The following is a 57,671-nucleotide window of genomic DNA, read 5'->3' as shown; positions in this document are numbered from 1 at the left end:
ACCAGCCAGTGACATTTTTCCGGTCAACGAAATCGGATAGTTAAACGCCTTCAGAATGGTACCAATCTCAACGTTTTCCAGCCGTGGCTGGAAGTTTATCCGCGGATTTATTGATGTCGCGTCCAGCGTGCCCGGCAGTGAAACCTGTCCACCGTTAAGCTTGCCCTGCAGTTGAGTAATTTCCAGCAAACCCGACTTGTTGGTCATTTGCGTGGCAACATCTGTAAAATTCATTCCGCGCCAGCGCACGTTACTGGCCTGCAACAAAATATCAGCCGTAAAGCCTTGCAGTCCCTGATAGGCCGGTTCATCAATACGCGAAGAAATAACCGGGCGCGGCAACGTTGATTGGCTCTGCCCCTGCTGCGCGGCACCGTTTTCACCATTCGCGGTTTCATTAAGCGGGATGAGGTTGTCAAGATTCAGTTGCGGGAATTGCAGTCTCAGCTGCCATTCAGGTTTCTCTGTCAGCGTGACCTGTGCTTGCCCGCTCAGCGTACTGTCATTGGCGGTCAAGCTGATTTGGTTAAATGAAAGGCGTTTATGTGACTCCTGCCACTGGGCCTGGAAACTCCCCTGCCCCTGAATACCTTGTTTTGGTAAATCGGCACCCTGCAACTGCCAGTTAATTTGTTCAATAGCCGCCGTTAAATCATGCGGATAATCAGAAGCATCTACCGTACCGTTAAGGGATATTGTGAGATCGCGCTGATCGCGATTAACCCGCCCGGAGAACTCAAATGAGCCACGATGTTGGGGATCTTGTTCCATTTGCAGGCGGATATTGCGGATTGTCACCTGCTCGTCATCTTCATGCTGGAACACCAGCACGCTGTCCGCCACCTTAAGACTGGATATATCAAACGACCATCCGCGATCGTCTGACAGATCCGGCAAGGTATTGTCGCGCGGTGCAACCGGAGCGTCTTCACTGCGCACCGCTTCCGTCTGCGGCGTCAGTTGGATCACTGCCCCTTTTAGCATCACCTGCTTAACGCTCAGTTGATGACTCAGTAGTGGTAAAAGCGCCACGTCCAGACGCATGTTGTCGGCGCGAACCAGTGGCTGGCTTGCGCCCTGGGCGGTGAGAGACATTCGCCCGGAGAGGATACTAAGCTGCGGCCAGACGTGCCAACGCAGTGGCCCGTCGAGCTGCAATTGATAACCGCTACGTGCAGCAACTTGCTTGACCATATAGTCGCGGAAATCATTCGGATTCACCAGCAACACTAACGCAGATAACCCGGCCACCAGCACGACCAGGAGTATCATCAGCGTCGTCAGAAATCGTCTCATGGTATCCTCAATGGGCCTGAATTAGTCTTTATCGATTCGGCTGGCTACCGCGCCCTGCTGGTTGCGATATTTCGCATCTTCACGGCGGTTGTAAGGTCGCGCCGCCGGGCCGGAAAGCGGCTCAAAGCTCAGCGCACCAATTAACATGCCCGGACGCAGCGCCAGCGGCAGCTTACCGGAGTTGTAGAACTCCAGCACAATGCAACCAGACCAGCCCGGATCGATGCGGTGCGCGGTGACGTGCACCATCAGCCCCAGACGCGCCAGTGAGGAACGCCCGTCCAGCCAGCCCACCAGATCGGCTGGCAGCGTCACCGACTCCAGCGTCACCGCCAGCGCCAGCTCTCCTGGGTGAAGATAGAACGCCTCGCCCTCGTCGAGAACGATCTCATCGCTCATCACGCGGTCAAGCGCGGCGCTCACTTCATCTTTGGGACCGCTCAGATCGATAAACGCTGCCGTGTGACCACGGAAGGTACGAAATTTATTGCCCAGGCGTACATCCACCGTCGCGCCGTTAATACGCTCCACTGGCGGACGTGGGTTGATCGACAAACGGCCTTCATCAAGCCAGGCTTCAATATCTCGGTCACACAGACGCATGGCATTTTCTCCTTTCGCGCATCACTCCCTTAACGCCAATTACGTCAAGGGCATACCAGGTTATCACTGAACGGTACACAATTTATCAAGCTTATTCAAAGAACTGACTTATTTTCGCTTTCAATATATCGATCGCGATGCGGTTTTTCCCGCCGCGCGGCACGATAATGTCCGCATATTGTTTAGAAGGCTCAATGAATTGCAGGAACATCGGGCGCACGGTTTTTTGATATTGCGCCATCACTGAATCCATTGAACGCCCACGCTCGTTAACGTCACGCTTGATGCGGCGCATCAGGCAGATATCCAGCGGGGTATCAACGAAAATGGAGAAGTTAAGTTCGTCACGCAAACGCGCATCCGTCAGCAACAAAATGCCTTCGAGAATGATGACCTTCTTCGGCTCAACCGTCACCGTTTCTTTCATACGCGTATGTTCAACATAGCTGTAAACCGGCAGGTCAATTGCCGAGCCGCGTTTCAACGCTTGTAAATGCTCAAGCAGCAGACTGTGATCCATCGCGCTGGGATGGTCGTAGTTGGTCTTAACGCGTTCTTCCATCGACAGATGGCTTTGATCTTTGTAATAGCAGTCTTCGGGAATTACGCCGATGTGTTCATCACCGACTTGCTCACGCAATTCACGATAAAGGGTACTGGCAATAAGACTCTTGCCGGAAGCCGATGCGCCAGCGATACCGATAATGACGCACTGATGAGACTGATCAGTCATATATTTAGCGACCTGATTAACCTGGATGTTAGGAAGGGGGCGACGAAGCGCCAAACGCGGCAATTATAGGGATTTCATCCGCCTGATACCAGTCGAATAGCGTTGCCGCGCGCTCAGAGTTAATTGTTGACGAAGAATTCCCGGTGGCAAATTACGTTGATCAGTTTTATACAAGGTAAAAAATGTTATACGCAGTTGCGCAAATTATCCGCCTTTACGTCACTTTATGAGCAATTCGCATATAAAATGTAAAACTTTTGTACTAGCATAAACACAGAAACGAATACTGGCGACCAGGTCTTGCGGATAAAGCGGTAATGAGCAAACAATCACAGCATGTATTAATTGCCCTGCCCCACCCGCTGCTTCACCTGGTCAGTTTAGGTTTAGTCTCGTTTATCTTTACCCTTTTCTCGCTTGAGCTTTCGCAGTTTGGCACCCAACTCGCCCCACTGTGGTTCCCGACGTCCATCATGATGGTGGCGTTTTATCGCCATGTCGGGCGCATGTGGCCGGGAATTGCGCTGAGCTGTTCGCTGGGAAATATCGCCGCATCCATCCTGCTTTTTTCCACCAGCTCGCTGAACATGACCTGGACGACCATCAATATTGTTGAAGCCGTGGTCGGGGCAGTGCTGCTACGTAAATTGCTGCCGTGGTATAACCCCTTGCAAAATCTGGCTGACTGGCTGCGTCTGGCACTCGGCAGCGCCATTGTTCCGCCTCTGTTGGGGGGTGTTCTGGTTGTCCTGCTGACGCCCGGAGACGATCCTCTCAGGGCATTTTTGATATGGGTACTGTCAGAATCCATCGGCGCTCTGGCACTGGTGCCGCTGGGATTGTTATTTAAACCACACTATCTGCTGCGCCATCGCAACCCACGGTTGCTTTTTGAGTCGCTGCTCACGTTAGCCATCACACTGACGTTAAGCTGGCTTTCGATGCTGTATCTGCCGTGGCCTTTTACTTTCATTATTGTGCTGTTGATGTGGAGCGCCGTGCGCCTGCCACGAATGGAAGCCTTTTTGATCTTCCTTACCACGGTGATGATGGTGTCGCTGATGATGGCCGCGGATCCCTCCCTGCTTGCTACGCCGCGTACGTACCTGATGAGCCATATGCCGTGGCTACCGTTTTTGCTGATCCTGCTGCCCGCCAACATCATGACCATGGTGATGTATGCCTTTCGTGCGGAACGCAAACACATTTCCGAAAGCGAAACCCGCTTTCGAAACGCGATGGAATATTCCGCTATCGGCATGGCGTTAGTGGGCACCGAGGGACAATGGCTGCAATCCAACAAAGCACTCTGCCAGTTTCTCGGTTACAGTCAGGAAGAGCTGCGCGGACTCACCTTCCAGCAACTGACCTGGCCGGAGGATCTCAATAAAGATCTCCAACAGGTTGAAAAGCTGATAAGCGGTGAAATAAACACCTATTCAATGGAAAAACGTTACTACAACCGCAATGGCGATGTTGTCTGGGCGTTGCTTGCCGTCTCTCTGGTGCGCCACACGGATGGCACGCCGCTCTATTTTATCGCTCAGATTGAAGACATTAACGAGCTAAAACGCACCGAACAGGTGAATCAGCAACTGATGGAGCGCATCACTCTGGCTAACGAAGCGGGCGGGATTGGCATCTGGGAGTGGGAGTTGAAGCCGAATATTTTTAGCTGGGATAAGCGGATGTTCGAGCTGTATGAAATTCCTCCACATATCAAACCGAACTGGCAGGTGTGGTACGAGTGCGTGCTGCCGGAAGATCGCCAGCATGCCGAAAAAGTGATTCGTGATTCGTTGCAATCACGCTCGCCCTTTAAACTGGAATTTCGCATTACCGTAAAAGACGGTATTCGCCATATCCGCGCCCTCGCCAACCGGGTACTGAATAAAGAAGGCGAAGTCGAACGCCTGCTCGGCATTAATATGGATATGACTGAGGTTAAACAGCTTAACGAGGCATTGTTTCAGGAAAAAGAGCGCCTGCACATTACGCTGGACTCCATCGGCGAAGCCGTGGTCTGTATTGATATGGCAATGAAAATTACCTTTATGAATCCAGTGGCGGAGAAGATGAGCGGCTGGACGCAGGAAGAAGCATTAGGTGTTCCGCTCCTGACGGTGTTGCATATTACTTTTGGCGACAACGGACCATTAATGGAAAACATTTACAGTGCCGACACCTCACGTTCCGCGATTGAACAAGATGTGGTGTTGCACTGCCGGAGCGGCGGCAGTTACGACGTGCATTACAGTATTACGCCGTTAAGTACTCTGGACGGCAGCAATATTGGTTCGGTTCTGGTGATTCAGGACGTTACCGAATCACGCAAAATGCTGCGCCAGCTGAGCTACAGCGCCTCCCATGATGCACTGACGCATCTCGCCAACCGCGCCAGTTTTGAGAAACAACTGCGTATCCTGCTGCAAACGGTAAACAGTACACATCAGCGACATGCCCTGGTGTTTATCGATCTTGATCGCTTTAAAGCGGTGAATGACAGCGCCGGGCATGCGGCGGGTGACGCTTTGCTGCGCGAACTGGCGTCGTTAATGCTGAGTATGCTGCGTTCCAGCGACGTGCTGGCGCGACTCGGTGGGGATGAATTTGGTCTGCTGCTACCAGACTGTAATGTTGAAAGCGCGCGTTTTATCGCTACACGCATTATCAGTGCCGTGAATGACTATCACTTTATATGGGAAGGCCGTGTGCATCGGGTAGGTGCCAGTGCCGGGATTACCTTGATTGATGACAACAATCATCAGGCGGCAGAAGTGATGTCGCAGGCTGATATCGCCTGTTATGCCTCCAAAAATGGTGGCCGGGGCCGGGTGACGGTTTACGAACCGCAGCAAGCTGCCGCACATAGCGAACGGGCGGCGATGTCGCTTGATGAACAGTGGCGGATGATTAAAGAGAATCAGTTGATGATGCTCGCCCACGGTGTCGCTTCGCCACGGATCCCGGAAGCGCGTAATTTGTGGCTGATTTCACTTAAGCTCTGGAGTTGCGAAGGCGAGATTATTGATGAACAAACATTTCGTCGTAGCTTCAGCGATCCGGCGCTTAGCCATGCTCTTGACCGCCGGGTATTCCACGAATTTTTCCAGCAGGCCGCAAAAGCGGTTGCCAGTAAAGGCATAAGCATCTCCCTCCCCCTTTCCGTTGCCGGTTTGAGTAGCGCCACGCTGGTGAATGATCTGCTTGAGCAGCTGGAAAATAGCCCTCTACCACCACGGTTATTACATCTGATTATTCCGGCTGAAGCGATTTTAGATCACGCAGAAAGCGTGCAAAAACTGCGGCTGGCGGGATGTCGGATAGTGCTCAGCCAGGTGGGCCGCGATCTGCAAATCTTCAACTCGCTGAAAGCGAATATGGCAGATTACCTGCTACTTGATGGTGAGTTATGCGCCAACGTGCAGGGTAATTTGATGGATGAGATGCTGATTACGATTATTCAGGGGCACGCTCAGCGACTCGGGATGAAAACCATCGCCGGGCCAGTCGTTTTACCCTTAGTGATGGATACGCTTTCTGGCATCGGCGTCGATCTGATTTATGGTGAGGTGATTGCCGATGCCCAACCGCTGGATTTGCTGGTGAATAGCAGTTATTTCGCGATTAACTGAGGGAGCGTTTGCCCATTGCCTGATGCGACGCTAACGCGTCTTATCAGGCCTACAAATCGCTCATTCCGCAAGGCGCTCGCACCGCTTCCGGCGACCAACGTCATGCTTCGTCTGGCTGCCAGCCTTCCGTATACCAGATATGCAACAGCGCATAAGAACGCCAGGGCTTCCAGCGCTCGGCATAACGGCGGATTTGCGCCGGTGTCATTCCCGGAAATCGCTGTTTAATCAGATAATCATCCGGCAGGAAAACATCTTTCGCCTGCCAGCCACGCAAAGCAAAATAATTCGCCGTCCAGCTCCCGATACCCGGAAAAGTTTGCAGCGTTTTCATCGCCTGCTCCACATCGCCCGGTATTGTCATTGGTAAGGTGCCCTCCAGCGCCGCATTTGCCAGATGAATCAGCGCCTCTGCCCGTTTCAACGGCATACCTAACGCTTTTAATGCCTGCGGGTCTGCTGCTGCCAGCCGCTGAGGCGTGGGGAAGCAGATATACTCCGGAAAATCATCCAGCCGTTCGCCATAAAGCTGTGCCACTCTGGCGGTCAATTTTGCCGCCATCGCCACGCTCACCAGTTGGCCTAAAATCGCCCGCACGCCCTGCTCAAAAGCATCAACACTGCCGGGTAAACGCAATCCGGGCCGCGCCGCGCCTAACTTGCCCAACGCACCGTTAACAATCTGCGGGTTACATTGCAGATCAAGCAGGCGGCTCATTTTCGCCAGACACTCAGCGGCAACGGGTTCTAAACCTACACTTAAATTTATGTGCAGAGTATGGCGGGCTATATCCGGAACAGCAGTCACCACGCCGCGATATTCGCCCACCGCCAGACTACGGGCATAATAACTGTCCGCGACCGTTTCCACACCGCTCACCGCACGGGCGGCGAGAAATCCCAACATCCACGACCAGTCATACGGCGACTGCCAGTTCAGGGTATACATCGCATCTCCTTATTCATCCGCTTTCAGCATAAACGTTATTCAGACGCTACGCTTTGCTTTCATATTCCGGTTGTCGCGACGGCAACATTTCGCTAAAGTCACGCCCCTTCTTCACCGGCATGGGGATTAATTCGTGTTTATTGGTTTTGATTACGGTACAGCAAACTGTTCAGTGGCGGTCATGCGTGACGGTAAACCGCAATTACTGAAAATGGAAAACGACAGCACGCTGCTGCCTTCAATGCTTTGTGCGCCAACGCGTGAAGCGGTAAGCGAATGGTTGTACCGCCATCATGATGTTCCGGCAGACGACGATGAAACGCAGGCGCTGTTGCGTCGGGCGATTCGTTATAACCGCGAAGAAGATATCGATGTTACGGCGAAAAGCGTGCAGTTCGGACTTTCCTCACTGGCACAGTACATTGATGATCCGGAAGAAGTGTGGTTTGTGAAATCACCAAAATCGTTCCTCGGTGCCAGCGGCTTAAAACCGCAGCAGGTAGCGCTGTTTGAGGATCTGGTCTGCGCAATGATGTTGCACATTCGCCAGCAGGCGCAGGCACAGCTGCCAGAAACGATTACTCAGGCGGTGATCGGTCGCCCTATCAACTTCCAGGGGCTTGGCGGCGATGAAGCAAACACCCAGGCGCAGGGGATTCTGGAACGCGCGGCGAAGCGTGCCGGATTCAGGGACGTGGTATTCCAGTACGAGCCGGTCGCGGCTGGGCTGGATTACGAAGCCACCTTGCAGGAAGAAAAACGGGTGCTGGTGGTGGATATCGGCGGTGGTACGACTGACTGTTCATTGCTGCTGATGGGGCCGCAGTGGCGTTCGCGTCTCGATCGTGAAGCCAGTCTGCTGGGTCACAGTGGTTGCCGTATTGGCGGTAACGATCTGGATATCGCACTGGCGTTTAAAAACCTGATGCCGTTATTGGGCATGGGTGGCGAAACCGAAAAAGGCATCGCCCTGCCGATTCTGCCGTGGTGGAATGCGGTTGCCATCAACGACGTACCTGCGCAGAGTGATTTCTACAGTAGTGCCAACGGTCGTCTGCTTAACGATCTGGTACGCGATGCCCGCGAACCGGAAAAAGTGGCCCTGTTACAGAAAGTCTGGCGTCAGCGTTTAAGCTATCGCCTGGTGCGTAGCGCAGAAGAGTGCAAAATTGCTCTTTCAAGCGTAGCGGAAACCCGCGCCTCACTGCCGTTTATCAGCGATGAACTGGCTACGCTGATTAGCCAGCAAGGGCTGGAAAGCGCCCTCAGCCAGCCACTGGCGCGGATTCTGGAACAGGTGCAACTGGCCCTCGATAACGCCCAGGAAAAACCGGACGTTATCTACCTGACCGGCGGTAGCGCCCGTTCTCCGCTGATTAAAAAAGCGCTGGCAGAACAGTTGCCGGGCATTCCGATTGCAGGCGGCGATGACTTTGGCTCCGTCACCGCCGGGCTGGCACGCTGGGCGGAAGTGGTGTTTCGTTAATTGAAAAATGGCTCAGCAGCGGCTTAAATCTGCCTGCGCCTGAGCCAGTTTTTCTGCCGCCTGACGTAACGGTTCCATCAACGGCATGGTCCGTGCTGGAGCATGAAGGCGGAATCGCTGCAACTCTGTCGCGCCGACAGTCAACGCCGATTCCAGCCGATGTCGTTTGGCGGCCATTTTCGCCATTACCGCTTGTCTTTCTGCAGGCGTTACCGCTTCGTTCGGCCTGAACACAAAACGGCGTTCACAGCTCGCTTTCCAGTCGATGACCGCCTGGGTCAGATGATCACCAAACCCTTTAACTTGCTTAACCCCACGACGGGTAACATCCGCGGCTGTTTCAATACCAAAAGACCGTAACGCCGCTTTACGCGCAGGGCCAACGCCGGGAATAGAGGCAGCATCAATAAAAAATCCCTCCAGAAACTTCTGCTTCTGCCGTTCCCTTGCGGTGTCGTGAAGTGCTGCCAGAGCACGTTTTTCTTCTTCCGGTAACCCGAGAATTTCTTCCTTCATTTTTTCGAGCATCGTCCGTTTGGCGATAAAACCTTCCAGCCCGCCCAACTGTTGGATCTGGCTGACTAAATGGTCATAGTCCATTTTCGCGCGATTAAATGCCTCACGGCGTTGCTGGATTTCTGCTTTATAAGCTTTGCTTGTCAGACTGCCAATAATCCAGATAGCCGCCAGCACAGGAACCAAAATAATATAACGCGGTTCTGCCTGAAGGCCGCAAAGCAGCAGCGATAACGCTGACAGCGCGATCTCAAGCAGAATGATGTATTCGCGCCGTAACAGGCCTAAAGGAAGTGGCCTGCCAGTCGGTTGGAAATGATCGGGTAATGGCAATTGCAATGCTGGCGGTGCTACTGACGCCATCACCATCGCCCAGACTTTCGCCAGCACAAAATCACCGCTGGTGGTAATGACCTCTTCGCCGAGATCAATAAAATAGATAACGCCTTGATTATCCAGCGCACACCACGGGCAGTCGGTCAAATGAGCGGGATAAACATGCATTGCCGAAACGGGACATTTCTTTAACTGTTGGCGCAGAGAATCAAGTGCCGCTACCCACGCTTTAGCCGTCGGACGCCCGGTTGCCACGCCACTTTCCGTGAATGCCTGCTGAAACATGGCTTCAACATCACTCGGTAACATCGATAGCGGAATCGATCGTGGCGGCGGTTTTAAACCACGTCGCTGATTATCTGACGCGTAGGCATAACGGAAATGGGCAATATCCGTCTCCAGCGCATTACCCGCATCAGAGATAAGCGGCACACCAGAATAAGGATGCCGCCCACCAAACAAGACGTGAAAAATCAGCAACGCAAGGCCAAAATTATCGTGATTCGCGGTACGTTCAAAACCGACAAATGATGGCAAGGTTTGTAGCTCTGGCGGCGTAAAATGCGACACGCCGACTTCGCATAAATGCAGTGTGCCATTGGCGTTAATCTGAAAGGAGTCACTATCGATCAACACCACTTTGCTGTCGCGACCTACCATAAAGCTGTTCTGGTTTACGTCCCCCACGACGTGCCCGTGCTCGTGAACCGTAGCAAAAGATGAAGCAATATTGCGCGCAACATAGAGTAGAAAATCCCACGCACAATGAGGGTAACTCTGGCGACGATGTGCCGGGCTATAGATCATATGAATCGGTTCTTTACCAGAAACTTTTGGCATCATAAAACCGATAACTTTTCCGCCTCGCCCACCGTGAAGCGTTGCCTGCGGCCAGGCGACATAATTCAACAACTGCGCGTCAGCTGTCGCAGCCATAAAGGCAAGTTTGTCCTGTTTTAAGGCGGGTGGCGGCGTGTGATAAATCTTGGCGACGCTATCGGCAAACTCCTCGATATCATAAACCGCACCTTCACCGCCTTTGCCCAGTTCACGGCCTGGCGTAACGCACTCACCAGTAGCAGTATATAAAGTGGGTTTCATGGTAACCACAGCGCCAGTGCCAACGTTTTATCATCATCGGTACGCTCGTTTACCGCCGGGCTCGACAAAAACTGCTTTAACAATTCAGGTAATAAATCGAGTTGTTCCTGCGTTGCTGCCGCCAGTCCATTGAAAAACGGGGTAAAGAAAGGCACATGCGGAGAATTATCCAGCATATTTAACGCCAGTCGCTGAATACCATCCGTAAATGCTGCAACTTTATGCGCACGCTCAGTGCTGGTGAAAGTTTCCAGTCTGGAAACAGCATCTTCATCGCTAATGAAATGCGTCATATTGGCATATTCACCCACCATCGGCGTGAGCAGCAGTTCCAGACCACGACCAAAATCCACCACTACACCGCCGTCGCCAATTTGCATAATCAATGTGCCGTTAGCCGATGAAATCAATCCCAGAAACGTGCAGGCAAAATCGCGAACTGCTAATGCTTTGGCTTCTGCCTCGGCAAAAAGTCGTTGACGAATGGTCAGTACCATATTTGTGGCGAGGACATCATTAAGCCCCAATTCACCGTCCTGTACTTTTTGCACCATAAACGCCATCGCTTCATTGACGGCGAGCTTCGCGCCTTCTCCTCCCTGCGAAACGCTACCTGCGCCATCAGCAAGGAACATCACCAGTAATGGCTGCTGGTCATTTAGCCAGGCAACCTGCATCTGGCAGGCATCCTGACAAGGTAAATCAGCGCTAATGTGCGACGTTCCAACAGCGGATGCATAAACCAGACGCCAGCTCACACTGACGTCCAGCCTTTTGGCGCTTCCAGCACAACTTCCGTTCCCGGCGTGGAGCGGGAAACCGAACGCAGTGAACTGGATAACCAGCTAAACAGTTCGCGGAATTGTAATCCCTGCAGAGACAAAGGCTGACGGACGCTGATTTGGGCCAGCGTCTTCATATCCGCCCCCTGAACACCGATGGAAAAGAAGGCAAACTTCTTATCTTCTTCCCCCTGAAACACTTTGTTGGCGGCAGCCTGCCACTCATCGGTTGGAGCGCCATCGGTGATCAGGAAAATCCACGGGCGATAATACGAAATACCATTTGCACGATACTCACGTTTCCGCTCCTCTACCATATCCAGGGCTTTGGTAATGGCGGCACCCATTGGTGTATCGCCCTGGGCAAACAGGATGGGCGGGAAAAAATTAGCGGCGCTGGTAAAGGGTTGTTCCACATGCACCGGGCCGAACGTCACAATACCAAGTTCCACTCTTTTTAAGGCCAGCGGGTCGGCAAGCAGCTCATCGCGAAAGGTAACCAATCCGGCGTTAAGTTCATTAATGGGTCTACCGTTCATCGAACCAGAAACATCCAGCAGCAAAATGCAGGGGCAACGTGGTTCCGGGTTACTGGCAAAATCGCTGGTGGCAAACGTGATTTGTTCGCTCATAAGAAATCCTTTCTTAGAGAATTATTGAGGTCCGGTATCATACCGATTGCAATAATGAAATAAGAGCAAACGAAGAAACTTTCAGAATTAGGCCCGGCGGCGCAGAAAATTTTGCTATTCGCCTCGCAAGAACGGAGAGCCGTCGATTGACACTAAGGGCGGAGTGACATAATTTCAGGAGTGAGGGTTAGGGAGAGGTTTCCCCCTCCCCCTGGTGTTCTTAGTAAGCCTGGAAGCTAATCACTAAGAGTATCACCAGTATGATGACGTGCTTCATCATAACCCTTTCCTTATTTAAAAGCCCTCTTCTCCGGGAGAGGGTTCCCCGTTTTAGCGTCCCGCTGAAATCGTCGGCTTACCTCCTTTCGCCCTGAATGCAGTCTATCGCTGACTTGCGGATAAAATAGTTTCAAGTGTGATTATTGCGTAACGACTCGCAAAGAATATTTGCTGGCAGGATCGCAGACTGCAAAGCCTGCAGATTGACAATCTTATCGTGAAGGCATACTTTCAGGAGTGAGGGTAGAGCGGGGTTTCCCCCGCCCTGGTAGTCTTAGTAAGCGGGGAAGCTTATGACTAAGAGCACCACGATGATGAGTAGCTTCATCATGACCCTTTCCTTATTTAAGGCCCCTTCCTCGGGAGGGGCTTTCCCGTTTCAGCGTCCCGCTGAAATCTTCGGCTTACCTCCTTTCGCCCTGTATGCAGTCTATCGCTGACTTGCGGATAAAATAGTTTCAAGTGTGATTATTGCGTAACGCCTCGCAAAGAATATTTGCTGGCAGGATCGCAGACTGCAAAGCCTGCGGATTGACAATCTGACCGTGAAGGCATACTTTCAGGAGTGAGGGTTGAGCGGGGTTTCCCCCGCCCTGGTAGTCTTAGTAAGCCGGGAAGCTTATGACTAAGAGCACCACGATGATGATCCACTTCATCATGACCCTTTCCTTATTTATGGCCCCTTCCTCGGGAGGGGCTTTCCCGTTTCAGCGTCCCGCTGAAATCGTCGGCTTACCTCCTTTCGCCCTGAATTCAGTCTATCGCTAACGCGTGAACAAAATAGTTTCCTCTGTGATTATTGCGTAACGTCTCGCAAAGAATATTTGCTGGCAGGATCGCAGACTGCAAAGCCTGCGGATTGACATTCTGAACGTGAAGGCATACTTTCAGGAGTGAGGGTAGAGTGGGGTTTCCCCGCCCTGGTAGTCTTAGTATGCTGGGTAGCTAATCACTAAGAGCACCACTATGATGAGTATCTTCATCATGACCCTTTCCTTATTTATGGCCCCTTCCTCGGGAGGGGCTTTCCCGTTTCAGCGTCCCGCTGAAATCGTCGGCTTACCTCCTTTCGCCATGCAAGCAGTCTATCGCTAACGCGTAGATAAAATAGTTTCCTGTGTTATTACTGGATGCGTGCTCGCAAATGTGCCCGCCATTCAGACGATTCCCGATAGTGTTTCATAATTCCTCCATTTTTCTCCCTTATTGGCTGGCTACACTAGTATCATTCCGCGAAACGTTTCAGGAAGAGAAACTCTTAACGATGAAAGGCAGTTATAAATCCCGTTGGGTAATCGTAATCGTGGTGGTTATCGCCGCCATCGCCGCATTCTGGTTCTGGCAAGGCCGCAATGACTCCCAGAGTGCAGCCCCAGGGGCGACGAAACAAGCGCAGCAATCGCCAGCGGGTGGTCGCCGTGGTATGCGTTCCGGCCCATTAGCCCCGGTTCAGGCGGCGACCGCCGTAGAACAGGCAGTTCCGCGTTACCTCACCGGGCTTGGCACCATTACCGCTGCTAACACCGTTACGGTGCGCAGCCGCGTAGATGGTCAGTTGATGGCGTTACATTTCCAGGAAGGCCAGCAGGTCAAAGCAGGCGATTTACTGGCAGAAATTGACCCCAGCCAGTTCAAAGTTGCATTAGCACAAGCCCAGGGCCAACTGGCAAAAGATAAAGCCACGCTTGCCAACGCCCGCCGTGACCTGGCGCGTTATCAACAACTGGTAAAAACCAATCTCGTATCTCGTCAGGAACTGGATGCCCAACAAGCGCTGGTCAGTGAAACCGAAGGCACCATTAAGGCTGATGAAGCAAGCGTCGCCAGCGCACAGCTGCAACTCGACTGGAGCCGCATCACCGCACCAGTCGATGGTCGCGTTGGTCTCAAGCAGGTTGATGTTGGTAACCAAATCTCCAGTGGTGATACCACCGGAATTGTGGTGATCACCCAGACGCATCCTATCGATTTGCTCTTTACCCTGCCGGAAAGCGATATCGCTACCGTTGTGCAGGCGCAAAAAGCCGGAAAACCGCTGGTGGTAGAAGCCTGGGATCGCACCAACTCGAAGAAATTAAGTGAAGGCACGCTGTTAAGTCTCGATAACCAAATCGATGCCACTACCGGTACGATTAAAGTGAAAGCACGCTTTAATAATCAGGATGATGCGCTGTTTCCCAATCAGTTTGTTAACGCGCGCATGTTAGTCGACACCGAACAAAACGCCGTAGTGATCCCAACAGCCGCCCTGCAAATGGGCAATGAAGGCCATTTTGTCTGGGTGCTGAATAGCGAAAACAAGGTCAGCAAACATCTGGTGACGCCGGGCATTCAGGACAGTCAGAAAGTGGTGATCCGTGCAGGTATTTCTGCGGGCGATCGCGTGGTGACAGACGGCATTGATCGCCTGACCGAAGGGGCGAAAGTGGAAGTGGTGGAAGCCCAGAGCGCCACTACTCCGGAAGAGAAAGCCACCAGCCGCGAATACGCGAAAAAAGGAGCACGCTCCTGATGCAGGTGTTACCCCCGAGCAGCACAGGCGGCCCGTCGCGCCTGTTTATTATGCGTCCTGTGGCCACCACGCTGCTGATGGTGGCGATCTTACTCGCCGGGATTATCGGTTATCGCGCCCTGCCCGTTTCGGCGCTGCCGGAAGTGGACTATCCGACCATTCAGGTGGTCACGCTCTACCCAGGTGCCAGCCCGGATGTCATGACCTCTGCCGTTACCGCGCCGCTAGAACGCCAGTTCGGGCAGATGTCTGGCCTGAAACAGATGTCGTCGCAAAGTTCCGGCGGTGCGTCAGTTATCACTTTGCAGTTCCAGCTAACATTACCGCTCGATGTCGCCGAGCAGGAAGTGCAGGCCGCGATTAACGCTGCGACCAACTTGTTGCCGAGCGATCTGCCTAACCCGCCGGTTTACAGCAAAGTGAACCCGGCAGATCCGCCGATCATGACGCTCGCCGTCACCTCAACCGCCATGCCGATGACGCAAGTGGAAGATATGGTGGAAACCCGCGTCGCGCAGAAAATCTCGCAGATTTCCGGCGTCGGCCTGGTGACGCTTTCCGGCGGTCAGCGTCCGGCTGTTCGCGTCAAACTTAACGCTCAGGCGATTGCCGCCCTCGGCCTGACCAGCGAAACCGTGCGCACCGCCATTACCGGCGCTAACGTTAACTCGGCAAAAGGTAGCCTCGACGGCCCTTCCCGTGCGGTCACGCTTTCCGCGAACGACCAGATGCAATCCGCCGAAGAGTATCGCCAGCTAATCATCGCCTACCAGAACGGCGCGCCAATTCGTCTGGGCGATGTCGCAACTGTAGAGCAAGGTGCAGAAAACAGCTGGCTCGGCGCGTGGGCGAACAAAGAACAGGCCATTGTGATGAATGTTCAGCGCCAGCCCGGTGCTAACATTATCTCCACCGCCGACAGCATTCGGCAGATGCTGCCACAGCTCACTGAGAGTCTGCCGAAATCGGTGAAGGTGACAGTGCTTTCCGATCGCACCACCAATATCCGCGCATCCGTCGATGATACTCAGTTTGAATTGATGATGGCTATCGCGCTGGTAGTCATGATTATCTACCTGTTTTTGCGCAACATTCCGGCGACCATCATTCCCGGTGTTGCTGTACCGCTGTCGTTAATCGGCACTTTCGCGGTTATGGTGTTTCTCGATTTTTCAATCAATAACCTGACACTGATGGCGTTAACTATCGCCACCGGATTCGTGGTCGATGACGCCATCGTGGTGATCGAAAACATTTCCCGCTATATCGAAAAAGGCGAAAAACCGTTGGCGGCGGCGCTCAAGGGCGCAGGTGAAATCGGCTTTACCATTATCTCGCTGACCTTCTCACTGATTGCGGTGTTGATCCCACTGCTGTTTATGGGCGATATCGTCGGGCGACTGTTCCGCGAATTTGCTATTACCCTGGCGGTAGCGATTTTGATCTCAGCGGTGGTGTCGCTGACCCTGACACCGATGATGTGCGCGCGGATGCTCAGCCAGGAGTCGTTGCGTAAACAGAACCGCTTCTCCCGTGCCTCGGAAAAAATGTTCGACAGGATAATCGCCGCCTATGGTCGTGGACTGGCGAAAGTGCTGAATCATCCGTGGCTGACCTTAAGCGTGGCACTCAGCACGCTGCTGCTTAGCGTGCTGCTGTGGGTGTTCATTCCGAAAGGTTTCTTCCCGGTACAGGACAATGGCATTATTCAGGGCACTTTGCAGGCACCGCAATCCAGCTCCTTTGCCAATATGGCCCAGCGACAACGCCAGGTCGCGGACGTGATTTTGCAGGATCCGGCAGTGCAAAGCCTGACCTCATTTGTTGGCGTTGATGGCACTAACCCGTCGCTGAACAGTGCACGTTTACAAATCAACCTCAAACCGTTGGATGAACGTGATGATCGGGTGCAAAAAGTCATCGCCCGTCTGCAAACGGCGGTAGATAAAGTGCCGGGCGTCGATCTCTTCCTGCAACCAACGCAGGATCTGACTATTGATACTCAGGTCAGCCGCACCCAGTACCAGTTTACCTTGCAGGCCACGTCACTGGATGCGCTCAGTACCTGGGTGCCACAGTTGATGGAAAAACTCCAGCAACTGCCACAGCTTTCTGATGTCTCCAGCGACTGGCAGGACAAAGGGCTGGTGGCGTATGTCAATGTTGATCGCGACAGCGCCAGCCGTCTGGGGATCAGCATGGCGGATGTCGATAACGCCCTGTACAACGCGTTTGGTCAGCGGCTGATTTCCACTATTTATACTCAGGCCAACCAGTATCGCGTGGTGCTGGAGCACAACACCGAAAATACCCCAGGCCTCGCGGCGCTGGATACCATTCGCCTGACCAGCAGCGACGGCGGCGTGGTGCCGCTAAGCTCAATTGCCAAAATTGAGCAGCGTTTTGCGCCGCTCTCCATCAACCATCTGGATCAGTTCCCGGTAACGACCATCTCCTTTAACGTGCCGGATAACTATTCGCTGGGCGATGCGGTGCAGGCGATTATGGACACCGAAAAGACGCTGAATCTGCCGGTGGATATCACCACGCAGTTCCAGGGCAGCACCCTCGCCTTCCAGTCGGCGCTGGGCAGCACTGTCTGGCTGATTGTCGCGGCGGTGGTGGCGATGTATATCGTGCTCGGCATTCTGTACGAGAGCTTTATTCACCCGATCACCATTCTCTCGACGCTACCCACCGCAGGGGTTGGCGCACTGCTGGCGTTGCTGATTGCTGGTAGCGAACTGGATGTGATTGCGATTATCGGCATTATTTTGCTGATCGGTATCGTGAAGAAGAACGCCATCATGATGATCGACTTCGCGCTGGCTGCCGAGCGCGAGCAAGGCATGTCGCCGCGCGAGGCAATCTACCAGGCTTGTCTGTTGCGTTTTCGTCCGATCCTGATGACCACCCTGGCGGCTCTGCTTGGCGCGCTGCCGCTGATGTTGAGTACCGGGGTCGGCGCGGAACTGCGTCGTCCGTTAGGTATCGGCATGGTCGGCGGCCTGATTGTCAGCCAGGTGCTGACGCTGTTCACCACGCCGGTGATTTATCTGCTGTTCGACCGCCTGGCATTGTGGACCAAAAGCCGCTTTGCCCGTCATGAAGAGGAGGCGTAAGTGAAGTTTTTTGCCCTCTTCATTTACCGTCCGGTGGCGACGATTTTACTGTCGGTTGCCATTACCCTGTGCGGCATACTGGGCTTCCGTATGCTGCCGGTCGCCCCGCTGCCGCAGGTCGATTTTCCGGTGATTATGGTCAGCGCCTCGCTGCCCGGTGCGTCACCAGAAACAATGGCGTCTTCCGTTGCCACGCCGCTGGAGCGCTCACTTGGGCGCATTGCCGGAGTCAGTGAAATGACCTCCAGCAGTTCGCTCGGCAGCACGCGTATTATTTTGCAGTTTGATTTTGACCGGGATATCAACGGCGCAGCGCGTGATGTGCAGGCGGCGATCAACGCTGCACAAAGTTTGCTGCCCAGTGGGATGCCCAGCCGCCCGACCTATCGCAAAGCGAACCCGTCGGATGCGCCAATTATGATCCTCACGCTGACGTCCGATACTTATTCGCAGGGTGAACTGTACGATTTCGCCTCGACGCAGCTGGCTCCGACGATTTCGCAAATCGACGGTGTTGGTGATGTCGATGTCGGAGGCAGCTCACTGCCCGCCGTACGCGTCGGGCTGAATCCGCAGGCGCTGTTTAATCAGGGCGTGTCGCTGGACGACGTACGCACCGCCGTCAGCAATGCCAACGTGCGTAAACCGCAGGGCGCGCTGGAAGATGGCACTCACCGCTGGCAGATCCAGACCAATGATGAGCTAAAAACCGCCGCTGAATATCAGCCGTTGATTATTCACTACAACAACGGCGGCGCGGTTCGTCTGGGCGATGTGGCGACGGTGACCGACTCAGTGCAGGATGTGCGCAACGCCGGGATGACCAACGCCAAACCGGCTATTTTACTGATGATCCGCAAACTGCCGGAAGCCAATATTATCCAGACGGTTGACAGCATCCGGGCAAAATTACCGGAGTTGCAGGAAACCATTCCGGCGGCGATTGATCTGCAAATTGCCCAGGATCGCTCCCCCACCATTCGCGCCTCGCTGGAAGAAGTCGAGCAAACGCTGATTATCTCGGTGGCGCTGGTGATTCTGGTGGTGTTTTTATTCCTGCGCTCGGGTCGCGCCACTATTATTCCCGCCGTTGTGGTGCCGGTTTCGCTGATTGGTACGTTTGCGGCGATGTACCTGTGCGGATTCAGTCTCAATAACCTGTCGTTAATGGCGCTCACCATCGCTACTGGTTTCGTGGTGGATGACGCCATCGTGGTGCTGGAAAACATTGCCCGTCATCTGGAAGCGGGGATGAAACCACTACAGGCCGCGCTACAAGGTACTCGCGAAGTCGGCTTTACGGTGCTGTCGATGAGTCTGTCACTGGTGGCGGTGTTCCTGCCGCTGCTGTTGATGGGCGGATTGCCGGGCCGACTGTTACGCGAGTTTGCCGTGACGCTTTCTGTCGCCATTGGTATTTCGTTACTGGTTTCTCTGACATTAACGCCAATGATGTGTGGCTGGATGCTGAAAGCCAGCAAGCCGCGCGAGCAAAAGCGACTACGTGGTTTTGGTCGCATGTTGGTAGCCCTGCAACAAGGCTACGGCAAGTCACTGAAATGGGTGCTCAATCATACCCGTCTGGTGGGCGTGGTGCTGCTTGGCACCATTGCGCTGAATATCTGGCTGTATATCTCGATCCCGAAAACCTTCTTCCCGGAGCAGGACACTGGCGTGTTGATGGGCGGGATTCAGGCGGATCAGAGTATTTCGTTTCAGGCGATGCGCGGTAAGTTGCAGGATTTCATGAAAATTATCCGTGACGATCCGGCAGTGGATAATGTCACCGGCTTTACAGGCGGTTCGCGAGTGAACAGCGGGATGATGTTTATCACCCTCAAGCCACGCGACGAACGCAGCGAAACGGCGCAGCAAATTATCGACCGTCTGCGCGTAAAACTGGCGAAAGAACCGGGGGCGAATCTGTTCCTGATGGCGGTACAGGATATTCGCGTTGGTGGGCGTCAGTCGAACGCCAGCTACCAGTACACGTTGTTATCCGACGACCTGGCGGCACTGCGCGAATGGGAGCCGAAAATCCGCAAAAAACTGGCGACGTTGCCGGAACTGGCGGACGTGAACTCCGATCAGCAGGATAACGGCGCGGAGATGAATCTGGTTTACGACCGCGACACCATGGCACGGCTGGGAATCGACGTACAAGCCGCCAACAGCCTGTTAAATAACGCCTTCGGTCAGCGGCAAATCTCGACCATTTACCAGCCGATGAACCAGTATAAAGTGGTGATGGAAGTGGATCCGCGCTATACCCAGGACATCAGCGCGCTGGAAAAAATGTTCGTTATCAATAACGAAGGAAAAGCGATCCCGCTGTCGTATTTCGCTAAATGGCAACCGGCGAATGCCCCACTATCGGTGAATCATCAGGGATTATCGGCGGCCTCGACCATTTCGTTTAACCTGCCGACCGGAAAATCGCTCTCGGACGCCAGTGCGGCGATCGATCGCGCAATGACCCAGCTTGGTGTGCCTTCGACGGTGCGCGGCAGTTTTGCCGGCACGGCGCAGGTGTTCCAGGAGACGATGAACTCGCAGGTGATCCTGATTATCGCCGCCATCGCCACGGTGTATATCGTGCTGGGTATCCTTTACGAGAGTTACGTACATCCGCTGACGATTCTCTCCACCCTGCCCTCGGCGGGCGTTGGAGCGCTGTTGGCGCTGGAGCTGTTCAATGCCCCGTTCAGCCTAATCGCCCTGATAGGGATCATGCTATTAATCGGCATCGTGAAGAAAAACGCCATTATGATGGTCGATTTTGCGCTTGAAGCCCAACGGCACGGTAACCTGACGCCGCAGGAAGCTATTTTCCAGGCCTGTCTGCTGCGTTTTCGCCCGATTATGATGACTACCCTGGCGGCGCTGTTTGGTGCGCTGCCGCTGGTATTGTCGGGCGGCGACGGCTCGGAGCTGCGGCAACCCCTGGGGATCACCATTGTCGGCGGACTGGTAATGAGCCAGCTCCTTACGCTGTATACCACGCCGGTGGTGTATCTCTTTTTCGACCGTCTGCGGCTGCGTTTTTCGCGTAAACCTAAACAAACGGTAACCGAGTAAATGACAGATCTTCCCGACAGCACCCGTTGGCAATTGTGGATTGTGGCTTTCGGCTTCTTTATGCAGTCGCTGGACACCACCATCGTAAACACCGCCCTTCCCTCAATGGCGCAAAGCCTCGGGGAAAGTCCGTTGCATATGCACATGGTCATTGTCTCTTATGTGCTGACCGTGGCGGTGATGCTGCCCGCCAGCGGCTGGCTGGCGGACAAAGTCGGCGTGCGCAATATTTTCTTTACCGCCATCGTGCTGTTTACTCTCGGTTCACTGTTTTGCGCGCTTTCCGGCACGCTGAACGAACTGTTGCTGGCACGCGCGTTACAGGGCGTTGGCGGCGCGATGATGGTGCCGGTCGGCAGATTGACGGTGATGAAAATCGTACCGCGCGAGCAATATATGGCGGCGATGACCTTTGTCACGTTACCCGGTCAGGTCGGTCCGCTGCTCGGTCCGGCGCTCGGCGGTCTGCTGGTGGAGTACGCATCGTGGCACTGGATCTTTTTGATCAACATTCCGGTGGGGATTATCGGTGCGATCGCCACATTGCTGTTAATGCCAAACTACACCATGCAGACGCGGCTCTTTGATCTCTCCGGATTTTTATTGCTGGCGGTTGGCATGGCGGTATTAACCCTGGCGCTGGACGGCAGTAAAGGTACAGGTTTATCGCCGCTGACGATTGCAGGCCTGGTCGCAGTTGGCGTGGTGGCACTGGTGCTTTATCTGCTGCACGCCAGAAATAACAACCGTGCCCTGTTCAGTCTGAAACTGTTCCGTACTCGTACCTTTTCGCTGGGCCTGGCGGGGAGCTTTGCCGGACGTATTGGCAGTGGCATGTTGCCCTTTATGACACCGGTTTTCCTGCAAATTGGCCTCGGTTTCTCGCCGTTTCATGCCGGACTGATGATGATCCCGATGGTGCTTGGCAGCATGGGAATGAAGCGAATTGTGGTACAGGTGGTGAATCGCTTTGGTTATCGTCGGGTACTGGTAGCGACCACGCTGGGTCTGTCGCTGGTCACCCTGTTGTTTATGACTACCGCCCTGCTGGGCTGGTACTACGTTTTGCCGTTCGTCCTGTTTTTACAAGGGATGGTCAACTCGACGCGTTTCTCCTCCATGAACACCCTGACGCTGAAAGATCTCCCGGACAATCTGGCGAGCAGCGGCAACAGCCTGCTGTCGATGATTATGCAATTGTCGATGAGTATCGGCGTCACTATCGCCGGGCTGTTGCTGGGACTTTTTGGTTCACAGCATGTCAGCGTCGACAGCGGCACCACACAAACCGTCTTTATGTACACCTGGCTTAGCATGGCGTTGATCATCGCCCTTCCGGCGTTCATCTTTGCCAGAGTGCCGAACGATACGCATCAAAATGTAGCTATTTCGCGGCGAAAAAGGAGCGCGCAATGAAGTTCTGGCGACCCGGTATTACCGGCAAACTGTTTCTGGCGATTTTCGCCACCTGCATTGTCTTGCTGATCAGTATGCACTGGGCGGTGCGTATCAGTTTTGAGCGTGGCTTTATTGATTACATCAAGCATGGTAATGAACAGCGATTACAACTGTTAAGTGATGCGCTTGGCGAGCAGTATGCGCAGCATGGCAACTGGCGCTTCCTGCGCAACAATGATCGCTTTGTCTTTCAGATCCTGCGTTCATTTGAACACGATAATTCGGAAGATAAACCCGGCCCGGGTATGCCACCGCACGGCTGGCGTACCCAGTTCTGGGTGGTTGATCAAAACAACAAAGTGCTGGTTGGTCCGCGAGCGCCGATTCCACCTGACGGTACACGGCGACCCATTCTGGTCAACGGTGCGGAAGTTGGCGCGGTGATCGCCTCCCCCGTTGAGCGGTTAACGCGCAATACTGATATCAATTTCGATAAACAACAGCGGCAAACCAGCTGGTTGATTGTCGCCCTGGCAACGTTACTCGCGGCACTTGCCACTTTTCTGCTGGCGCGCGGTTTACTGGCACCGGTAAAACGACTTGTCGATGGCACGCACAAACTGGCGGCGGGCGATTTCACTACCCGCGTAACGCCCACCAGTGAAGATGAACTGGGCAAACTGGCGCAAGACTTCAACCAGCTTGCCAGCACACTGGAGAAAAACCAGCAAATGCGGCGCGATTTTATGGCCGATATTTCTCACGAACTGCGTACGCCATTAGCGGTGCTGCGCGGTGAACTGGAAGCCATTCAGGATGGCGTGCGTAAATTCACGCCGGAGACGGTGGCGTCTTTACAGGCGGAGGTCGGTACACTGACCAAACTGGTTGACGATCTCCATCAGTTGTCGATGTCTGATGAAGGCGCTCTCGCCTATCAAAAAGCACCGGTAGATTTGATCCCACTGCTGGAAGTGGCGGGCGGCGCATTTCGCGAACGATTCGCCAGTCGTGGCCTGAAACTGCAATTTTCCCTGCCAGACAGTATTACCGTATTTGGCGATCGCGACCGTTTAATGCAGTTATTCAATAACTTACTGGAAAACAGCCTGCGCTACACTGACAGCGGCGGCAGCCTGCAAATCTCTGCCGGGCAGCGCGACAAAACGGTGCGCCTGACCTTTGCCGACAGTGCGCCAGGTGTCAGTGACGATCAGCTACAAAAATTGTTTGAACGTTTTTATCGCACCGAAGGTTCCCGCAACCGTGCCAGCGGCGGTTCCGGGCTGGGGCTGGCGATTTGCCTGAACATTGTTGAAGCACATAATGGTCGCATTATTGCTGCCCATTCGCCTTTTGGCGGGGTAAGCATTACAGTAGAGTTACCGCTGGAACGGGATTTACAGAGAGAAGTATGACCGAGTTACCAATCGACGAAAACACACCGCGTATTTTGATCGTGGAAGATGAACCGAAGCTGGGGCAGTTGCTCATTGATTATCTGCGTGCTGCGAGCTATGCGCCGACGCTTATCAGCCACGGCGATCAGGTACTGCCGTATGTGCGCCAGACACCACCGGATCTGATCCTGTTAGATCTGATGCTCCCTGGCACCGATGGCCTGACGCTGTGCCGGGAAATTCGTCGTTTTTCTGACATTCCGATCGTGATGGTGACGGCAAAAATCGAAGAGATCGATCGCCTGCTGGGGCTGGAGATTGGCGCAGATGATTATATCTGTAAGCCGTACAGCCCACGGGAAGTGGTAGCGCGCGTCAAAACCATTTTGCGCCGTTGCAAACCGCAGCGCGAGTTGCAGCAACAGGATGCTGAAAGCCCGTTGATTATCGACGAAGGTCGTTTTCAGGCTTCATGGCGCGGTAAAATGCTTAACCTGACGCCTGCGGAATTTCGTCTGCTGAAAACGCTCTCTCACGAACCAGGAAAAGTGTTCTCCCGCGAGCAATTGCTCAATCATCTTTATGACGACTACCGCGTAGTAACCGACCGCACCATCGACAGCCACATTAAAAACCTGCGCCGCAAGCTGGAATCTCTCGACGCCGAACAGTCATTTATCCGCGCCGTTTATGGCGTCGGTTACCGCTGGGAAGCCGACGCCTGCCGCATCGTTTAGTTTTAGCGACATTATTTTGTTAGCCGGAGATGGCGTTCAGACCAGATCCGGCAACATTATCCCACGCATGGTCAGCAAACTGACATTATCTCTCCGCCCTGGCAGGCATCAGAAAATCGCTCATACTTTAATCGGTAAACAGCACCTTTAGATGCTGTTTTCGATACACAATTTCAATCAAGGAGTCATTATGGCTGGTTGGTTTGAACTCAGTAAGAGCAGTGATAATCAGTTCCGGTTTGTGCTAAAAGCGGGCAATGGTGAGACTATCCTCACCAGCGAGCTTTATACCTCAAAAGCCTCTGCGGAAAAGGGCATCGCGTCGGTGCGTAGCAACAGCCCGCAAGAAGAACGCTATGAGAAAAAAACGGCAAGTAACGGCAAATTCTATTTCAATCTGAAAGCCGCTAATCATCAAATTATCGGCTCCAGCCAGATGTACGCCACCGCGCAATCTCGTGAAACCGGAATTGCCTCCGTTAAAGCCAATGGCACAAGCCAGACGGTGAAAGACAATACGTAATTACGATGCCGGGCGTGGGTTGTTGGCGTCCGGCGCTTTACCAGATCCCCCCACAGCGCTACAATGCCCGCCCTTAAAGTGGGGGCACTCCCCTAACCGCTTCATCAGGTGAAGCGGATCTGACCTGTCATCAGAACGAGAGAATTATGTTTAAACCGGAACTCCTTTCCCCGGCGGGAACGCTGAAAAATATGCGTTACGCTTTCGCTTATGGCGCAGATGCTGTTTATGCGGGCCAGCCGCGTTACTCCCTGCGTGTGCGCAACAACGAATTCAACCACGAAAATCTTCAGCTCGGCATCAATGAAGCCCACGCGCTGGGGAAAAAGTTTTATGTCGTGGTCAACATTGCACCGCACAACGCCAAGCTGAAAACCTTTATCCGTGACCTGAAACCGGTGGTGGAAATGGGGCCGGATGCGCTGATTATGTCCGATCCAGGGCTGATTATGCTGGTGCGTGAGCACTTCCCTGAAATGCCGATCCACCTCTCGGTGCAGGCTAACGCCGTAAACTGGGCGACGGTGAAATTCTGGCAGCAAATGGGCCTGACCCGCGTGATCCTCTCTCGCGAGCTGTCGCTGGAAGAGATTGAAGAGATCCGCAATCAGGTGCCGGATATGGAGATCGAGATCTTCGTTCACGGCGCACTGTGCATGGCCTACTCCGGTCGCTGCCTGCTCTCTGGCTATATCAACAAGCGCGATCCGAACCAGGGTACCTGCACCAACGCCTGCCGCTGGGAGTACAACGTCCAGGAAGGGAAAGAAGATGACGTTGGCAACATCGTACACAAGTACGAGCCGATTCCGGTGCAAAATGTTGAGCCGACGCTGGGTATCGGCGCGCCAACCGACAAAGTGTTTATGATCGAAGAAGCCCAGCGTCCGGGCGAGTATATGACCGCGTTTGAAGATGAGCACGGCACTTACATCATGAACTCGAAAGATCTGCGCGCCATCGCCCATGTAGAACGCCTGACCAAAATGGGCGTGCATTCGCTGAAAATCGAAGGCCGTACTAAATCTTTCTACTATTGCGCACGCACCGCACAGGTTTACCGTAAAGCTATCGATGACGCCGCTGCGGGCAAACCGTTCGATACCAGCCTGCTGGAAACTCTGGAAGGTCTGGCGCATCGTGGCTATACCGAAGGTTTCCTGCGTCGTCATACTCACGACGATTATCAGAACTACGAATACGGTTATTCAGTTTCTGACCGCCAGCAGTTTGTTGGTGAGTTTACCGGTGAGCGCAAGGGGGACCTCGCGGCGGTAGCGGTGAAAAATAAATTCTCCGTTGGCGACAGCCTTGAGCTGATGACGCCGCAAGGCAACATTAACTTTACCCTTGAGCACATGGAAAACGCCAAAGGTGAAGCGATGCCGGTCGCACCAGGCGATGGTTATACTGTGTGGCTCCCGGTCCCGCAGGATCTTGAGCTCAATTACGCTCTGCTGATGCGTAATTTCTCCGGGGAAACCACGCGTAACCCACACGGTAAGTGATTAATTTCGATTATTTTTCCCGGATGGAAAATTCTTAGAAACCGATCACATACAGCTGCATTTATTAAGGTTATCATCCGTTTCGCTGAAAAACATAACCCATAAAATGCTAGCTGTACCAGGAACCACCTCCTTAGCCTGTGTAATCTCCCTTACACGGGCTTATTTTTTACGTACAACAAATTGAAATAAAAGGATTTATTTCTGGTCACGTCCACACATTGACCACATCGACAAAAAAGCCCCTCGACTGAGGGGCTTTCTGTTTGTAATTACATCCACATTATTTGCTGCCCTGACGGCAACGGGTGCGGCCTCACGGCGTGGACTTCTCCCGGCTTCACGATGTATCGCTGTACCGACTCATAAGTGATGAACGTGGCGCTGCAATTCACGTTCTGACACTGGTGATAACGCTCTTTTGTCGTGTCAGTGATATAGCGACTTGTACGCGCATGTGCGGCATGCTGGCATAAAGGACAATGAAACATCGCGAGCACCTCTTCCGGTTTTGTTGATGGTGCCATTTTAGTTAATTTACCCTTATAAAACAAACAGATAAAAACAAAACATTACTCATCACCTTCTGTTTCGTACTCCACATCAGAAAGCCTGACCTCAAGCTCTAAGGACGTCGTGAAGCCGCTGTTATTCAGAAAATGTGTCACCTTAGTGATTGTCCAGTCCTGCTCGTCTATGACGCGCTTAAAGCCTGACACTTTAACCGGTGTTTCCGTGTAAATATCTGCCCGACCGGTAGCCAGGCTGATGGAGAACTCCGCAACGCCCCGTTGCAGTTTATCCCACTTCGCCTGAGCGGCGCGCATGGCCTGCGCTTTCGTGGCATATACCGTGGTCAGGGCAAAAACATTGTCAGCCTCACCGGCCATGTATTCACCTTCGCGCGCTTCCGGCGCTTTTGGCGCTTTCTTCTGCGTGACTGGTTTCGCTTTCGGGTGCTCCAGTGCGCGCAGGTGTTTTTCTTTCTTTTTGCGTTTCAGTTTTACCTTCTGCTTTTGCGGCTTCGGGTCTTTGGTGTGAAGCCACTTTGCCGTTACGCCGGTATAGGCTCCACGGTCAGCAATCGCAAAATGATGACGGTCGCCGTCGCTGCGGGTGATGGTAATCTGCGGGATTTTTTTACCGCTGGCCGTCACCCCCTGCCCCGCTTTGAGAAACAACAGTTTTCCCATTTTTACCGACACCTCACCGCCGTTGCGTTCTGCAAGACGGGTCAGGAATTTCACATCAGACTCCTGCGACTGGTCGATGTGCGGGATTTTAATTCCGGCCAGTGACGGAGCGACACTGGCTTCCAGCTTGTTACGGGAGGCTATCGCCTCAACAATCGCACCGAGCGTGGTGTCATGCCAGGAGCCTTCACGGCGGGAATTGAGCGTCCCGCGGAAATCTGCACTCCGGGCGCGGATGGTAACCACATCCGGCGCGCCCCGGTGTTCAACCTCATCAACGGTAAATTTCCCTTTGCATACCAGGGCAAAACCTTTCCAGCCGATATACACCGTCAGGACAGCGCCACGAATCGGTAGCCCGACCTGCCCGTCGGCGTCGTTCAGTTCAATATCAAGCTGGTCAGCCTCAAAGCCCCGGTTATCCGTCAGGGTCATGCTCATCAGACGGTCGCTGATATTGCCGGTAATATCCCTGCTGTCGAGCATCAGCATGTAATCCGGCGTCAGCGTACTGCCTGCATCAAATGTCAGCGCATCCAGCATTATCCCGCCCCCGTCATACCCGTGAATCTGGTCGCCATACTGCCAGCCTTACCGATGAGCGATTCCGCCTGTTTACCGATATCGCCATAAAGCGCGGCCAGTGATTCATCAACGCGGGTGAGCGACAGCGTAAAATCAATTTTCCGGGGTGTGCCGTCTGCAAAGAAAATACTCCCTGTTTCACTCACCCTGCTGATGACATACATGCCGTAAATCATGCCGGTGCCATCCAGCAACGGCCACGCCCGGCCTTCCTCTGCCATCAGCCTGAGCGTGGTCATCGTCAGCTTCCCGCCGGTCAGTTCGGGATAAAGCACGCCGGCAAGCGTCATGTTTTCCTCACCCACACCGAGAAACTGAAAGGCATCCCGTTTACCGATACGGGAATTTGACGGCCAGCGATAATCTGATTCGCGCTGCATGGTCTGGTGTGGCAGCGTCTGGCGCATAAAAACAAACATACCTAACGCGAGCATCATTTTTCGTCACCTCCTTAACCGTCATGCATCATGCTGGCACGGGCGCGCGCACGTTTATCCCGCTCGTATTTTTCGAGCGCATCCTGTAACTGGCGGTCGAGCTGAGTCCCCGGCGCAGTACCACCCGTCAGGCTGATGTGATATTCGTTTTTACTCTGGTCCACATAAGAGCGGCCAGCCGGTGCCGTGACCGGCTGATAAGCCTGATAGCCTGCATAAGAGCTGGTCGCCGGAATATAACCACCGGTGCCATACGTGGCGGCATGAGTTCTGGCGGCGGTCTGGTCAAGTGTGTCTGACTCTTTGTTGATAACACCGAGTTTTTCCAGTACCCAGTCAATACCGCTGCGCAGTTTGTTGAACGCATTAAGCGGCAGCATCAGCGCGTCAGCCAGTGCCTGCCCGAACATGACGCCCGTGTCACGGCAACGGTTCAGGGTGTCCTGTGTGGCTTTAACCGGAGCAATCAGGTTTGTAAACCACTGCCACGCGGCCTGTAACTTTTCGCCCAGCCAGTCAAACACCGGCTTAAGTGGCGTGAACAGTTCCCCCACCGGCGCAAATGCCACTTTCAGCCCTTCAACCACACCGCCAAAGAATGCGCTGACAGGCTCCCAGTATTTACGGATAAGCAACGCCCCGGCGACAATGGCGGCCACCACGGCCACAACCGGCCAGCTAATAGCCCCGATGGCGGTCATAACAGCACTGCCAACCGTCGTGAAGACTGCCCCCATTGCGCCTGCTGCCGCGATGATGGCATTGATGCCGGTGATAACCGGCCAGGCTACAAGACCAATGGCACCGATGATGCCAATAAGCGCCAGCGCGCCACCGACAATGAGGCCGATGGTTGACGCCAGTGATTTGTTTTTCTGGATCCAGCCGTCGAGTTTTAACACATACTTTGTGGCCGTCTGAGTGAGCTTACGCAGTGCGCCTTCCTGCTGGTCAAACAGGTCAGTCCCCACTGCCTCATAAGCGGACTGAAACTCTTTAAAGTCACCGCCTAGGTTGTCCTGCATGATATTTACCAGCTCGGCGGTCTTCCCGTCTGAGGCTTTAAACGCAGCGGTCAGTTTGTCCAGCTTTCCGGTTGAGGCGGCAGTCATCAGCACGGCAGCGGCTGAGCTGGCCTCCTCCCCGAAAATAGTTTTCATGTATTCAGCCTGCTGGGCAGTACCGAGCCGGTTTTTCTCAAAACTGACCTGCATTTCTTTCAGAATGGTAAATATTGGCCGGGTGTTTCCCTTGCTGTCTGAGGTTTTCACTCCAAGCTCTTTGAGTGCATCCCATGCTTTTCCCGTCGGTGCCTGCAGGCGGCTTAACACGGCACGGCTTCCCGTCCCCGCCATTGAGCCTGTGATTTTTGCATCATGCAGCGCCCCGACCATTGCGGCGGTTTCTTCAATGCTGACACCGGCATTTTTTGCCACAGGTGCGGCATAGGTCAGCGCATCGCTCATGCCGTCAAAATCGGCGGCGGTTTTGTTCATCGTCATGGAGAGAACATCCCCGATATGAGCGACCTTATCGTTTGAAAGCTGAAAGGCGGATTTCATCCCCATCAGCAGGGCGGCGTTTTCTTCCATCGTGCGGCGGTTCGCCAGCGCCATATTCAGCGTGACCGGCGTTGCCGCCTGAATGGCATCAACATCCCCACCCGCTTTCGCGATGATTATCTGTGCACCGGCCGCATCATCCGCCGAGGCGGCGGTATTGTCGCCGAGCTGGCGCGCCTGTTTGCGTAGTGCGGTCATTTCGGCGGAGTCTTTTGCCACTCCGAGCACGGCCTGCAATTCTGAGTTTTTCTGCGCAAACTCATAACCGGGCATCAGCAGCTTAACTCCGGCCATCGTTCCCGCCGCCGCAATCCCCACACCGGCAGCGCCCACTGAGGCCATATTTCCGGCCAGTTCCTTTCCGGCCTGATAACGCTGTTTGACTGCGTTAAGTTTTGCCTGTTGCGCACTGACACGCGCCAGCGCGTCACGCTGACGGTTAAGCTGTACGGTGGTTTCACTGATACGATTTTTCAGTCCCTGCTCATCATGTGCAAGATTGCGGGTATTAATTCCCACAGCGGCCAGTTCCCGCTGCTGGCGTTTAACGGAATCTGTCAGGCGGTTATATTTCGCCTGTAAGTCCTCCGCCGCACGCTTTGCGGATTCCAGGACTTTCGCCTGAGCACGGGTCGGACGTTCGGTGTTTTTAAACTGTGTGGCAAGGGCTTCAGCTTCCTGCCGTGCCTTTTCAAGTGCATGACCAGTCACGGCAAGCTGTGCACTGGTCTTGCGAAATCCCTCAATACGGGATGCGTGACCGTTCAGCTCGCGCAGTGATTTTTGTGTTTCCCGGATATCCCCCGACAGCGACTTACTCGCTGTGCGGATGGATTTAAACGGGCGGGATGCCTGGTCAACAGCCCTGAGCAATACCTGTAATTTTACATTGTTACTCATTCGTGTTTCCGCTTCGCCGGAGCGCCTTTTCGCGCCATGTGATGAGTTCGGTCAGGCTCATGGGATACAGTTCTGATGGCGGCCAGTGAAATATCACTGCCACATCCGCCATCAGGTCATCGACCGAGAGATTTTTCGGAAACGTCACTGCACCGAGTTCGGCGACAAAAAACCGACCACCTTACCGGCCAGCGCCACAAGGTCAGGCAGTTCCAGCGCGGCGACTTCCTGCTCGGTCAGCATCGGTGCCGTCATGCGCGGCAGCACCTTAATCAGTGCATCGACTTCGGAGTTTGCAACCGCAGCCAGACTGACACCGCGCAGCGTCCCGGCATTGGGTTTCATCAGCGTGACCTGTTCGATAACCTGCTCACCACGTTTGACCGGATTGTCCAGGGTAATGACATTTTCTTTGTTCATGGTTTTCTCACTTCTGAATCAGGGTTAACCGGTCAGCCTGGCTGACCGGATGAAAATCACAGGCCGATATTTCGGCGGTGTTGCTCCAGCCGGTCGACGCCGTTCACCTTCTCAATCATGTTAATGGTGTCGATTTCGACCAGCTCCTTACCGTCCATCGTCAGCCGGAAATAGGTGCAGACCACGGAGATTTTCGACTCAGTGTCTTCTCCCTGTTTCCCCTCGCCGGTGTCGATTTCTTTCTGACGTCCACGCATGACCAACTCGACGGCCACCGTTTCGCCGGTATCGTCGCGCTGGTAAGAGCCAGCAAAACGAATCGGTACGGCATCCACACCGGTTGCGGCGTAAAGCTCCCAGATAACCGAATCCGGGAAGCCACCGAGCGACCACTCCATTGACAGCGCATCGTCATCAAGGCCGAGGTCTACCGGTGCGCTGCCGTTCATCCCCGCACCGCGATAGTTTTCGAGTTTACGGGTCAGTTTTGGTAGCGTGACGGACTTTGCAACGCCCTGATAGCTGTAGCCGTTCAGAAAGACGTTCATTAACTTGAGTTTGCGCGGCATTGCCATCGGTCAGGCTCCTTAATTGCTGTTAACCGAGGTGACCAGATTCGCCAGGTATTTATCGGTAATACGCTGGCGCAGGGTCAGGTTTTCAAGAGGAGGCACCGGGGTATAGTCGTAGTCGATATACAGTTTTCCGGCCTTGAGGGTTTCCGCATCGTTGGATTCTTCGCTGAACCAGCATGAGCCATCCACGATATAGCCGTTTGTTTTCAGCTCACGGAATTTGGCATTGATGCCGTCAACGATGTCGCGAATCAGCGTTGCGGTGATGGGCTTGTCCACCGCCCACATGTGCGCCTCAGCCATCGTGTCGGCCAGCACCTGCGCGGTGCGTGTGTAGTTTTCAAAGAGAAACAGCGGGTCATCAGAGCAGGTACGGTTACCCCAGAAGCGGAAACCGTCGCGGCGAATCAGCGTAGTGACGCCTGACTCGTTAAGCAGGTCAGCATCGGTGCCGGACTCCTGCAAATCCCAGAATACAGAGGCGCTGATGCCGGTAACACCGTTCACCCCGACGTTGGACAGCGTTTTATGCCAGCCCTGCTCCTGGTCGATTTTAGCGCGCAGACCCAGCGCACGGGCGGTGGCATACGCGGTGGCAGTGGTACTGGTGACCGTATCCCATGCGAGGAAATCCGGCCAGATGACCATCAGCTCACGCTGGCTGAAATTCTGGCGGTAGGCTTTCACCTCGGAAATGGTCTTACAGCCCCATGTGCTGATATATCCGAAAGCGCGCAGCTTCTGACAGACGGATGCCAGTGCAACAGCCACCTCTTTGGTATCCAGCCCCGGCACACCGAGAATACGCGGTTTAACACCGGTTACCGACTCCGCCGCCAGCAGGGCTTTCAGTCCGGTGTACTGACCGTTTTCGTCGGTGGTTCCGATGATATTGGAAACAGTCTGCGCGAGTTTCGTTTCTTCGTCTTCGCCGGTGCCGTCTTCCACACGCACGACAACGGTGACCGGTTTTGACTGGTCGGCGATGGCCTGCAACGATGCCGCCAGCGTGCCTTTTTTACCGGCCTTTGCAATTGCGCTCTGCACATTGGTAATCAGCACCGGTTTATTGAGGGGGAAGGTTTCCGCATCCGCATCGCTGGCTGTGCAGACCATGCCGACAATGGCGGTGGATACGGTGGAAATGACGCGGGTGCCGTCGTTAATCTCCAGCACCTGCACGCCGTGATGATAGTCACTCATCCGTTTAACTCCGTGGTTAATGGGTGCAACTATTTTCTGTTGGGCAGAGCATGAGACGCTATTTGACCTGGCTGGTCAGTGGATGAAACAACAGATAAAGAAAAGGCGGGCAATTCGCCCGCCTGTCCTGATTTGTACTCACTCATTTTCCGCCTGACAATTTACATAGCCCAAATGCTATCAAATCTGACAGTCTGCTTTGAGCGAGAAACGGACGTTATAGATAGTGTGTTAAGGTTTTCTCTTTAATTGCAATGTCATATCCTCAACGACCAAGTAGTGACATTTTTCGTTATTATATGGTATTGTGTTAGAATTAATTTATTGATGCGAAATCATTCAAAGCTTCATTGGTACTTATATTTAACTTATAATCTTAATTAAAGAATTTCTTATTTTTAGATATTTTTATGCAAATACTTAATGAAAGGAGGCATAAATTTGGATACTAACAGTCCATTAATTGAAGTCGAGCAGAACACTTCAGACATATATATTCCGTTGCAAGCCTGGTTCGAGGGGAGAAAATTCCTTTCACACAGATTTTCGGGCCAAAACTGTAGTGATAATCCATCAAGTGATTGGGAGGCTTGGTTATCAATACAGGAATGCTGTCCTCTCCATCAGGTCAATAGTCTTAACTGGGTCGGACTGCATGAAGCTAGGAAAAATACAGATTCATTCTTGGGGAATGTGAAGAGTGAATTTAATGGAAAGCTTCCCATTTTTATTCATGAAAAGGAGAGGGTGATAATCGAAAAAAAAATCGGCATTCCTCCCAAACCCTCATTACCAATCTATTTAATATCATGCTCTGATATGGATGATACCAATGAACACATTGTTTATGTCGGAAAAACCGTTAACTCCAAAAGGTTTATTGGCGGTCACTCGGCTGCCTTAAAGTTGCTAGATCCCAAATATAATAATATGAAAAAGAGGATATATAGAGCCACCCCATGGTTTTATGATGGAAAAGACTATATTTCACTGGATTGGATTAGTCCGACATCATTAGCTATAGAATTACTTGACTTTATAGAGTCTCATCTTATTTACAATCTCAAGCCGGAACTCAACACATCGAAGAAAAAAAATGAAGATACACGTTATTCTTTTTATCTTCACATTCAGAACTTTTTATCAACAGGCTTTCTTAATGATGAGTTTATTTAATATCATTACTTATTAACATAGTAGAGATTAAACTACGTCCGCTCCTGGCAAGCAGCGGACATTGCTGGCTGAGTTGAGGGTCCGCTGTGAGCGAGGAGCGGAAGTTCAAAATTTTTCATAACGACTGATGAGAACAACACTAATTTTCGAACTTACTGGTACAAAAAATTTCCATAATCTTATAAAAAGTGGGGGAGTCAGTATGGTTCAATATTTGAAATACTACTTGTTTATGTTGAGAAAATTTTAAGCTTGACCTGGTTACCAGATTACAGCCGATCAACACCTAGACATCGAAACTTAGAGGTACAGGACAGGATCCGCGAGATAAACGGCTGGCTCGGTCAGGAGGTCATCCGCTTTAAAGATTACAGTCTAGAATCTAATTAAGTACCCTTAGCGCCGTCTCCAGACGGCGTGATTCTATGCAATCCAGGCAAGATTAACCCCCAACACCTTCAATTACTATATGGTTTAATAGAAATTCAATCTTTAACTTCAATATATGAAGAAGAAAACCATATAGATTTTTTCCCATTTATGTATTTAGAAACAGGCGAGCCATCTTCGTTCATTGCCTCAGCACTAAATGTTACATAATACATTCCTTTTTCTTTTGTCGAAACAAGATAGTTCAAGCGTCTTTCGGCAGAGATAGGAACGGATATATCATATAAAGGTATATTTTTAGCTTTTCCTTGCGAGCTACTTTCTTCATTAAGAACAGCCAACTCCTCATAATAATTTGGATAAAAAACTTCCGTAGCGACTTGCTTTGCACCGGCCGATAAAACACGACTAACAGCAAGGGACTTGTTATTAAGCTTCACATAAATTCGCTCATTACTGTTATTCCTAATAGTCACAATAGGCTTTATATAAAACACATCATCGATTTTAACAACATTAACGTCAACATTAAAAAATGTCGATTCTGTATTTCTAATTCTATTTCTTAACTCTATAAGATCAGCTTCTGCCTTATCCCTTTGGTGCAAAACATCAAAAGTATATCCTCCCCACACAAGTGTCAAAACAGCGCACAATGACATCACGACGTTATTAAACTGATCGTGTGTTCTGTAAATATCTTTGAATTTTAAAATTAATAATAGACATGCTATGAATAGCATGCCTATTATCAGCCAGTGTTCTTTTACAAATTCAAAGTTCATAGTTAGTCACTCGCATGCCTCGCATCACCATCTTCAGGGAAATTGATCCCCTGTCCGATCTCACGGTTCGTTGGACGAGCAGAAACAAAGCCTCTATTTTGTCTTTTTAAACGCAACTCTAGAACTTGAGAAACTCTATCAAAGTTTAATCCATCCATTGCAACCTCTTTTTTCCCTTCAATATGAGATCGAAGTTCCTCACTTATACGATTATCAACCGTTGAAGCGAAGGCTACATCATGATTAAAAATGGCCCCCATAATTAACATAAACGCAATTCCGGCCTTTCTATTATTTGTTTTAAATTGTAGCCAAACATCCCCCGGAGACATCAACATTTGTTGAGCAGTCAAGGATAACTCTCCATTATTAGAAAGTCTTTCCATCTCAAACTGAACAACTTCGTTTGTATACTCGCCATCAAACTCTTCGCCAATTAATAGCGCAAGTACCTGCACTCTATCGACCAGCTCAGCCAGCTGCTTAAGAGTATGATGCCGAATGGCTTCTGCTTGCTCGACTCTTAAGCTAGTACAGAAAATATTATCCGTTATAAAGAATGACATTAACCAATGCAGTACTTCTTCTGACTTCCCGCCCAAAGAGAATACGGTCTGGTATGCAGTAAACGATTTCTGAAGAGCTAATGGAATCTCTCGTCTGCGAACTGGCTCTCCCCATGTGACTCTACGTCTTACATGAAACCCTTCATTATTACCTAAACATTCACGCTCAAAATACGCGGAAGATGCAATAACTCCAGGAACAACCATATCACCTGACAAAGTGAAAACAACATCACCGACCTGCATATCTATGAGGAAATTTTCAATTTGGGTATGAATATTTCTTGAACCAATAGTATCTAACCCATCAACCTTTTGATTAATATTTTCATGGTTAATTTCATCATTAAAGTCAATTTGATCTGGACTTAACCTATCCAAGTGAGCAGTAGCAACCATATTGCATTCAAGGAAGTCTGCAAAATATCTATACTTAATCCCAGGTCTAACGACCCAACACTTTACATTTAAATCAACATGTTGTACTGAAATAGCTCTTTGTGATGAAGTTCCAAGCATAGCTGATCCATAATTCAAAAAATTTTACGCATTTTACATATTTTTATTTAAGACTCTAGAGAGTTAGGAATGATGAATCGCTTCAACAGATTATTTTTTGTGCAGATAGTGTGCTTAAACCAACTCATCGTAACGAAAGCACTCGCCTGAATCGTAAAGATAACATCTCATGACTCGATTCATAGGCTAATAGTATTATGTAATGGTCGTTAATGGAGCGCGCAGTGCTTTCCCCGCCTCGCCCGCCCGCTTCACGGGGCGGTTTTAATGCAGTTGCATAGATACTATGGATCCGCACCAGTCCTGACCGCACGCAGCCTGAACGGACATCCCCAACGCATGCAAAAACATTCACTTGTTGCATGCATAGCTTTTTAAGTACGCCATACCGCAACTGTACATTTTTAAGCAATTGGCAACTTTAAAAAATTTACATTGCTTTCAAGACCTTATCATCCGTAGTCTCTGTTTTTTACTTTGAGCTACATCAATAAAATCTCAAACATGTTTAATGCAAAGCCCTTGTTACACAACATAGAATGTATGTCTAGAAACAACGACATACTATATGTTGTGTTTTTCCGGCTCTCTGTTCGGTGATATGCCAAATCACTTTGCGTTTAAACAGAGCATTATTTCAGGGCAAGACTTCGCTCAAAAGTCATTCCACCTAAGAAGCGCATATACCGGTGGAAGTTGCCCTCTACTTACAGGAGGCAATATGAAGAAATGCTATTACTGCATTCTCGTTCTGGCCCTCTTTGGCTATCCAAACGGTAGTCCGAGTGGTTTGTCAGTAAACGTCAGTAATATCAATGTCAGCATTATGCTTTAATATGCTTGAAACAAAAAAACCACCTGCCAGGGTGGTTTTTTTGCGCCCATCATCAATACGATGAAAGACTGACAAGACTTCGCTCAAGACGAATTATGCGTCGACATAAGGTTCCCCGCAATGATTTTATTAGACTAAATGGATGGCCTTTTATGACCCGGATCAAACGGCTGTCCTTACCTACATGCTAGTCACTCAATAGCATTTAGCCTTCTAATTCAGCATGCTATTGACCTTCTGCTGCCCCATAACTGCTCCGCATAAGCCATTCAATGCCATATCAAATCACGTTGTGTTTTTACTCAAATGGGTAACGAGAACCCCGGCCACTCATCAGCAACCGGATACGTGAATTTTTTCCCGTCATAATTTACGGTCGCGCCACGCGCCAGCGCCTCAAGCTCCCATCGTTGCGGCCTGATACCGTTCTGAGCGAGGTCAACGCGGATACGGGTAATTTGCAATCGTTCAGACCTGGTCAGTCTGGCAGATGGTGCAATTTCATGCGGTTTTAACGGGATTCCGTTTCTTTGCTGACGGTTTGGTGTTCTCAGGTCGTGTTTTAATGCGCCCCTGAGCGCCCTCACGACCTCCGTGTCATTCCATTCGATAACACCGTCATCAACCAGATTAAGCACTGCTGCGGCGTGTTCAGAAGGTGTGGGAGCCGGTAACGAAGTATCACCACCGGTGAGCTTTCCACAGTTATTGACAGGACTCCGAGGCGCGGCGATGCCGCTTTTTAAAGTCAAAGGCTCAACGACCGGAACTTTCGGCACAATGCGCCAGTCCGTCGTTCTGGTGATATGAATATGACGCGCGCCGAGATGCGGCGCGTAAATGCCGACCACTCTCTCGACTTCTTCCTCGTATTCGTTAACGTCATCCGACGGGCTACGGGCGACCCTGACAGTCTGACAATCGCGCGGGACATTTGCCCCGCCCTGCGCGCTGATATACAGCGCAAAATCGCCACTGTCTGCGGCGGCGCGTGCAGCCTCGACGCGTTCGTCAAATTCATCAGCAATGCTGACGCCGCGAGGCAATTTACGTAGCTCACGGTAAGCTCCCATTGTCGGCAGGCCAACCGTTTTAAATTGCGGGATGCGCCACGTTGACGCCCATGCGGTAACAGCCGCGGCAGTGTCTTTCAGCGGCCTGCCGGTATCGTTATCGAGCTGACCATCCAGTGCATAGCCGTCGATGTTTTTTGAAATGTATTTCGCGATATATCCCGCAGCACCGCCCCGGTTAAGGTGTTTTGCCTGAAAACGGTTTCGCGCAGCTCCTCTTTCGTCGCCATCCTCTTTGAGCGCATAGCGACGCATGATTTCGATAATCTGGTTACGCTGGCGTGGATTACAAAAAAGCATCATATGCCAGTGCGGCGTTCCGTCGTGGTGTGGCTCGACGACTCGCAAACCGTAGACCTGTAAATCATTATCCTTGAATGCCGTGCGCATCAGGCTCCAGATACGGCAGAGATAACGCTGCGCATCCTTTGGATTAAATGCCTCATCATTCCAGCCGTGATTAAGCTGGACGGTTTTATTTTCGCCTTTTCCGACCTGACGTGTCGGGTGATACTTTGACGGCGCGGTAAGCGTGATAAACATCCCCACATCACCCTCTGCGGCGGCGTAACGCTCAATACCGGCAATGGTGTTCATCAGCTCCATCCGGCGAATTTCAGGATTAGAAATACTGCCCATCACCTTACTGATAAGGTCGATGCGCTCGCCGGTTTCCCTGTTTTCAAGGTCACACGATTTAAGAAATTCCAGATTTGCCTGGCGGCGCGCACGCACATCACGAATGGCATGTTTACTGGCATAAGGTGAACGGTCTTTATTGACCTCCCCGACAGCAATCAGTAACGCCTCATGCCAGCGCATACGCTGGCCTTTAAGCTGACTAATCCACCACTCATCGTTAAACAGGCGGGCAATGGCAGAATATGCCTGCCTCGTGGTCATCTGCCCTTTACGGTATTTTCTCCAGTAAAGCGGGGAAATATTGAAAGCACGTGCAGCGCCAGCAACATGACCATACAGGTGAGCCTGCGCCTCATCCGTAAACAGCGATTCTTTTTCGCCATGCGCATCCACCCAGGCATCGCAGAGTTCCTCATACATCATGAAAAGCTGCGATGAGATTCGGGCGGCAAACTTTTTCAGCTCCTTGTCATTCATCCCCGGCAGGCGCGCATACTGGTCGCGCTCTGCCAGAAACAGCAACGACGCGTCGGTGTTCATTTCATGGCGCTGATTCACGCGCTCAATGCGCGGCCATAAACGACGCTGAAAAGTGGATGTGAGGAAATAAAACCCGTGCACCGGGCTTTTATTGCGCCGGATGTAGTCATAGCGTGAAGTAAACAGCGAACGCAAAAAGTAAGGCAGGCGGTTAATCGTGGATAAAACACCTTGCACCTGACGCATCTCGTCACGTGTAAGGGGTCTTTCGCGCCCGACGGCCTCGCGTGGCGCGTTCCATGCATAAGCACCGGTAAACGCCTTACCGGTGCCTGCGGCAAATGCTGACGGAGGGACAAAACGCCCGGAGGCTTTAACGGCCATATGAGCCAAAAGCCTCTGAACAACGCTTGCTGAGTTGCTCAACCTGCGCGTTTAAATCAGCAAAAGACTTTGCGCTTCCGGTCAGAATATCGTGATGCATCAGGCCGGAAACGAGCTGGCTTAATTTCGGGTAATAACCAACCACCGACAGCCATTCCTGACCGGCGTTTTTACCGCTTTCCGCTCTCTTTTTCTCGTGGAGAACAAACTGAAAGCTGTCACTGGTAACGACATAACGTTCGCCAATTTCAATACGAATACTCATGCCGTTCTCCGGTAATGTTTGTTTTTTGCTTCAAAGACTGACTGACAGGAAACACAACGCGTGGCTGACGGATAAGCCGCACGACGGGCAGCAGGTATTGGCGCATCACACTCTTCGCAAACCAGCGAAGAAACACCGCAATGTTTTACCCTTGCCGCGTTAATCTGGCGCTCCAGTAATTCAGCCTGTTGTTCCTGAATAAAATCTACGTTGTCCGGCATTACCAGTTCCTTTTGTCGTTCAGTTTTTTAAATTCATCAGCGCAATAGCTGGCGATTTCTGTCGTTAATTTCGTCAGTTCATCCACGGAGGAAATTTGCTTGTGAAATACAGCGCGTTTAACAAGTAAATTGACCACATCAGACAGGAGGTTTAACTCATTCTGATAAATCGCGATAACAGATTCAGTGATGTCGCGTTTTTCTTTATCAAGACAAAGTTGAATAAGAGACAAATCGCCATTTTTCATAACGGCGATTTTTAAGGCGTTATTCAGTAATACAACTGAATGAGAACAGGACATCAAAGCACCTCCCCGCGAGACAATCCGATATTGTGAAATTTTTCCGACTCCTGACTGAGCAGCTCGACTATCTCCACGCGGGATAACTCCGCCTTTGTGATATGGCGAATCATGGCGTCAAGATGAGAAGAAAAGCGCGTCGCAGCGTCGGCCTGTGCTTCGGTTCTGGCCTGTTGCAGCAGTAATGCGTATTTACCGCACTGATTTTCAGAAACTGTATGCATGACTTTCTCCAGGCAAAAAGAAGCCCCGCACGATTAAGTGCGTTAAAAACTCTGGTTAATTATTTAATGCAAATATTGCTCTGGTTTTACCGACGTCAGAATTGTCGGTGCATACTCAAACAGACTGAATAGTTCACGTAATGCACGGAATAAAGCATCACGCCAGTAACATGACTCTTCATTAATTCGCCAGTATGGCTGATTGAATTCTTTTTCAGTCAATCCGGCATGCATAAATAAAGTACGACGCTGACTGACTGTTAAAAAACTAATATATGCATACTCACTTGCGCCAACCTGACGGCGTTTTGAGAATGCCCCACGCAATTCATCAATTGCACAAACAAGCCGTTCACGTTCGACGTCGTTCATTTCTTCAAAACGCATCGTTGCGTGACGCTGTTTTAACTGCGCATGAAAGCAAACTGTTAGCCGTTCGCGCTCCATCATCTGATTATAATAATCACATGTATCCTGCCAGCGAGGAACGGCAAGATGCTTACCAATTATCCGGCGCATAGCTGCTGGCTGTTTTTCAACGAGATTGAGCGTCATCACTGTCATTTCCATACCCTCCGGCTTTTCAGAAAGGTCAGAGCCTTTTTTAACGGACTCTGTTTTTTGGTGCGGATAATGATTCCCTTACGCCCCTTACCGTGGGTGATGGTGAAGTCAATCGCCCTGGGGCTTTCGTTACGCAGTAACTGAGCAATACAACGAGGCTCATTCATACGGTTCTCCTTAACGTGGTTCACCGAGACCTAACCACATCAACCAGCCGTCACGAATCTCTTTAGGGCGGCTTTCATAAGCCAGTTTTAGTCCGTTATTCCATGCCGGAAGGTATACCCAATATTCACCTGCACGACCTGAAGCTGATTGTGGATCGGTCATATCAATTACAGGCAGCTTTCCTTTATCGATCATCCGACGAACCGCTCCTGTCGATTTTCCTATTAGTTTTGCGAACTCCTGATAAGGAATCGCATCAGTCATGAGTGTTACTTGCTTGCTCATGTCGTCCTCTAGCCCTCATGAATTGCGTTTAATGTCTTATAATGCCTTTTAGTGCCCACATCCAAGCACTAAACAATCTACATCTAAACTAAATACTATTGAGATCTAAACACCATGTCAAACACGATAAGCGAGAAGATAGTCTTAATGCGAAAATCAGAGTATTTGAGCAGACAACAACTTGCTGATTTAACAGGGGTTCCGTATGGCACGCTGAGTTACTATGAAAGTGGTCGTTCAACACCTCCAACAGATGTCATGATGAACATCCTGCAGACCCCACAATTCACCAAATACACTTTATGGTTCATGACCAATCAGATCGCTCCTGAGTCCGGGCAAATTGCGCCCGCTCTCGCACACTTTGGGCAAAACGAAACAACGTCGCCCCACTCCGGTCAAAAGACTGGTTAACAATTCATCGTGAATATATTCATCACAAGTGCCTACTATTGGTGGCTAAATTTCAGCCACCACGAAAAAAGCGATTAGTAGTCGCAAAAAAACACACCACTCGGAGGGTTTTCTGATGGCAATCAAAAAACTCGATGATGGTCGATATGAAGTGGACATCCGCCCTACTGGACGTAATGGAAAACGCATCCGTAGGAAGTTTGATAAGAAAAGCGAAGCTGTCGCTTTCGAGAAATACACGTTGTACAACCACCACAATAAAGAATGGCTATCAAAACCAACAGACAAGCGACGTCTGTCGGAGCTGACACAGATCTGGTGGGATTTAAAGGGTAAACACGAAGAGCATGGGAAATCTAATCTTGGAAAAATTGAAATCTTCACAAAAATAACGAATGACCCATGCGCATTTCAAATTACGAAATCGCTTATCAGCCAGTACTGCGCCACCCGAAGAAGTCAGGGTATTAAACCTTCGAGTATCAATCGTGATTTAACATGTATTAGCGGCATGTTTACAGCCCTGATTGAAGCGGAGTTATTCTTTGGTGAGCACCCTATCAGAGGGACAAAAAGGCTTAAGGAGGAAAAACCAGACACAGGCTATCTCACGCAGGAAGAAATTGCCTTACTGCTTGCTGCTCTTGACGGCGACAACAAAAAGATTGCGATTCTTTGCCTGAGTACTGGAGCACGTTGGGGAGAAGCAGCTCGTTTGAAAGCAGAAAATATCATCCATAACCGCGTCACGTTTGTTAAAACGAAAACAAACAAACCACGCACCGTCCCGATCTCAGAGGCTGTTGCCAAAATGATCGCGGATAACAAACGAGGTTTTTTATTCCCTGATGCTGATTACCCTCGCTTCAGACGAACAATGAAAGCAATAAAACCGGATTTGCCAATGGGGCAAGCCACACATGCACTAAGGCACAGCTTTGCCACTCATTTCATGATTAATGGAGGAAGTATTATCACGCTACAACGGATACTAGGTCACACGCGGATTGAGCAAACTATGGTTTACGCTCATTTTGCGCCAGAGTACCTTCAGGACGCCATTTCTCTTAATCCGCTAAGAGGTGGTACTGAGGCCGAGAGTGTCCACACAGTGTCCACAGTAGAGTAACGTTTAAGGGCTTTCAGTGGTAATTTATGCCGCTCAAACCCGCATTGTACCGTTGAAAGCCCCTACTGGTGACACCCTAAATCTCCCTTACACGGGCTTATTTTTTTATGCATAAGCCCTATCTCTGGTAACCGTCTTCCATTGACCACATCGATAGAATCCTCCTTCATAGCACGATGCCTTTCACTTATCGGCATCGTGCTCCCACAGGTTCCGGCTACGCACAGCCAGAACGCGCATATTTGACGCTTACCAAAAAATATTCTCACTCTCCACATTTGAATGTCAGACGAGCGACACCATGTAATCCTACACCTTCTGTCTTCAGCTCAACTATTTGCATTTTTTTGCCCTGAGTAACACAGAAATGAGTTGCATCATTTTTTACTATATTTTCTGCACCAGATATTCTACCCCTGGCTAAAGAAGCTTCGGCTTCGGTGTAGTATTGGTTATCGAGTTTACGCTGAATATTACTTTTATATGCAAGACCAAATTTACCGATACTTGTCTCATCATTATGCACAGCACAACCAGACATAATAAAAATACTAATTAATGATATAGCAGCTATCTTTTTCATCTCACCTTCCCCCATTAAATACCAACGACACTCTCTAGTGTTTAAATATAATAATGGCATGATTATTATAATTGAATAGGATTATAATAAATGTTCTGTACAACATTTCCTACATAAGTAGGAATTACGGACATTGAGGCCCTTCAGGGTAACTCCATGGGGGCTTTAATATATTATATTGAAGATGCCACTGTTTAGTTGAATATTAGGTATATGCTCTTTTTTGAAATTTATCGGTGGCAGCCGTTAGTATTCGCTGTCCCCATTGCAAGCTCCTGGTGGTAACCACTGAATCCTCCATACTTGAACTGACTTTTTATCCTCCGACTTTCATCCTGTTCTGACTCCACCTTTTGTTTTCTGCTCTACACTATCTACAGACCAATCATAAAGGCACATACGATCATGGCAGAATTTCCCGCCAGCTTACTGATTCTTAATGGCAAAAGTACTGACAATTTACCCTTGCGCGAAGCAATTATGCTGTTGCGTGAGGAAGGAATGACGATCCATGTGCGGGTCACCTGGGAGAAAGGCGATGCCGCACGATATGTAGAGGAGGCCCGGAAGTTGGGCGTCGCAACGGTGATTGCCGGTGGTGGCGATGGCACCATTAATGAAGTTTCTACGGCGTTGATTCAGTGTGAGGGGGATGACATACCCGCGCTGGGAATTTTGCCATTAGGAACCGCCAATGATTTTGCCACCAGTGTAGGGATTCCTGAGGCACTGGATAAGGCGCTGAAACTGGCAATTGCCGGTGACGCCATTGCGATAGATATGGCGCAGGTCAACAAACAAACCTGTTTTATTAATATGGCGACAGGCGGATTTGGGACGCGTATTACCACAGAAACGCCGGAAAAATTAAAAGCCGCACTGGGTAGCGTCTCTTACATCATTCATGGCTTAATGCGTATGGATACTCTGCAACCGGACCGTTGTGAAATCCGCGGTGAAAACTTTCACTGGCAAGGTGACGCCCTGGTCATTGGTATTGGTAACGGGCGTCAGGCCGGTGGCGGTCAGCAATTGTGTCCGAACGCGTTAATTAACGATGGCTTGCTGCAACTGCGCATTTTTACCGGCGATGAAATACTTCCGGCTCTCGTATCAACCTTAAAATCTGACGAAGATAACCCGAATATTATCGAAGGCGCTTCGTCGTGGTTTGATATTCAGGCACCACACGACATCACCTTTAATCTTGATGGCGAACCGTTGAGTGGGCAAAATTTTCATATTGAAATACTTCCGGCAGCGTTGCGTTGTCGATTACCACCAGATTGTCCACTGTTGCGTTAATCAAACTATTCTCTCTTGAACCAGGGAGAATCCGTAATGCCGGATGCGGTGTAAACACCTTATCCGGCATACAGAACAATACTACACCGTAATTAATTTTACCCGCGTCTTCTGCAATGCCAGTTTATCCACCTCTGACACAGCATCATCGGTAATAATAATGTCAATTTTTTCGATTGGTAGTACCTGATTAAAACCGCGACGGTTAAATTTCGATGAATCGAGAACGGCAATCACTTTATTAGCGGCTGTGACCATCGCACCGCTAATAGAATAACCTTCATTAAAGGTCGTAATACCATTAACCGCATCAATACCATCAGCACCGACAAACATTAAATCGGCATTAATATCCTGTAATGAACGCTCGGCAATGGAACCATGCATCGAGCGCGTTTTATGGCGGACCGTGCCACCACAGACGACCAGAGTAATGTCTTTATTTTCGGAAAGGGCAAACGCTGCCGGGAGACTGTTGGTAATCACCGTGATATTTTTGGCGGTCATTAATCCTTCGGCGATAAGCATTGTCGTACTTCCGCTGTCGAGAATAACGGTCATCCCTTCGTGGATCATTTTGACTGCCGCCTGCGCTATTCTGTTTTTTGGCGCGCTGGCGAGCTGAAATCGCTCTTTAAACCCGACTTCCTGGGTCTCGGTTTCACTATTACCAGACATTATTTTCGCCGCACCGCCATGAAAGCGCGTAACCACGCCTTTTTGTTCGAGAAAGCGCAAATCGGCACGGATTGTCGCTTCCGAGGCAGCAAATACTCCCGCCAGATCCTGAACAAGCACGGTTCCCTGTTCATTCACTAATTGGATGATCTTATTCCTTCGCTCGAATGAATTCATCGTCATTTACCCATATTCAATTGTGGCTAGTGTAAACGAAGGGGGACCATTGGTGAATGATCTGTTTTGCACAATACCGGGCCAGCATCACGCTGGCCCGCGGTTTCAGGGAATGAGCAACACTTTGCCCGGCATAGCATTACGAGCGATGTCACGCACCGCCTGGGCGAAGCTTTCAAAGCTTCCACGGTGAGCGATTAATGGCTCCAGGCTTAACTTACGTTCTGTCAGCAACCGGCTCGCCGTTTCCCACTCCTGCCCCGGCCAAGGGCTGGAGTAGTTCATCCAACTGCCGATAACCGTCAGCTCTTTACGCAATATTTTGCCAAACGTTGCCGATGTTAAATGCAGATCCTGATGCAACGTGCCCACCAGCGCCAGTTGGGCATGAGGACCGGCAATCTCTACCGCCAGTTCGACAGTTTGCGGTACGCCAGCCGTCTCGAGGATAAGCTGATTAAAGCGCAGTTCGCGTAAAACGCTCTGCATTTGCGGCGCGCTCATTTCGCTACTGTTAAATGTTTGCATCGCACCGAAAGATTTTGCCAGTGCCAGTTTTTCTGAACTAATGTCGATCGCCGTCACACTCTTTGCTCCCAGCGCGACAGCGCACTGAATGGCCAGCAGGCCAATGGTTCCGGCACCAATAATAATAACGTTTTTATTCTCACAACCTTGCGCTAAATGAAAAGCATGCAGACCAACGGTAATCGGCTCAATAAAAGCCCCATCCTCAATAGGCATATCCGTGGGTAGAGCAAAGACATTTTTTCGCTTAACGACAATATATTCAGCAAATCCACCATCACGCCGCGAGCCAATAAAATCATATTTTGCGCACTGGGAATAAAACCCTTTCAGACACTCTGGACAAGTAAAACAGGGTAATAACGGCACACAGGCAACCGCATCGCCAGGGTGTAAATCATCAACACCGGATCCCACCGCATCAATATAGCCGCTAAATTCATGGCCTAACGTTATTGGATAATAATGTGCACCATTTTTAAATATCCTGGGTAAATCGGAACCACATAAGCCCGAGCTGGCAATTTTTACCCGCACCTCATCCTGATGTTTAATTTCAGGAATGACGCTTTCTGCAACGCGCACGATACCATCAGTATCATTCACCACTGATTTCATAAAAACTCCTGATTGTTAAGGGGGATAACCTCCCCCTCAGGTAAAAATTATTCTGCGAGAACGACTTTCTCTTGTTTAATAAAGCCACGCGCTCTACGCCAGGTCATGAAAATACCGGTCAGATAAATTGCACCGATAATAATGAAACCGGGAATATTTTGCGGGGAGAAAACCTAAATCAGTAACCAGGTAATGGGAGAACCGCCCTGATCCATTGAAGCCACCATACCCCCGGCTTTTAACGCCCCAGCATTAGCCGCCAGTTGGGTGTGCAAACCAATAGTTTGCGTCGCGATCCACAGGGTGATGCTCATAATGATGACACCCGAGATTAAGGTGCGGAACAGATTTCCACGATGCACGGCGACCGCCATCGCCACGAAGAAGCCGATGGTGGCAAGATCGCCAAACGGCAGCACCTGATTACCCGGCACACAAACAGCAATTAAAATGGTGAGTGGGATAAAAATCAGGCTTGCCGATACCACCGCCGTATGTCCCAGCAGCAACGCCGGATCAAGGCCAATCAGGAACTCCTGACCGCCGAACTTCGCCTGTAAACGACTACGAGCCTGCTTAGCGATGGGCGTTAAACCATCCATGATGGGTTTAATCACCCGTGGCATTAGCAGCATCACTGCCGCCGTTTTTACCGCCAGCTGCAATACACCTTTGACATCGTAACCCGCGAGGATGCCGATAATCAGCCCCATCACAAAACCCACGGTGACAGGCTCGCCAAATGGACCAAATTTGCGCTGAATATCGTCGGCGCTAAATTTAATTCGGTTAACGCCTGGGATTTTCTCGATGATAGCATCGACCAGCACCGCAATCGGCCCCATATACGCCGACGTACCGTGCGGAATAGCAATACCTTCCAGCTCAAAGAAATTTCGGGTATCGCGGGCAAACCAGTCGCCGAGCTTATAAACAAACGCCGCGTGAATTACCACACCTGCCATCCCTATCATCCATGAACCGGTTGCCAGATGCAGCAACGCGCCGGTGAAGGTCATATGCCAGATATTCCAGATATCAACATTTACCACCCGCGTCATACGGGTCAGTAACATCGCCACGTTAACCAGAATCGCAATCGGAATCGCCACCAGCGCAATTTGCGACGCCCAGGTCATTGGTGAAGAGCCCGGCCAGCCAACATCGACCACATGCAGATTCAGGTCGAAATTTTCCGCCATCGCTTTCGCCGCCGGGCCAATGGAATCCAGCATTAAGCCAATCACAAGGCCAATGCCAACAAAGCCAATCCCGATATGCAGACCCGCTTTAAAGCAATCGCCTGCCTTCATGCCTAATATTTTAGAAAAAATAATGATGACAATCGGCAGCATCACCGTAGGGCCGAGGTCGAGAATATAACGCATGACTTCTGAAAACATAGGTCACCCCTGTAAGATAGTCAGAATTTTATTTTGTAATGCTTCGATACCGATACCAGAAATAAAAGGCATGCCGTGAACTAACGGAATATCGCCAAAACTACGATCCACTTTGGCAGTGGTGCATATCAAATGCACACCATCCATATAGGTTTCTATTTCATTAACCCGACACTGGATTAATTCAACAGGAATATTATGATTCTGACACAACTCTTTAATTTCTTCCGCCGCCATCGTAGAGGTCGCAACCGCGCCTCCGCAAGCGACAATAATCTTGCGTTTCATAAATAGTCCTTTTTATTGTTACAGAGGGATTTATTCGTCTGAATCTAAAACATACTTTGTGAAGTATTCCTTTAACTGGGTTTCAGGAAGAGTGATTAGTGTCTCGACGATATCGGGCTGTTGTAACTTGCCAAATAAACAGCGTAAAAGTTTCAATTGCTGCTGCGGATTTTCCACAATCAACGCAATAACCAACGATACCGCCACGTCGTTATCATCATCCGCTTGCTGAAAATGAACTTTATTTGTTGGCCTTAACAGATAAATGGCTGACGACTTAGCATGAATCGCCTCACAATGCGGTATTGCAATAGCGTGCTGCTCAAGCATTATCCCGGTAGGGAATTCTGCTTCTCTGGCAATTAATGCCTGTGGCCAGGTATCATGAACCACACCTTTGGCGAGCATCTCATTACCGATATGGGTTAAAACTTCGCTACGATCGACAAAAGAAATTCCGCTACGAACAAACAGGTTAGTCATATACCGTCCTTATTCCGCACAGCCGTAGCGATAGGCGCGCAAAACATCATAAATTTTATCCATAATCAGCTGATGCGGTATTGCTGATAATTCCCCGGACTGAATGCGTTCAAATTGTTTGGGAAGATACTGACTAATCATGCCCAGTGGGATGTCCACGCCTTCAAGATTCACCATCATCGTTTCGACGCTATTTTTAATCCGACTATGCGGCCAGTAATAACGAATACGATCCGACAGGCTGTAACGAATATCCAGTAATGAATCGTTAAAACCCGTACGATAATATTTTTTCCAGTATTGCGGTTCGTCGAGCATCACTTCTTCAATTACCGCCAGGCAACCGCTGCGATTTTCAGGGGCGATAAGTTCCTGCTCAATTTGTGCCAGTGCAAATATCGCCTCGCGTAAAGCAAAGGTTAATGCGGGACCGACTTTCAATATTGCAAAGTGATCGCGGACTAATTCCCAATAAGCCGTCCGGGTCTGGTAATCGGTAGAATGTGCTTCATAAACCATTCGGGTGTTTTCTATCCATTGCGCCAGCGGCTGCGCTTCCTGCGGCTGATAATGGATAATATTGCTGTGATCAAATTCCACACCCGGCTGCACCACGATGGCAATCACACGTGTTAACGCCTCTGTCAGCCCACGGGCAATAAAGGCCTTTTGATGCGTACGTAAAGTATTGGCGGCATCTTCAACATGGGTGATGTGTACTGACTGAATGGCGCTGGCCTCACCGCCCGGAACCGGAACTTCGGTGCCAATGACATAGCTCAGTTGCTCACGCTGGCAATCTGTCGCCACACTTTCCGCAGCAAAGCAAAGCACAGCAGCTCGTTCCGCAACCGTTTCTGGTGCTAACGGTATGGGATCCCCCGCGCAGGACATTGACGCATCAAGATGAATTTTACTGAAGCCGGCACGAACATATTCCTTTACCAGCTCGACGGATTTTTCCATCGCCGCATCCGCATTTTCTTGCTGCCAGCAGTTTGGCCCCAGATGATCGCCGCCGAGAATAATGCGTTCGCGTGCAAACCCAACTTTATCGGCAATCGTAAAAACAAATTCGCGAAAGTCTGCCGGTGTCATTCCGGTATAACCGCCAAATTGATTGACCTGGTTTGACGTTGCTTCAATCAGCACTTTGCGCGTGCTGTTGCGATCAAATGCCAGCGCCGCTTCGATAACCAACGGATGGGCAGAACAGACTGAACATATGCCGATATGTTCACCAGCTTTATGCCGGGCAATTAACGTTTTCATGTTTTTTCCTTGTTAAATGGCAGGTGCGTTATGCCCTGCCCTCGCAGCCACAATCGGCAATCACTTTGCTCACCACATCGCGCATTGCGGATTTAGCCGACTGCAAATAATCCCGGGGATCGGTCGCTTCAGGGTGCTCGGTCAGGTAATTTTTTAACGCCTGCGAGAAGGCATTTTTCAGCTCCGTTGCAACGTTGATTTTGCATATCCCCAGTTTGATGGTTTGCTGAATATCCTTAGTCGATAACCCTGACGCGCCATGCAGCACCAGCGGTAAGTTCACCCACTGGCGAATGTTCTCCAGTCTAGAAAAATCAAGCGCCGGTGCGCTGGCATACATCCCATGAGCCGTGCCGATGGCGACCGCCAGGGAATCAATTCCGGTTGCCTCGGCAAATTCACGCGCCTGAGCGGGGTTGGTGTACAACGCATCGGCTTCATTGACTTGCACATCATCTTCCTGGCCGCCAAGTTGCCCCAGCTCCGCCTCGACGCTGACATCAAAGCGATGGCAAAAATCCACCACCTCTTTGACCCGTGAAATATTTTGCGCAAAAGGCAAATGCGAGGCGTCAATCATGACTGAGCGCACGCCAGAACGAACCTTCTGAGCGATATCGTCAAATTTCGTGTGATGGTCGAGATGAATTGCCAGTGGATGGTGATATTGCTTCGCCATCGCGCTGACCAGCGCCAACAGATTTTCTGTACCAGCATGAGTAAATGTGCCAGGCGTTCCGGCGATGATGACCGGCGCATGCAGGTTGGCAGCGGTTTCTACCACCACTTGCATCGTTTCGAGATTGTGAATATTGAATGCCGGAACCGCATAACCGCCGCGCTGTGCGTTGTTCAGCATCTGCTTTGTCGATACCACGTACATTTTCATATCCTGTCGTTTGTTTTCGATTTCAAAATATAATGAAATTATTTGTTTTTAAATATCGAGATAACGATCACAAAAACGACAATATGAAAATTGTTCGAGGAGTGAAAGGCAAAAAAACGGCCTCCCGATAGGGAAGCCGTAGCAAAGTGCGCGTGTTTTTATGCCGGATGCGGTGTAAACATACGTGGCAGTGCTATGTAGGCATGATAAGACGCTTCAGCGTCGCATCAGGCATAGGTTGCCGGATGCAGCGTAAACGCCTTATCCGTCCTACGGGGTGGTGTTGTTCGTATAAGGCGTATCAGGCGATAGTAATTTTGCTATCGAGATAAACGTCCTGCACGGCGTTAATCAGTTTCACGCCGTCAGCCATCGATTTCTTGAACGCTTTACGTCCAAGAATCAGCCCCATTCCGCCAGCGCGTTTGTTGATAACCGCAGTACGCACTGCATCACTGAGGTCAGTTTCACCGCCCGCAGCACCGCCGGAGTTTATCAACCCAGCCCGGCCCATATAGCAGTTAGCTAACTGATAACGCACCAGATCAATCGGGTTTTCGCTGGTTAACTTGCTGTACACGCGATCGTCGGTATAACCGTAATTAATCGCTTTATAACCGCCGTTATTTTCCGCCATTTTCTGTTTGACGATGTCCGCGCCAATGGTCGCCGCCAGATGGTTCGCCTGACCAGTCAGGTCGGCGGAAACATGGTAATCAACGCCATCTTTCTTAAAGGCGGAGTTACGCAAATAGGCCCACAGCACTGTCACCATGCCCAGCTCGTGCGCACGTTCAAAAGCCGCAGAAATTTCTTCAATCTGGCGACGTGACTCTTCCGAGCCAAAATAGATAGTCGCACCAACCGCAACCGCGCCCATGTTGAACGCCTGCTCCACGCTGGCATACAGCGTTTGATCGTAGGTATTCGGGTAACTTAGCGTCTCGTTGTGATTAAGTTTGACGAGGAATGGAATGCGATGCGCATAACGCCGCGATACCGACGCCAGCACGCCGTAAGTTGACGCCACACAGTTACAGCCCGCTTCGATCGCCAGTTCAACAATGTTTTTCGGGTCAAAGTAGAGCGGGTTAGCAGCAAATGAAGCTCCGGCAGAGTGCTCAACGCCCTGGTCAACCGGCAGAATAGAAAGATATCCTGTGCCAGCCAGACGCCCGGTGTTGTACAACGTCTGCATATTACGTAACACCGCAGGCGGGCGATTATTGTCAATCATCACGCGGTCTACGTAGTCATGTCCGGGAAGATAAAGCTGGTCAGAAGGAATAGTCATACAACGGTGCTGTAAAAGGTTGTCGGCGTCTTTGCCAAGCAACTGCGCAATATCTGTCATTACTATGCTCCCGTAAATTCCGATTGGATATCGGCTATGGATTTTCCTGGCCCGCCTTTTGCGGGCAATCATAATCCTGGTCGTTACGGGCGAGTTTTTCCATCTTTTGGATGTTTTTTCAGCGTTTTCTGTTGGCTCGATTCATCAGAAAAAATGTTAGCGCGGTCAAGTTTTCACCGCAAAGGTATTTAAAAGGTATTATTAAGTGGTATTGTCATCGCGTACCTTACATTACCTGTCATGAAGGAATTAAAAGATGAAAACAACAGCAAAGCTGTCGTTCATGATGTTTGTTGAATGGTTTATCTGGGGCGCGTGGTTTGTGCCATTGTGGTTGTGGTTAAGTAAAAGCGGTTTTAGTGCCGGAGAAATTGGCTGGTCGTATGCCTGTACCGCCATTGCGGCGATCCTGTCGCCAATTCTGGTTGGCTCCATCACTGACCGCTTTTTCTCGGCGCAGAAAGTGCTGGCGGTATTGATGTTCGCAGGCGCGCTGCTGATGTATTTCGCTGCGCAACAGACCACTTTTGCCGGGTTCTTCCCGTTACTGCTGGCCTACTCGCTAACCTATATGCCGACCATTGCGCTGACTAACAGCATCGCTTTTGCCAACGTGCCGGATGTTGAGCGTGATTTCCCGCGCATTCGTGTGATGGGCACTATCGGCTGGATTGCCTCCGGTCTGGCATGTGGTTTCTTGCCGCAAATACTGGGGTATGCCGATATCTCACCGACTAACATCCCGCTGCTGATTACCGCCGGAAGTTCTGCTCTGCTCGGTGTGTTTGCGTTTTTCCTGCCCGACACGCCACCAAAAAGCACCGGCAAAATGGATATTAAAGTCATGCTCGGCCTGGATGCGCTGATCCTGCTGCGCGATAAAAACTTCCTCGTCTTTTTCTTCTGTTCATTCCTGTTTGCGATGCCACTAGCGTTCTATTACATCTTTGCCAACGGTTATCTGACCGAAGTTGGCATGAAAAACGCCACCGGCTGGATGACGCTCGGCCAGTTCTCTGAAATCTTCTTTATGCTGGCATTGCCGTTTTTCACTAAACGCTTTGGTATCAAAAAGGTATTATTGCTTGGTCTGGTCACCGCTGCGATCCGCTATGGCTTCTTTATTTACGGTAGTGCGGATGAATATTTCACCTACGCGTTACTGTTCCTCGGTATTTTGCTTCACGGCGTAAGTTACGATTTTTACTACGTTACCGCTTACATCTATGTCGATAAAAAAGCCCCCGTGCATATGCGTACCGCTGCGCAGGGGCTGATCACGCTCTGCTGCCAGGGCTTCGGCAGTTTGCTCGGCTATCGTCTTGGCGGTGTGATGATGGAAAAGATGTTCGCTTATCAGGAACCGGTAAACGGACTGACTTTCAACTGGTCCGGGATGTGGACTTTCGGCGCGGTGATGATTGCCATTATCGCCGTGCTGTTCATGATTTTTTTCCGCGAATCCGACAACGAAATTACGGCTATCAAGGTCGATGATCGCGATATTGCGTTGACACAAGGGGAAGTTAAATGAAAACAGAACGTATTCTCGGTGCTCTTTATGGGCAGGCGTTAGGGGATGCGATGGGGATGCCCTCCGAGCTTTGGCCACGCAGCCGCGTTAAAGCACACTTTGGCTGGATTGACCGTTTTCTTCCTGGACCAAAGGAGAATAACGCGGCCTGTTATTTTAACCGCGCCGAATTCACCGACGATACCTCGATGGCGCTGTGTCTGGCGGATGCGTTACTGGAACGTGAAGGCAAGATCGATCCGGATCTGATTGGGCGTAATATTCTCGACTGGGCGCTGCGTTTCGACGCCTTTAACAAAAACGTACTAGGTCCGACCTCGAAGATTGCGCTTAACGCCATTCGCGACGGTAAACCCGTTGCTGAACTGGAAAACAACGGCGTGACCAACGGCGCAGCGATGCGCGTCTCGCCATTAGGTTGTTTGCTTCCGGCGCGTGATGTTGATTCCTTTATTGATGATGTAGCGCTGGCGTCCAGCCCGACCCATAAATCCGATCTGGCGGTTGCAGGCGCGGTAGTCATCGCATGGGCGATTTCTAGTGCCATTGACGGAGAAAGCTGGTCAGCGATTGTTGATTCCCTGCCTTCAATTGCGCGACATGCACAGCAAAAACGCATCACTACGTTCAGCGCCTCACTGGCGGCGCGGCTGGAGATTGCGCTGAAAATTGTGCGCAATGCCGACGGCACCGAATCCGCCAGCGAACAGCTTTACCAGGTCGTTGGCGCAGGTACCAGCACTATTGAGTCCGTTCCGTGCGCCATTGCGCTGGTTGAACTGGCACAAACCGACCCGAATCGCTGCGCCGTCCTGTGCGCTAACCTTGGCGGCGACACAGACACCATCGGTGCTATGGCGACGGCAATTTGCGGCGCGTTGCATGGCGTTAACGCTATCGATCCTGCGTTAAAGGCGGAACTGGATGCGGTAAATCAGCTTGATTTCAACCGCTATGCCACAGCGCTGGCGAAATATCGTCAACAACGGGAGGCGGTATGAGCGGCGCTCGATTACACACGCTGCTGCCTGAATTAACCACGCGTCAGTCGGTGATGGTCGTCGGCGCGGCGGTCATTGACGTGATCGCCGACGCTTATGCCCTCCCCTGGCGTGGGTGCGATATCGAACTGAAACAGCAGAGCGTTAACGTTGGCGGCTGCGCACTGAATATTGCCGTGGCGTTAAAGCGCCTCGGCATCGAAGCGGGTAATGCCTTGCCGCTCGGTCAGGGCGTGTGGGCGGAGATTATTCGCAACCGGATGGCAAAAGAGGGCTTAATCAGCCTGATCGATAACGCCGAAGGTGATAACGGCTGGTGTCTGGCGCTGGTTGAGCCGGATGGCGAACGCACTTTTATGTCATTCAGCGGTGTTGAAAATCAGTGGAATCGCCAGTGGCTGGCGCGATTAACCGTTGCGCCTGGCAGCCTGCTCTATTTTTCCGGTTATCAACTGGCCTCGCCCTGCGGCGAATTGTTAGTGGAATGGCTGGAAGAGCTGCAAGACGTGACGCCGTTTATCGATTTTGGCCCACGTATTGGCGATATCCCGGATGCATTACTGGCGCGGATCATGGCCTGTCGACCTTTAGTGTCGCTCAATCGTCAAGAGGCTGAGATTGCCGCCGAACGTTTTGCTTTATCCGCAGAGATAACAACACTTGGCAAGCAATGGCAGGAGAAATTTGCCGCGCCGTTGATCGTTCGTCTCGATAAAGAAGGCGCATGGTATTTCAGCAACGACGCTTCTGGCTGCATTCCGGCATTTCCAACGCAAGTTGTCGACACCATTGGGGCGGGCGACAGTCATGCCGGTGGCGTACTTGCCGGGCTGGCCTCTGGTCTGCCACTGGCGGATGCCGTATTACTGGGCAATGCAGTGGCGTCGTGGGTTGTCGGGCATCGGGGCGGTGATTGTGCGCCAACGCGCGAGGAACTACTCCTCGCACACAAAAACGTATAGATCGCTGCGACAGTGGCTAATGCTGTACTCAATAGGCCGTTGCTGTTGGTCAAGCGCCACTTGCTTGATCACCAGCACCGGTATTTTGCTATCTAACTGAATATGTGACTGAAACTCGGCATCCGGCATCCGGGCGCTAACGCGGGAACGCGTACGTTGTGGGTAAATGTGCTGGCTGCGGAAATAGTCATAAAGTGAAATCCCGATGGCATCAACATCATGAATTAAATGCGCCGGAACCCACGATTCCTCAATCGATACCGCTTCTTCATCGACATAGCGAATACGCTTAAGCAAAAAGACATCACTTCCTGCTTCGACCGCCAGCTGCTGCGCGACTTCTTCGGGACATTTCACGACACGCTTGTTAACCCATAGCGTATCGGGCTTTTTCCCGCGCAATACCACCTGCTGAGAAAAACCTCGCGCTTCTTTCAACGAGTATTCGAAGATGTTGTTGATCTGCGTGCCGTAACCGCGCGAACGCGTCACCACACCCTCTTCTTCCAGCGCCTGCATCGCCTTGCGCACCGTAATGCGCGAAACGCCGGTTAACTGACTTAAATCACGCTCACCGGGCAAAATATTGCCATGCTCCAGCACCCCGCTGCGCACGGCATTTTTTACCGTTTCGGCAAACTTAATATAAAGCGGCGTGTTATCCGCCGCTAAA

General features: G+C 51.1%; 55 protein-coding genes and 2 pseudogenes (2 of these 57 running past the window's edge). 18 read left to right on the top strand and 39 right to left on the bottom strand.

The window, feature by feature from the left end:
- The 3 genes from asmA to udk form a co-directional block, all read right to left on the bottom strand.
- Nucleotides 1-1,296: the 5' portion of an outer membrane assembly protein AsmA gene (gene asmA, locus AB4H76_RS09080; RefSeq protein WP_001252331.1), read on the bottom strand. 558 nt of this gene lie to the left of the window's left edge; 1,296 of the gene's 1,854 nt are visible here — the first part of the coding sequence; the start codon lies at nucleotides 1,294-1,296; the stop codon falls past the left edge of the window.
- Nucleotides 1,297-1,317: 21 nt separating this feature from the next.
- Nucleotides 1,318-1,899 (bottom strand): dCTP deaminase, encoded by a 582-nt coding sequence (gene dcd, locus AB4H76_RS09075; protein WP_001234767.1) that lies wholly within the window; start codon nucleotides 1,897-1,899, stop codon nucleotides 1,318-1,320.
- 91 nt (nucleotides 1,900-1,990) lie between these two features.
- The gene (gene udk, locus AB4H76_RS09070) at nucleotides 1,991-2,632 is read right to left on the bottom strand and encodes a uridine kinase (RefSeq protein ID WP_001295424.1); all 642 of its coding nucleotides are present in this window, start codon (nucleotides 2,630-2,632) and stop codon (nucleotides 1,991-1,993) included.
- Nucleotides 2,633-2,949: 317 nt separating this feature from the next.
- Between udk and AB4H76_RS09065 the strand changes: the two genes are divergently transcribed.
- Nucleotides 2,950-6,267, top strand: a complete 3,318-nt coding sequence (locus tag AB4H76_RS09065; protein WP_420062587.1) for a diguanylate cyclase — start codon at nucleotides 2,950-2,952, stop codon at nucleotides 6,265-6,267.
- Between the two features lie 100 nt (nucleotides 6,268-6,367).
- Here the strand turns inward: AB4H76_RS09065 and alkA are convergent, their stop codons facing one another.
- Nucleotides 6,368-7,216, bottom strand: coding sequence for a DNA-3-methyladenine glycosylase 2 (gene alkA / locus AB4H76_RS09060; RefSeq protein WP_000288423.1), 849 nt, complete (start codon nucleotides 7,214-7,216; stop codon nucleotides 6,368-6,370).
- A gap of 133 nt (nucleotides 7,217-7,349) precedes the next feature.
- Here alkA and yegD point away from each other — a divergent pair, with 133 nt between their 5' ends.
- A complete protein-coding gene (gene yegD, locus AB4H76_RS09055) occupies nucleotides 7,350-8,702 on the top strand; it encodes a molecular chaperone (RefSeq protein WP_053291808.1) in 1,353 nt (450 codons plus the stop codon).
- Between the two features lie 12 nt (nucleotides 8,703-8,714).
- Here yegD and yegI read toward each other — a convergent pair whose 3' ends face one another.
- The 7 genes from yegI to AB4H76_RS09020 all read right to left on the bottom strand — a co-directional run bounded on the left by yegI (nucleotide 8,715) and on the right by AB4H76_RS09020 (nucleotide 13,334).
- On the bottom strand, nucleotides 8,715-10,655 hold the full coding sequence (gene yegI, locus AB4H76_RS09050; protein ID WP_088537847.1) for a protein kinase YegI: 1,941 nt from the start codon (nucleotides 10,653-10,655) through the stop codon (nucleotides 8,715-8,717).
- The gene (locus AB4H76_RS09045; RefSeq protein WP_000119052.1) at nucleotides 10,652-11,413 is read right to left on the bottom strand and encodes a PP2C family serine/threonine-protein phosphatase; all 762 of its coding nucleotides are present in this window, start codon (nucleotides 11,411-11,413) and stop codon (nucleotides 10,652-10,654) included. Before AB4H76_RS09045 ends, yegI begins: the two co-directional genes overlap by 4 nt.
- Entirely contained in the window at nucleotides 11,410-12,069 is a 660-nt protein-coding gene (locus AB4H76_RS09040; RefSeq protein ID WP_000003153.1) for a vWA domain-containing protein, read from the bottom strand. Before AB4H76_RS09040 ends, AB4H76_RS09045 begins: the two co-directional genes overlap by 4 nt.
- Nucleotides 12,070-12,289: 220 nt before the next feature.
- Nucleotides 12,290-12,349: a type I toxin-antitoxin system toxin IbsA gene (gene ibsA / locus AB4H76_RS09035; protein WP_010723109.1), complete on the bottom strand. Its 60-nt coding sequence runs from the start codon at nucleotides 12,347-12,349 to the stop codon at nucleotides 12,290-12,292.
- 273 nt (nucleotides 12,350-12,622) lie between these two features.
- Nucleotides 12,623-12,679, bottom strand: a complete 57-nt coding sequence (locus tag AB4H76_RS09030; protein ID WP_001386899.1) for a type I toxin-antitoxin system Ibs family toxin — start codon at nucleotides 12,677-12,679, stop codon at nucleotides 12,623-12,625.
- A gap of 271 nt (nucleotides 12,680-12,950) precedes the next feature.
- The gene (locus AB4H76_RS09025) at nucleotides 12,951-13,007 is read right to left on the bottom strand and encodes a type I toxin-antitoxin system Ibs family toxin (RefSeq protein WP_012767741.1); all 57 of its coding nucleotides are present in this window, start codon (nucleotides 13,005-13,007) and stop codon (nucleotides 12,951-12,953) included.
- Nucleotides 13,008-13,277: 270 nt separating this feature from the next.
- Nucleotides 13,278-13,334: a type I toxin-antitoxin system Ibs family toxin gene (locus tag AB4H76_RS09020; protein ID WP_012767742.1), complete on the bottom strand. Its 57-nt coding sequence runs from the start codon at nucleotides 13,332-13,334 to the stop codon at nucleotides 13,278-13,280.
- A gap of 278 nt (nucleotides 13,335-13,612) precedes the next feature.
- On the opposite strand from AB4H76_RS09020, the gene mdtA reads away from it, so the two are divergent.
- The 8 genes from mdtA to yegQ all read left to right on the top strand — a co-directional run bounded on the left by mdtA (nucleotide 13,613) and on the right by yegQ (nucleotide 26,626).
- On the top strand, nucleotides 13,613-14,860 hold the full coding sequence (mdtA, locus tag AB4H76_RS09015; protein WP_000678965.1) for a multidrug efflux RND transporter subunit MdtA: 1,248 nt from the start codon (nucleotides 13,613-13,615) through the stop codon (nucleotides 14,858-14,860).
- The gene (gene mdtB, locus AB4H76_RS09010) at nucleotides 14,860-17,982 is read left to right on the top strand and encodes a multidrug efflux RND transporter permease subunit MdtB (protein ID WP_001197875.1); all 3,123 of its coding nucleotides are present in this window, start codon (nucleotides 14,860-14,862) and stop codon (nucleotides 17,980-17,982) included. The genes mdtA and mdtB overlap by 1 nt, the downstream gene beginning before the upstream one ends.
- A complete protein-coding gene (gene mdtC, locus AB4H76_RS09005) occupies nucleotides 17,983-21,060 on the top strand; it encodes a multidrug efflux RND transporter permease subunit MdtC (protein ID WP_000667590.1) in 3,078 nt (1,025 codons plus the stop codon).
- The gene (locus AB4H76_RS09000; RefSeq protein WP_077492785.1) at nucleotides 21,061-22,476 is read left to right on the top strand and encodes an MFS transporter; all 1,416 of its coding nucleotides are present in this window, start codon (nucleotides 21,061-21,063) and stop codon (nucleotides 22,474-22,476) included.
- On the top strand, nucleotides 22,473-23,876 hold the full coding sequence (gene baeS / locus AB4H76_RS08995; protein WP_000675150.1) for a two-component system sensor histidine kinase BaeS: 1,404 nt from the start codon (nucleotides 22,473-22,475) through the stop codon (nucleotides 23,874-23,876). Before AB4H76_RS09000 ends, baeS begins: the two co-directional genes overlap by 4 nt.
- Nucleotides 23,873-24,595, top strand: a complete 723-nt coding sequence (baeR, locus tag AB4H76_RS08990; protein ID WP_420062586.1) for a two-component system response regulator BaeR — start codon at nucleotides 23,873-23,875, stop codon at nucleotides 24,593-24,595. Before baeS ends, baeR begins: the two co-directional genes overlap by 4 nt.
- Nucleotides 24,596-24,785: 190 nt before the next feature.
- Complete coding sequence (locus AB4H76_RS08985) at nucleotides 24,786-25,118, top strand: YegP family protein (RefSeq protein ID WP_000929408.1); 333 nt, start codon at nucleotides 24,786-24,788, stop codon at nucleotides 25,116-25,118.
- A gap of 146 nt (nucleotides 25,119-25,264) precedes the next feature.
- Complete coding sequence (gene yegQ / locus AB4H76_RS08980; RefSeq protein WP_000476014.1) at nucleotides 25,265-26,626, top strand: tRNA 5-hydroxyuridine modification protein YegQ; 1,362 nt, start codon at nucleotides 25,265-25,267, stop codon at nucleotides 26,624-26,626.
- Nucleotides 26,627-26,898: 272 nt separating this feature from the next.
- Here the strand turns inward: yegQ and ogrK are convergent, their stop codons facing one another.
- The 8 genes from ogrK to AB4H76_RS08940 all read right to left on the bottom strand — a co-directional run bounded on the left by ogrK (nucleotide 26,899) and on the right by AB4H76_RS08940 (nucleotide 33,501).
- Nucleotides 26,899-27,117, bottom strand: a complete 219-nt coding sequence (gene ogrK / locus AB4H76_RS08975) for a prophage transcriptional regulator OgrK (protein WP_000468308.1) — start codon at nucleotides 27,115-27,117, stop codon at nucleotides 26,899-26,901.
- An 81-nt stretch (nucleotides 27,118-27,198) separates the two neighbouring features.
- Nucleotides 27,199-28,362, bottom strand: a complete 1,164-nt coding sequence (locus AB4H76_RS08970; protein WP_086166871.1) for a phage late control D family protein — start codon at nucleotides 28,360-28,362, stop codon at nucleotides 27,199-27,201.
- Nucleotides 28,362-28,841, bottom strand: coding sequence for a phage tail protein (locus tag AB4H76_RS08965; protein ID WP_001471798.1), 480 nt, complete (start codon nucleotides 28,839-28,841; stop codon nucleotides 28,362-28,364). The genes AB4H76_RS08970 and AB4H76_RS08965 overlap by 1 nt, the downstream gene beginning before the upstream one ends.
- A gap of 14 nt (nucleotides 28,842-28,855) precedes the next feature.
- Entirely contained in the window at nucleotides 28,856-31,303 is a 2,448-nt protein-coding gene (locus AB4H76_RS08960; protein WP_420062585.1) for a phage tail tape measure protein, read from the bottom strand.
- A complete protein-coding gene (locus AB4H76_RS08955) occupies nucleotides 31,296-31,451 on the bottom strand; it encodes a GpE family phage tail protein (RefSeq protein ID WP_000143830.1) in 156 nt (51 codons plus the stop codon). The genes AB4H76_RS08960 and AB4H76_RS08955 overlap by 8 nt, the downstream gene beginning before the upstream one ends.
- Nucleotides 31,448-31,723, bottom strand: a complete 276-nt coding sequence (locus AB4H76_RS08950) for a phage tail assembly protein (protein ID WP_001031303.1) — start codon at nucleotides 31,721-31,723, stop codon at nucleotides 31,448-31,450. Before AB4H76_RS08950 ends, AB4H76_RS08955 begins: the two co-directional genes overlap by 4 nt.
- Nucleotides 31,724-31,779: 56 nt before the next feature.
- Nucleotides 31,780-32,298: a phage major tail tube protein gene (locus AB4H76_RS08945; protein WP_420062584.1), complete on the bottom strand. Its 519-nt coding sequence runs from the start codon at nucleotides 32,296-32,298 to the stop codon at nucleotides 31,780-31,782.
- A gap of 12 nt (nucleotides 32,299-32,310) precedes the next feature.
- The gene (locus AB4H76_RS08940) at nucleotides 32,311-33,501 is read right to left on the bottom strand and encodes a phage tail sheath protein (protein ID WP_086166874.1); all 1,191 of its coding nucleotides are present in this window, start codon (nucleotides 33,499-33,501) and stop codon (nucleotides 32,311-32,313) included.
- Between the two features lie 441 nt (nucleotides 33,502-33,942).
- Between AB4H76_RS08940 and AB4H76_RS08935 the strand changes: the two genes are divergently transcribed.
- Both AB4H76_RS08935 and AB4H76_RS08930 read left to right on the top strand, forming a co-directional pair.
- Complete coding sequence (locus tag AB4H76_RS08935) at nucleotides 33,943-34,677, top strand: hypothetical protein (RefSeq protein WP_001471804.1); 735 nt, start codon at nucleotides 33,943-33,945, stop codon at nucleotides 34,675-34,677.
- Nucleotides 34,678-34,983: 306 nt separating this feature from the next.
- Nucleotides 34,984-35,067 (top strand): annotated as a pseudogene (locus AB4H76_RS08930) (portal protein); the annotation flags it as partial.
- A gap of 95 nt (nucleotides 35,068-35,162) precedes the next feature.
- Here the strand turns inward: AB4H76_RS08930 and AB4H76_RS08925 are convergent.
- The 10 genes from AB4H76_RS08925 to AB4H76_RS08880 form a co-directional block, all read right to left on the bottom strand.
- A complete protein-coding gene (locus tag AB4H76_RS08925) occupies nucleotides 35,163-35,852 on the bottom strand; it encodes a hypothetical protein (protein ID WP_024234795.1) in 690 nt (229 codons plus the stop codon).
- A 2-nt stretch (nucleotides 35,853-35,854) separates the two neighbouring features.
- On the bottom strand, nucleotides 35,855-36,937 hold the full coding sequence (locus AB4H76_RS08920) for a hypothetical protein (RefSeq protein ID WP_064556667.1): 1,083 nt from the start codon (nucleotides 36,935-36,937) through the stop codon (nucleotides 35,855-35,857).
- 1,137 nt (nucleotides 36,938-38,074) lie between these two features.
- Nucleotides 38,075-40,351, bottom strand: coding sequence for a replication endonuclease (locus AB4H76_RS08915; RefSeq protein ID WP_077564870.1), 2,277 nt, complete (start codon nucleotides 40,349-40,351; stop codon nucleotides 38,075-38,077).
- Nucleotides 40,341-40,616 carry a DUF5405 family protein gene (locus AB4H76_RS08910; protein WP_001774094.1) on the bottom strand — a complete coding sequence of 92 codons (276 nt, stop codon included), beginning with the start codon at nucleotides 40,614-40,616 and terminating at the stop codon, nucleotides 40,341-40,343. Before AB4H76_RS08910 ends, AB4H76_RS08915 begins: the two co-directional genes overlap by 11 nt.
- Nucleotides 40,613-40,837, bottom strand: coding sequence for a TraR/DksA family transcriptional regulator (locus tag AB4H76_RS08905; protein ID WP_001113273.1), 225 nt, complete (start codon nucleotides 40,835-40,837; stop codon nucleotides 40,613-40,615). The genes AB4H76_RS08910 and AB4H76_RS08905 overlap by 4 nt, the downstream gene beginning before the upstream one ends.
- On the bottom strand, nucleotides 40,837-41,139 hold the full coding sequence (locus AB4H76_RS08900; RefSeq protein WP_001534948.1) for a DUF5405 family protein: 303 nt from the start codon (nucleotides 41,137-41,139) through the stop codon (nucleotides 40,837-40,839). Before AB4H76_RS08900 ends, AB4H76_RS08905 begins: the two co-directional genes overlap by 1 nt.
- Nucleotides 41,139-41,363, bottom strand: a complete 225-nt coding sequence (locus tag AB4H76_RS08895; protein WP_000557703.1) for a DUF2732 family protein — start codon at nucleotides 41,361-41,363, stop codon at nucleotides 41,139-41,141. Before AB4H76_RS08895 ends, AB4H76_RS08900 begins: the two co-directional genes overlap by 1 nt.
- Before the next feature lie 63 nt (nucleotides 41,364-41,426).
- Nucleotides 41,427-41,927, bottom strand: a complete 501-nt coding sequence (locus AB4H76_RS08890) for a hypothetical protein (RefSeq protein WP_000217670.1) — start codon at nucleotides 41,925-41,927, stop codon at nucleotides 41,427-41,429.
- A complete protein-coding gene (locus tag AB4H76_RS08885) occupies nucleotides 41,924-42,094 on the bottom strand; it encodes a hypothetical protein (RefSeq protein WP_001005162.1) in 171 nt (56 codons plus the stop codon). Before AB4H76_RS08885 ends, AB4H76_RS08890 begins: the two co-directional genes overlap by 4 nt.
- Before the next feature lie 10 nt (nucleotides 42,095-42,104).
- Nucleotides 42,105-42,380, bottom strand: a complete 276-nt coding sequence (locus AB4H76_RS08880) for a regulatory phage cox family protein (RefSeq protein ID WP_000043869.1) — start codon at nucleotides 42,378-42,380, stop codon at nucleotides 42,105-42,107.
- 114 nt (nucleotides 42,381-42,494) lie between these two features.
- Here AB4H76_RS08880 and AB4H76_RS08875 point away from each other — a divergent pair, with 114 nt between their 5' ends.
- Both AB4H76_RS08875 and AB4H76_RS08870 read left to right on the top strand, forming a co-directional pair.
- Nucleotides 42,495-42,794 carry a helix-turn-helix domain-containing protein gene (locus tag AB4H76_RS08875; protein ID WP_001306384.1) on the top strand — a complete coding sequence of 100 codons (300 nt, stop codon included), beginning with the start codon at nucleotides 42,495-42,497 and terminating at the stop codon, nucleotides 42,792-42,794.
- Nucleotides 42,795-42,909: 115 nt separating this feature from the next.
- On the top strand, nucleotides 42,910-43,923 hold the full coding sequence (locus tag AB4H76_RS08870) for a site-specific integrase (RefSeq protein ID WP_000985256.1): 1,014 nt from the start codon (nucleotides 42,910-42,912) through the stop codon (nucleotides 43,921-43,923).
- A gap of 265 nt (nucleotides 43,924-44,188) precedes the next feature.
- Here AB4H76_RS08870 and yegR read toward each other — a convergent pair whose 3' ends face one another.
- Entirely contained in the window at nucleotides 44,189-44,506 is a 318-nt protein-coding gene (yegR, locus tag AB4H76_RS08865) for a protein YegR (protein WP_001318299.1), read from the bottom strand.
- A gap of 405 nt (nucleotides 44,507-44,911) precedes the next feature.
- Between yegR and yegS the strand changes: the two genes are divergently transcribed.
- Nucleotides 44,912-45,811, top strand: a complete 900-nt coding sequence (yegS, locus tag AB4H76_RS08860; RefSeq protein WP_000807356.1) for a lipid kinase YegS — start codon at nucleotides 44,912-44,914, stop codon at nucleotides 45,809-45,811.
- An 81-nt stretch (nucleotides 45,812-45,892) separates the two neighbouring features.
- Here the strand turns inward: yegS and AB4H76_RS08855 are convergent, their stop codons facing one another.
- From AB4H76_RS08855 to fbaB, 8 genes and pseudogenes are all read right to left on the bottom strand, one after another.
- Nucleotides 45,893-46,666 carry a DeoR/GlpR family DNA-binding transcription regulator gene (locus tag AB4H76_RS08855; protein WP_001295426.1) on the bottom strand — a complete coding sequence of 258 codons (774 nt, stop codon included), beginning with the start codon at nucleotides 46,664-46,666 and terminating at the stop codon, nucleotides 45,893-45,895.
- A gap of 105 nt (nucleotides 46,667-46,771) precedes the next feature.
- Nucleotides 46,772-47,812 carry a galactitol-1-phosphate 5-dehydrogenase gene (gene gatD / locus AB4H76_RS08850; protein WP_000844219.1) on the bottom strand — a complete coding sequence of 347 codons (1,041 nt, stop codon included), beginning with the start codon at nucleotides 47,810-47,812 and terminating at the stop codon, nucleotides 46,772-46,774.
- 47 nt (nucleotides 47,813-47,859) lie between these two features.
- A pseudogene (locus tag AB4H76_RS08845) lies at nucleotides 47,860-49,215 on the bottom strand (PTS galactitol transporter subunit IIC).
- A gap of 3 nt (nucleotides 49,216-49,218) precedes the next feature.
- Nucleotides 49,219-49,503, bottom strand: coding sequence for a PTS galactitol transporter subunit IIB (gene gatB, locus AB4H76_RS08840; RefSeq protein WP_000823270.1), 285 nt, complete (start codon nucleotides 49,501-49,503; stop codon nucleotides 49,219-49,221).
- A 30-nt stretch (nucleotides 49,504-49,533) separates the two neighbouring features.
- Entirely contained in the window at nucleotides 49,534-49,986 is a 453-nt protein-coding gene (gene gatA, locus AB4H76_RS08835; RefSeq protein ID WP_000182899.1) for a PTS galactitol transporter subunit IIA, read from the bottom strand.
- Nucleotides 49,987-49,995: 9 nt separating this feature from the next.
- The gene (gene gatZ / locus AB4H76_RS08830; RefSeq protein WP_000853883.1) at nucleotides 49,996-51,258 is read right to left on the bottom strand and encodes a tagatose-bisphosphate aldolase subunit GatZ; all 1,263 of its coding nucleotides are present in this window, start codon (nucleotides 51,256-51,258) and stop codon (nucleotides 49,996-49,998) included.
- Between the two features lie 28 nt (nucleotides 51,259-51,286).
- Complete coding sequence (gene gatY, locus AB4H76_RS08825; RefSeq protein ID WP_001307281.1) at nucleotides 51,287-52,141, bottom strand: tagatose-bisphosphate aldolase subunit GatY; 855 nt, start codon at nucleotides 52,139-52,141, stop codon at nucleotides 51,287-51,289.
- Nucleotides 52,142-52,448: 307 nt separating this feature from the next.
- Entirely contained in the window at nucleotides 52,449-53,501 is a 1,053-nt protein-coding gene (gene fbaB / locus AB4H76_RS08820; RefSeq protein WP_000129551.1) for a class I fructose-bisphosphate aldolase, read from the bottom strand.
- A 256-nt stretch (nucleotides 53,502-53,757) separates the two neighbouring features.
- On the opposite strand from fbaB, the gene AB4H76_RS08815 reads away from it, so the two are divergent.
- Genes AB4H76_RS08815 through AB4H76_RS08805 form a run of 3 tightly spaced genes read left to right on the top strand, consistent with a single transcriptional unit; the run spans nucleotide 53,758 to nucleotide 56,998 of the window.
- Nucleotides 53,758-55,035 carry a nucleoside permease gene (locus tag AB4H76_RS08815; protein WP_000858484.1) on the top strand — a complete coding sequence of 426 codons (1,278 nt, stop codon included), beginning with the start codon at nucleotides 53,758-53,760 and terminating at the stop codon, nucleotides 55,033-55,035.
- Nucleotides 55,032-56,036: an ADP-ribosylglycohydrolase family protein gene (locus AB4H76_RS08810; protein WP_000846222.1), complete on the top strand. Its 1,005-nt coding sequence runs from the start codon at nucleotides 55,032-55,034 to the stop codon at nucleotides 56,034-56,036. Before AB4H76_RS08815 ends, AB4H76_RS08810 begins: the two co-directional genes overlap by 4 nt.
- A complete protein-coding gene (locus AB4H76_RS08805; protein WP_000011997.1) occupies nucleotides 56,033-56,998 on the top strand; it encodes a carbohydrate kinase family protein in 966 nt (321 codons plus the stop codon). The genes AB4H76_RS08810 and AB4H76_RS08805 overlap by 4 nt, the downstream gene beginning before the upstream one ends.
- Here the strand turns inward: AB4H76_RS08805 and AB4H76_RS08800 are convergent.
- Nucleotides 56,972-57,671, bottom strand: the 3' portion of a protein-coding gene (locus AB4H76_RS08800) for a GntR family transcriptional regulator (RefSeq protein ID WP_000434038.1). It continues 47 nt past the right edge of the window; only the last 700 of its 747 coding nucleotides appear in the window; its start codon lies beyond the right edge, outside the window; it ends in the stop codon at nucleotides 56,972-56,974. The two genes, AB4H76_RS08805 and AB4H76_RS08800, sit on opposite strands and share 27 nt — an antisense overlap.

The organism is Escherichia sp. UTM R2 (genome assembly GCF_048593455.1).
Classification (GTDB): Bacteria; Pseudomonadota; Gammaproteobacteria; order Enterobacterales; family Enterobacteriaceae; genus Escherichia; species Escherichia coli.
The sequence above is the reverse complement of the archived record's forward strand: the minus strand, read 5'-3'. Positions and strand labels throughout refer to the sequence as shown.

Coding starts and splice junctions, on each gene's coding strand:
- dcd (WP_001234767.1), bottom strand. CDS start 1,899: ATGCGTCTGTGTGACCGAGATATTGAAGCCTGGCTTGATGAAGGCCGT.
- udk (WP_001295424.1), bottom strand. CDS start 2,632: ATGACTGATCAGTCTCATCAGTGCGTCATTATCGGTATCGCTGGCGCA.
- AB4H76_RS09065 (WP_420062587.1), top strand. CDS start 2,950: ATGAGCAAACAATCACAGCATGTATTAATTGCCCTGCCCCACCCGCTG.
- alkA (WP_000288423.1), bottom strand. CDS start 7,216: ATGTATACCCTGAACTGGCAGTCGCCGTATGACTGGTCGTGGATGTTG.
- yegI (WP_088537847.1), bottom strand. CDS start 10,655: ATGAAACCCACTTTATATACTGCTACTGGTGAGTGCGTTACGCCAGGC.
- AB4H76_RS09040 (WP_000003153.1), bottom strand. CDS start 12,069: ATGAGCGAACAAATCACGTTTGCCACCAGCGATTTTGCCAGTAACCCG.
- mdtA (WP_000678965.1), top strand. CDS start 13,613: ATGAAAGGCAGTTATAAATCCCGTTGGGTAATCGTAATCGTGGTGGTT.
- mdtB (WP_001197875.1), top strand. CDS start 14,860: ATGCAGGTGTTACCCCCGAGCAGCACAGGCGGCCCGTCGCGCCTGTTT.
- AB4H76_RS09000 (WP_077492785.1), top strand. CDS start 21,061: ATGACAGATCTTCCCGACAGCACCCGTTGGCAATTGTGGATTGTGGCT.
- baeS (WP_000675150.1), top strand. CDS start 22,473: ATGAAGTTCTGGCGACCCGGTATTACCGGCAAACTGTTTCTGGCGATT.
- baeR (WP_420062586.1), top strand. CDS start 23,873: ATGACCGAGTTACCAATCGACGAAAACACACCGCGTATTTTGATCGTG.
- AB4H76_RS08985 (WP_000929408.1), top strand. CDS start 24,786: ATGGCTGGTTGGTTTGAACTCAGTAAGAGCAGTGATAATCAGTTCCGG.
- yegQ (WP_000476014.1), top strand. CDS start 25,265: ATGTTTAAACCGGAACTCCTTTCCCCGGCGGGAACGCTGAAAAATATG.
- ogrK (WP_000468308.1), bottom strand. CDS start 27,117: ATGTTTCATTGTCCTTTATGCCAGCATGCCGCACATGCGCGTACAAGT.
- AB4H76_RS08970 (WP_086166871.1), bottom strand. CDS start 28,362: ATGCTGGATGCGCTGACATTTGATGCAGGCAGTACGCTGACGCCGGAT.
- AB4H76_RS08965 (WP_001471798.1), bottom strand. CDS start 28,841: ATGATGCTCGCGTTAGGTATGTTTGTTTTTATGCGCCAGACGCTGCCA.
- AB4H76_RS08960 (WP_420062585.1), bottom strand. CDS start 31,303: ATGAGTAACAATGTAAAATTACAGGTATTGCTCAGGGCTGTTGACCAG.
- AB4H76_RS08950 (WP_001031303.1), bottom strand. CDS start 31,723: ATGAACAAAGAAAATGTCATTACCCTGGACAATCCGGTCAAACGTGGT.
- AB4H76_RS08945 (WP_420062584.1), bottom strand. CDS start 32,298: ATGGCAATGCCGCGCAAACTCAAGTTAATGAACGTCTTTCTGAACGGC.
- AB4H76_RS08940 (WP_086166874.1), bottom strand. CDS start 33,501: ATGAGTGACTATCATCACGGCGTGCAGGTGCTGGAGATTAACGACGGC.
- AB4H76_RS08925 (WP_024234795.1), bottom strand. CDS start 35,852: ATGAACTTTGAATTTGTAAAAGAACACTGGCTGATAATAGGCATGCTA.
- AB4H76_RS08920 (WP_064556667.1), bottom strand. CDS start 36,937: ATGCTTGGAACTTCATCACAAAGAGCTATTTCAGTACAACATGTTGAT.
- AB4H76_RS08915 (WP_077564870.1), bottom strand. CDS start 40,351: ATGGCCGTTAAAGCCTCCGGGCGTTTTGTCCCTCCGTCAGCATTTGCC.
- AB4H76_RS08910 (WP_001774094.1), bottom strand. CDS start 40,616: ATGAGTATTCGTATTGAAATTGGCGAACGTTATGTCGTTACCAGTGAC.
- AB4H76_RS08905 (WP_001113273.1), bottom strand. CDS start 40,837: ATGCCGGACAACGTAGATTTTATTCAGGAACAACAGGCTGAATTACTG.
- AB4H76_RS08900 (WP_001534948.1), bottom strand. CDS start 41,139: ATGTCCTGTTCTCATTCAGTTGTATTACTGAATAACGCCTTAAAAATC.
- AB4H76_RS08895 (WP_000557703.1), bottom strand. CDS start 41,363: ATGCATACAGTTTCTGAAAATCAGTGCGGTAAATACGCATTACTGCTG.
- AB4H76_RS08890 (WP_000217670.1), bottom strand. CDS start 41,927: ATGACAGTGATGACGCTCAATCTCGTTGAAAAACAGCCAGCAGCTATG.
- AB4H76_RS08885 (WP_001005162.1), bottom strand. CDS start 42,094: ATGAATGAGCCTCGTTGTATTGCTCAGTTACTGCGTAACGAAAGCCCC.
- AB4H76_RS08880 (WP_000043869.1), bottom strand. CDS start 42,380: ATGAGCAAGCAAGTAACACTCATGACTGATGCGATTCCTTATCAGGAG.
- AB4H76_RS08875 (WP_001306384.1), top strand. CDS start 42,495: ATGTCAAACACGATAAGCGAGAAGATAGTCTTAATGCGAAAATCAGAG.
- AB4H76_RS08870 (WP_000985256.1), top strand. CDS start 42,910: ATGGCAATCAAAAAACTCGATGATGGTCGATATGAAGTGGACATCCGC.
- yegR (WP_001318299.1), bottom strand. CDS start 44,506: ATGAAAAAGATAGCTGCTATATCATTAATTAGTATTTTTATTATGTCT.
- yegS (WP_000807356.1), top strand. CDS start 44,912: ATGGCAGAATTTCCCGCCAGCTTACTGATTCTTAATGGCAAAAGTACT.
- AB4H76_RS08855 (WP_001295426.1), bottom strand. CDS start 46,666: ATGAATTCATTCGAGCGAAGGAATAAGATCATCCAATTAGTGAATGAA.
- gatD (WP_000844219.1), bottom strand. CDS start 47,812: ATGAAATCAGTGGTGAATGATACTGATGGTATCGTGCGCGTTGCAGAA.
- gatB (WP_000823270.1), bottom strand. CDS start 49,503: ATGAAACGCAAGATTATTGTCGCTTGCGGAGGCGCGGTTGCGACCTCT.
- gatA (WP_000182899.1), bottom strand. CDS start 49,986: ATGACTAACCTGTTTGTTCGTAGCGGAATTTCTTTTGTCGATCGTAGC.
- gatZ (WP_000853883.1), bottom strand. CDS start 51,258: ATGAAAACGTTAATTGCCCGGCATAAAGCTGGTGAACATATCGGCATA.
- gatY (WP_001307281.1), bottom strand. CDS start 52,141: ATGTACGTGGTATCGACAAAGCAGATGCTGAACAACGCACAGCGCGGC.
- fbaB (WP_000129551.1), bottom strand. CDS start 53,501: ATGACAGATATTGCGCAGTTGCTTGGCAAAGACGCCGACAACCTTTTA.
- AB4H76_RS08815 (WP_000858484.1), top strand. CDS start 53,758: ATGAAAACAACAGCAAAGCTGTCGTTCATGATGTTTGTTGAATGGTTT.
- AB4H76_RS08810 (WP_000846222.1), top strand. CDS start 55,032: ATGAAAACAGAACGTATTCTCGGTGCTCTTTATGGGCAGGCGTTAGGG.
- AB4H76_RS08805 (WP_000011997.1), top strand. CDS start 56,033: ATGAGCGGCGCTCGATTACACACGCTGCTGCCTGAATTAACCACGCGT.